Source organism: Wolbachia endosymbiont of Litomosoides brasiliensis, from assembly GCF_013366805.1.
Lineage (GTDB): Bacteria > Pseudomonadota > Alphaproteobacteria > Rickettsiales > Anaplasmataceae > Wolbachia.
On record NZ_WQMO01000003.1, the window covers coordinates 1 to 57,671 of the forward strand.

A 57,671-nucleotide genomic window follows, 5' to 3' on the forward strand; every position below is an offset into this window, starting at 1 on the left:
TTTATCCAATAATTTTGATTTCAACGTTATTTAACCACCACTATTTTGCTTAATTCGGTATGGCTTCTTCTATTGTCTATCCGTTCCTTAGTATAGTGGAAATTAGTATGACAACGTTTGTACATCAGTATTTTATACTTGAGGTAAGATTATATCTTGAAAAAATTAATTTTTAGTGCTATGAAAAACTATAACTTCTATGCTTAAAACTTTTATACTGACTATGAATGTAGAAAATAAGAAAGCACACAGTGCTAAAGTGAAATTGCCAATATTTCTTGATTATCAATCTACTACTAAAGTAGATCCTCGTGTTTTAGAGGTGATGATACCTTATTTTGGTAAGTTCAGTAATGCACATTCTCGCAGCCATTCGTTTGGTTGGGCTGCTGAAGAAGTAGTGGAAAAAGCGAGAAGGCACATTGCTGATCTGGTAAATGCCGATAGCAAGGAAATTATCTTTACCTCAGGTGCAACTGAGTCAAATAACATGGCAATCAAGGGTGTTGCTCACTTTTATAAAAATAAAGGAGATCATCTAATAACTGTTTGCACGGAGCATAAGTGCGTTCTGGATTCTTGTCGGTATCTGGAGAATGAAGGATTTAAAGTTACATATTTGCCTGTTAAGCAAAATGGAATTATAGATTTGTCTAAACTTGAAGAGGCAATAACTGATAGAACAATTCTGATTTCAGTGATGATGGTAAATAATGAAATTGGAGTAATTCAGCCTATAAAAGAAATTGGTTCAATATGCAGGAAGCATAACGTATTTTTCCACACAGATGCTGCTCAAAGTTTTGGAAAAGTTCCAGTAGATGTGAATGAAATGAACGTTGATCTCATGAGCCTTACTAGCCACAAAATTTATGGACCCATGGGAATAGGTGCGTTGTATGTTCGTAGAAAAAGTCCTCGTGTTAGGCTAACGCCATTGATTAGTGGTGGAGGACAAGAAAGGGGTATGCGTTCTGGAACAGTTCCAAGCCCTCTTGCAGTTGGTTTTGGTGAAGCAGCGCGTATTGCTAAAGAGGAGATGAAAAAAGAGGCAACTAAATTAGAAGAGTTGAGGGACATTTTATACAATAAAATAAAAGAAGCATTTCCTGATGTTGTTTTAAATGGTGATTATGAGAATAGAATTCCAGGCAATTTGAACTTAAGTTTTCCCTATATTGAAGGTGAATCTCTCATCATGGCAATCAAGGATTTGGCGGTAAGTTCTGGTTCTGCATGTACATCTGCATCTCTTGAACCTTCCTATGTTATACGATCACTAAACAGTGGTAACGGCCTTGAACATTCATCAATTAGATTTGGCCTTGGCCGATTTACAACTAAAGACGAAATTTTATATGCAGCAGATCTTATTACTAAAAATATAGAGCGGCTAAGAGAAATGAGCCCACTTTGGGAAATGGTGCAAGAAGGAATAGATTTAAACACTGTAAAATGGGACTCTCATTAAATTTTGTGGTGGGTGCTTGTTCAAAGCAGGTGGTAAGCGGGGTAAGCTGTGCTGTAGTAATAATCTTTTGCATATATATAAGTAACCTTTCTGAAAAACCTTTATGGAATAAGCATCACCTGTGGAATAATCTAAGTAAAGAGTTTTCTTGAGGTTATATAGGACTAACCCCATTCACGAAAAACCGTGATCTGGTTATCGGTGATGATTGGGTATTGTATTACCCAAGATGGGAAGACAAAAAATTGGATTTATCTGATAGTCATAAAACAATTGGTAGAGTGGACGCTACTTATAGTAGGCTGTTGTCGTAAAATTTGCTTAGCAATAGATAATGTGCTATATGCAATAAATGAAACCACGGTTATGTGGAAAAAGGAGTTAAAGTCTCTGGTGAGAGAAAACTCTATAACTTTCAATGCTAGACTAGCAGTTTTAACTTTAGACGACTGCTTGTACTTACTGGACATAGAGAATGATAGTATAATCTGGTCCCTATCATAAGATAGGTCATGATGATAGTAATCAAGCGACAAGGTCAAATTGCGCATCTTCTGTAGTTATACGCGATAAACTCATAGTTCTGTTTTTAAATGGAAAGTTAGTAGCTTTTGGTAAAGATAGGAAAAAGTTGTGGTCTTATACTAATTCTCATTGTTAATATATCAAATAAGTTACATTGCAGACTTGTTTAGTTACGGAGTGAGAAAGGGAAGTAATAAATTTGCACAAAGTGTTCTCAAGCAAAGCAATTGTATTACAGATTTTATTACGCAAAATGTTCTGTTTTATATACGATCAAGGTCTCTCAATAAGATTGAGCTCAGGTGAGTATGGTAGGTAGGTATATAATTTCGATAGTTTTAGGTACCTTTCCATTTCTTGGCTTATGCTAACTGGCATAATCCATAACAAAAAAGGCTTCTCGTGTTCTTAAATATTGCAATATTTGTTCAAGAAATATATTCATATAATCAGTGTTAACATTCGGTGCAAACAAGCTAGAACTCTCTCCATTTCTAGGGTTAACTACACTATAGAGACAAGAACTTTATCTGCCTAATTTTACTTTAGCCTGTGTTTTAACGCTCTTTTTAAATCACCCGTGCCAACTTTCAAATGTGTGGCGATTCATCGAAGAAAAATGACTCTTGTTTAGGATGCTTACTAATAATCTCATTAATTTTTTTAACTCTTTCTGTCTGCCTTTATCTTGTTCATTGTGAATTGATCTTGGCGTAATATACGAAAACTTCATTTTTTGCATGTTACTGCAGACTTACTGACATTCAAGCTAAATTTTCCTGGATTCTTATTTCTTTAATGGTAATATTAGGGTTTCTTGTATCCATACTTCAACTTGTTCAAATTGACTGTGATTCAATCTAATTTTTCTACTAAGTTGAGAGAGCGAGCAAACAATTTTTCTTCTCTTCTAAATTTTAGGTGCTTTGTCCATGTGGTCAATGCTATTTTTGAAATGCACCATATTTTTGCTACAACTGTTATACTGTGCTTTTTTGCTGCAATTATAGTATTTAGTTCTTTTGTACACATGTGTTGTTTCACACTTTCTCCAGCGTTTCTTTCGTTGATTCCACGACTTTTTCATTTGATAATTTTGATTTCAACGCTATTTAAACCTCGCTACTTTGCTTACTTCAGTATGGTTTCTTTTCCATTATTGTCTATCCGTTTCTTTTAAATGGGAATTAGTATAAGCATCCTGAACAAGAGTTATTCATCCTTGATGAATTGCGGTTTGGCACACATTCGAAAGTTGGAACGGGGGTTTAAAAAGAGCGTTAAAACACAGGCTAAAGTAAAATTAGGCAGATAAAGTTCTTGTCTCTATAGTGTAGTTAATCCTAGAAATGGAGAGAATTTTGGCTTATTTGTACCGAGTGTTGACACTGATTGTATACATGTATTTTAAAACAAATGTCACAATATTTAAGGACATGAGAAGCCTTTCTTGTCATGGCTTGTGCTAGTTGGAATAAGTTAAAAGATTTAAAGACACCTAAAGATATTGAGATTATATACCTAACATACTCACCTGAATTCAATCCTGTTGAGAGACTTTGGTTGTATATAAAACAGAGCATTTTGCGTAATAAAGTCTGTAATGCAATTACTTTGCTTGGGAGTGCTTTGTGCAAATTTATTACTTCTCTTTTTCACTATGCAATTAAACAACTCTACAGTATCACTTATTTGACCTATTGATAATGAAAATTGGTGTTATAAGTTACCTTCTACAAATATTTTAAACACTCAACTTACGGATGTGCAACTACTCCGGTAGTAAAGCTTAACATATTAATAGCAACAAGTAACTTGCTGTTGTTGCAGTTAATATAGAATTAGGAAATCTTTTATGGTAATAGCCTATGCAAGGCGAAAAATATCAGTGATGTGATTATGTGGGGAATACGCAGGGGGCGGTTATCTACAACATCATATAAGGATATGAATAGTAACAAATTTTTTTATGATAAACACAAAAAATGAGATTATGAAAATTGCGCTCACTGGTGGTCGGTAATTTGGAGTGCTAACTTGGTAGTGAATGATGAACTGAGTGATAAGCTAAAAGACGTGTATTATACTAGGCCAGTATTATAAGTAGCAAGGAAATCATGTTTCTGTTAGATCAAGAGTATGGTAGGATAAAGGTGTGTGCCATCTTCCTGTAACTAGTTTTGCAGTTGGAAACTATTACTTTTATGACTGAGAAGAAAAAGTGTGTATAAATGTATTGATCCAAGTATCAGCGGATGAAATGTTATAGGTAATAAGGGAGTGATATTTTTACCATAGCTAGTGCAACACTACACTGTGCTGCTAATAAGTAGCATAAGTTACTTTAGTTATATCTTAACTGTATTGATAACTGACAGCTGCATTTTTACGTAAGTTATCCAATAGCAAGTTGCTTTGTGTCATAATTTTTTGTTGATATATTTGCTGTTTAATCGCTTCTGTGTCTACTGCGTTATCTTTGATATCACACAACATCATTAACCTTACAATGCTATTTTCTCTGGATTCTATTATTTCATTTACACTTGTTTTGCTAAATAAAGCCTGTAAATTAGGATTTAAATCCCGCATTTTTATTTCAAATTCTTTTGCGCTTGGCAAATTAAGGTTATCTGCCAATTCATCAAAGTTTAAGCAATTAACTTTTTGTTGCTTGAGGGTATCTAATAGGCTTTCTGAGTCTTTAACCACAATCTGTTTTAATTTTAGAGTGCTTTCCAGCATTGCATGATTAAGTTGTACTTTCTCTATTGCCTTTACAATAGAATAACCTTCACTGGAACTGACTGGACCTGCTATGTCGCCAGTTTCTAATCCTTCTAAAATGCTCTTGAGGTTGCTTTTTAGTTGGTTTAAATTAACAGTTGCTTTGCGTATCTTTATTGGAGCATCTGGAATGAAGCCGTCACTACTATTGCGTAATTTTTCTGCTAAATCTTCAGCTATACCGTAAATATCTATGTCTTTCTGATTGGGAATTACAAACTCTTGGAACGTGATAAGATAATCCGGCTTTTCTCTTTGTGCTTTTGCGTCGTTTACTTCCTTGTTGCTTATTTTAATGAATAGCATGATTCTTGCTTCAATAATTTTGCTCCACAAGAGCTGACATTCTATTTGCTTCTTTAAAATGTTAAGGTCTATATTGTGCTCTTTTACGTGTTGATCAACTTCATTGTCCTTGAGTTTAAAACTTTGAGTTAGGAATAACATGACAGCATTGTTTAATTCTTCATCACCTAATTTTATATTTAATCGTTGTGCTTCGTTGATAATGATAGTTTCATCTATTAGCTGCTTCAAAATTTGAAGCTTTAGTTCATTTTTATTAACACCGTAAGCGCCAAACAATGAATGTATCAAATTAATACGTTTTTCAATGTCTAAGTTTGAAATTGGCTCACCATTTACGTCTGCAATAATTTCAATTTTGACTGCAAGCAACTTAATTGGTAATATTATCAACAATAAAATTAATATTTTATGCATAAGCAAGGTTATTTAGTTCGTAATCAATTCTGTAGAAATATCAATATTGATACTAGCCAACTAGGGTGACCTTTAAAGATTTTTTGTAGGATCAATATATTTGATTTCTTAATATAGCATTATTGTATTAATATAAATTAGCAAAGCAAATAAAAATTTTTAGCATTTTAAAATTAGGTATTTGGGTTCCTTGAATGTAACATTGTTGAGAGATAAACTAATTTATGTATGATGAACACGGACGAAACTATTTTCGCCTTATCAACCGTATTTGGCAAGTCAGGAGTTGCAGTAATCAGGATTTCAGGTAATCGTGCGCTTAAAGCTTTAAATCATTTTCATGTTAAGAAAAATATTAAACCAAGGTTTACTACTTTGGTTGATCTATATGATAGTTCTGGTCAGTTGATTGATAATGGAATAGCAATTTATTTTCCTGCTCCAAACAGCTTTACCGGTGAAGATGTTATAGAATTGCAAGTGCACGGAAGCAAAGCAGTAATAAAGGTCATTTTTGAGGAATTGTCGAAAATTTTTGTCATAGCTAAACCTGGGGAATTCTCTCTCAGGGCTTTTCTGAATGGCAAATTTGACTTAACGCAGATAGAAGGAATTGCAGATTTAATTGATGCTGAAACAAAGATGCAAGCTAAACAAGCAATTAAGCAGATGTCAGGAGAATTGGAAAGGCTATATAGTAGTTGGAGGCAGAGATTAATAGCAGTGCAGTCCAAAATTGAAGCTTATATAGACTTTCCAGAGGATGTTGCAACAGAAAGAAAGGAATTGGAAAGAGTCAGTAATGAGGTGCAAACTCTTGTGCAGTCGATGCAAGAGTATTTGAATGATAATAGACGTGGCGAAAGATTGCGTGAGGGTTTGCATATTGTAATAACTGGCAAACCAAATGTTGGTAAGTCAACGCTATTTAATTTCTTGGCCAGGCGCGATATTGCTATTGTTTCTGAATATGCAGGCACAACAAGAGACGTGCTTGAAGCTCATATTGACATTGGTGGATACCCAATCATTCTTTCTGATACTGCTGGAATTCGTGAGAGTTCAGATCCAATGGAATTAGAAGGTATAGGTCGAGCGAAAAAGAAATCTTGTGAAGCTGATTTAAGGATAGAGCTATTCCCTTTTGAACAGCGTTATAACATTGATTGCAATGTTATGAGTAGTAATACTATTTACGTGTTGAGCAAAGCTGACGATGTTATCAATGATTGCGATGTAAAAGTTAACGACATAGATTTTTTACCTGTTTCTATTTTAAAAGGAATAGGCACAGAGAAGCTAATCTATGTGATTAGAGAAAAGATAGAGGAAAATTTTGGCTATGATAGGGATGTTCCTGTAATTACCCGGCAAAGGCATAGGAATTGCATGCAGAAAGCTATAGAACATTTGCAACGTTTTAATATAAACAATCCAATTGAGTTAATATCTGAAGACTTAAGGCTTGCTGCGTCTGAACTTGGTGCAGTAACCGGGATTATTAATGTTGAAGAAATATTGGATGATATATTTAATAGCTTCTGTGTAGGCAAGTGAAACTTTTATAGGTTGTTTGAAATCAAATATTGTGATAAAAAAGAAGTGGACGGATGGCCGAGCGGTTTAAGGCACCAGTCTTGAAAACTGACGTACGTGGTAAGCGTGCCATGGGTTCGAATCCCATTCCGTCCGCGTGCCATGTATAGTAGATTTAAGTATGTTAGCCTATTTTTACCTATTTGGGCATGTGTGCCTATAGTTTTGCTGCGATGACTCAAAGATCTTCATAGAATGTCTGATCTATTTTATTTATTGGCACAAGTTTAACTTTCATATGTGAGACATTCTGCTGACCTGTATAGATTAAATACCCCTTATACCAGTGCCCACTGTGCAAGGAATGGATAGACAATGATGGAAAAGAAGCCTTGCTGAGGTAAGTAAAGTAGCGAGGTTTAAATGGCGTTGAAATCAAAGTTATTGGATGAAAAAGTTATGGAATTAGCAAAGGAAACTTAGAAGAAAGTGCAAGATAATGCATATGTTGCAAAAAACTAGCTGCTGTATAGCAGCAGTAGCAAAAACATGTTGCATTTCAAGGACAGCACTAACTGCATGGGTAAAGCACCTAAAACTTGAAAGAGAAGAAAACTGTTTGCCTCTTCTCAACTTCGTAGAAAAACTAGATTGAATCAGAGTTAATTTGAACAGGTTAAAGTATGGATACAAGAAAACCATGGTATTATACTAGTTCTCATTATTAGTGGGTCAGATAAGTGGCATTGCGAAGTGTTTAATTGTGGAGTAAAAAGGAGAGGTAATAAATTTACACAAAACGTTCTCAAGCAAAGCAATTATACTATGGACTTTATTGCGCAAAATGTTCTGTTTTATATACAACTAAAGTCTCTAAATAAGATTAAGCTCAGGTAAGTATAGTGATTGGTATATAATCTCGATGTTTTTAGATACCTTTAAATTTTTTGACTTATTCCAACTAGCACAATCCATGACAAGAAAAGATTCTCGTGTTTTTGAATATTGTGGCATTTATTTAAGAAATATATTCGTACAATCAGTGTTGACATTCGGTACAAATAAGTTAGAACTCTCTCCATTTCTAGGATTAACTGCGCTGTAGAGATAAAAATTTTGTCTACCTAATTTTTTACTTTAACTGTGTTCTAACGCCCTTTTTAAATCACTCGTATCCAACTTTCCAATGTGTTCATCAAAGATGAATAACTCTTATTCAGGGTACTTGCCAATAGTCTTATTAAGTTTTTTTAAACTCTTCCTGTCTACCTTTACCTTGTTCATTGTGAATTGATCTTGACGTGATATACGAAAACTTCATTTTTTGCATATTATGGTGTATTGCAGACTTGCTGACATTCAAGCCAAATTTTCCTAGATTCTTATTCTCATTTCTTTAATGATAGTGTTAGGGTTTTCTTGTATCCATACTTCAACTTGTTTAAATTAGCTCTGTTCAATCTAGTTTTTCTACAAAATTGAGAAGGGGCAAACAGTTTTCTTCTCTTTCAAGTTTTAGGTGCTTTATCCATGCAGTTGGTGCTGTCCTTGAAATGCAACATGTTTTTGCTATAGTTATTATATTGTGCTTTTTTGCTGCAATTGTAGCATTTAGTTTTTTGCAACATATACGTTATTCACACTTTCTTTAATATTTCTTTTGCTGATCCCACAGCTTTTTCATTCGATAATTTTGATTTCAATGCCATTTAGACTTTGCTACTTTACTTGCTTCAGTATGGCTTCTTTTCTATTGTTATCTATTCGTTTCTTATACAGTGGGAGTTAGTCTTAGTACTAGAAATGGAGAGAGTTCTAGCTTATTTGCACCGAGTATCAATACTGGTTGTATGAATGTGTTTCTTGAACAGATTTTACAATATTTAAGAGCGCAAGAAGCCTTTCTTGTCGTGAATTGTGCTGGTTAGAATAAGTCAAAAAATTTAAAGGTACCTAAAAATATCGAGATTATATACCAATCACTATACTTACCTGAGCTCAATCTTATTTAGAGACTTTGGTTGCATATAAAATAGGACATTTTGTGTAATGAAGTCTGTGATGCAATTGTTTTACTTGAGAGCACTTTGTGCAAATTTATTACCTCTCTCTCACTCTGTAATTAAACAACTTTGCAGCGTCACTTATTTGACTTGTTAGTAATGAGAATTGGTATAAGTAATGTTAAGAATAATGATCAATAGCTAAATTTACAAAGTAAAAAAGGGAGCAAACTACCCATTGTGGCTGCTTCTGCACTAGCAATAATAGGAATCGCTTTGGAGGTAGCTATTGCAGTTTAACTAGAAATGTTAGCAGTGGGAACAGCAATTGGGGTTTGTTTATCTTATTGTTACTGCAATCGTATACTATTGTGATGGGTCATCAAAGTTGCTTAAAATAGTAAAGTCCAAGAGGTTTCTGAAAACGTTCCATAACCCACTTCATAAAATCAAAGGGACCCATTAAAACATTTTTTTACTTTTCATCATATATTTCTCAACATATTATCTTTAAGTACTAATATAATAATATGGCGTTATTGATAGTTGAGTCGCCTGCGAAGGCAAAGACGGTAAGTAAATATTTAAGTAAAGAGTTTAAAGTTGTTGCGTCTTTTGGACATGTAAGAGATCTTCCAGTGAGGGATGGTTCTGTTGATCCAGATAATAATTTTGCCATAAAGTACGAGATTGTTGAAAAAGCAGAAAAATATGTAAAAGAGCTGGTAAAGGAGGCAAGTCAAACATCAGATATATACCTTGCAACAGATCCAGATAGGGAAGGGGAAGCAATAGCTTGGAATGTAATAGAGGTACTAAAGGAGAAGAAAGCAATCAATGATAAAAGCAACATTTATAGAGTGGTCTTTAATGAGATAACGAAAAGGGCGGTGCAAGAGGCGATAGAGAATCCACGTGGAATGAATATGGACTTAGTACGCGCGCAACAAGCACGTAGAGCTTTGGATTATCTGGTTGGGTTTAGCTTGTCACCACTGCTGTGGACAAAATTGTCTGGAAGCAAATCTGCGGGGCGAGTGCAATCTGTTGCATTGAAGCTTATATGTGAACGAGAAAATGAAATTAGTAAATTTATATCACAAGAGTATTGGAGCATAAAGGCAGAAATGCAAAATAGAAAAAGCGAAACTTTTTTTGCTATGCTTAGCCACTATGACAGTAAAAAGCTAGAAAAATTTGATATTAAGGACAAAGAAGAAACAAAAGACTTAGTTGAACAAATTGAATCAAGGCAATATACTGTAAACACAGTAGAACACAGACAAGTTAGGAGAAATCCACTACCTCCATTCATTACTTCGAGTCTTCAGCAAGATGCAGCGAATAAGCTGTATTTTAATGTGAAAAATGTTATGCGCATAGCGCAAAATTTGTACGAAGGTATTGATATTGGTGATGAAACTGTAGGGTTGATAACTTACATGCGTACAGATGGGTTTTATATTGCAGATGAAGCTATAAACTCAATCAGAGAGTTAATTGGGTCATTGTATGGTGATAAATATTTGCCGAAGTCTTCTCGTCAATATGTAAAAAAGGTTAAAAATGCTCAAGAAGCGCATGAAGCGATTCGTCCAACTGATATAAATAGAACGCCAGACAGCATTAAGGATTACTTAACGCCAGAACAGTTTAAATTGTATGATTTAATTTGGAAAAGAACCACTGCAAGTCAGATGGAATCGGCGATCCTTGATCAAGTGGTGGTTAAAATTAGTTCTGCTGATCAGAAAGTGATTTTGCGGGCAAGTGGATCGAGCATATTCTTCGATGGTTTCTATAAAGTTTATAAAGATAATATAGATGGTAAGGACGAGAGCATGCTACCTGCTATGAGAGAAGGTGAGGAGTGCAAGCTAATTTCTGTTGATCTAAAACAGCATTTTACTCAACCTCCATCGCGTTATAGTGAAGCAAGTATAGTTAAGAAAATGGAAGAAATTGGTATAGGACGTCCGTCAACTTATGCGGCAATTATCTCAGTGTTGCAAGATCGTGAGTACGTTACGTTGGATAATAAAAGATTTATTCCAAGCAGCCGCGGCAAGATTGTTACCATATTTTTAGAAACTTTTTTTCAGCGTTGTGTAGAGTATGATTTTACAGCACAGATGGAAGAAAAGCTCGATTTAATCTCAAATGGACGTGCGGATTGGAAAAAGGAACTGGGTTATTTTTGGGTACCATTTTTTAATCATGTAAACTCTGTCAAGCAAATGACGCATGATGAAATTTTTAACGGCATTCATGATTTGGCAGTTGATTGGTTTTGTTCAGAAGAGGGAAAAAAAGAAGTAAATAAGAAATGCCTTGATTGTCACGATGGCATATTGAGATTAAACTTTGGAAAAGCTGGGGTATTTCTTGGATGTTCTAACTATCCTACATGTACCCATACAAAAGAAATTACTGGCAATAATGACAACCACGGATATCCAAAAAGCTTGGGTATAGATGATGTAACGGGTCATGAGGTGGTGATCAAAAAAGGTCCTTTTGGGCTTTACCTGAAGTTTAATAGTGAGTCAGAAAAGAAAAAAGCTGTTTCCATGCCAAAAGATATAAATGTTAGTGATATTGATCTTAGTACTGCTACCAAGCTGCTTTCCTTGCCGAAAGTAATTGGAAAACACCCCGAAACTGGAAAAGAGGTAAAAATGGGCCTTGGACGGTTTGGGTACTATATTTTTTATGATAGTAAATACTTTTCTCTTAAGAAGAGTTCCAAAGAGGTGTTGGAAACACAGTTAGATGAAGCTGTGCAAATTATTGTAAATAACCCACGCAAAGAGCTAAAATTCCTTGGTTTTAATGAAGAAGGGAAAGAAGTTTTCATCTGTAGTGGTAGGTATGGATTCTATATAAAGTGTGGTAAAACAAACGTTGCTTTAGGTAAAAATGTGGATATCGACAGTATCTCTTTGAAGAGAGCCCTGGAGTTGATTAAAAGTAAAAAGTAAAGGCATGCAAGATTTAAATGCACTGAGACTTCATTTAGTTCTAACATGGGAACTTTCTTGTAGTTATGAAGATTTACAATTAGAACAAATCACTTGGCCGCGTGAAACTGATTTTAGCTCGTCCGTTGAAACTTGATTTGAGCAAAATATGCATTTTATTTTATCACTTGGGGCAAGTGAGTTATTAATGGCAACTCTATCATCAAAAACAAAACACTCACCTTCCCAGTTACCATTTTTATTGTGAGTTCTTTCAAGATAAGAAAGAATGCCACCTTTCAGATGGTACACATTGTTAAATCCGAGGCTTTTCATGTACGCTGTAGATTTTTCGCATCTAACCCCACCCGTGCAATACATAGCCAAGTTCAAGTCTTTACTCTTGGAGAAGGATTTTGCCCATTGAGGAAACTCACGAAAACATTGAGTATGTGGGTTGATTGCATTTTTAAACTTGCCTAACTTCACTTCATACTCATTTCGTATATCTATTACTAAAACTTCAGGTTGAGAAATAAAATCATCCCAATAGTCTGGGTCGATGTATTTTCCTCTAAGAGAAATATCAAGATTGCTTACGCCAAGATTCACAATTTCTCTTTTTAGCTTCACCTTCATTTTACTAAATGGTTGGTATTCTACTGCACTTTCTTTCCATATGAGATCTTTCAGCCTATAATCGAAGCGTAGAAAATCAAGTATTTTATTAATTGCGTTTCTTTCACCAGATATAGTTGCATTAATGCCTTCTTCTGCAAGGAGTATGGTACCCTTTAGCTTAACGTTGTCACATGCAGCTTTTATTTCATCTTGCATATCGTAATAATTAGAGAGTTCTACAAAATGGTAGAAAGTTGCTATGACAAAGCTCATGATTATTAATTTACCAACCTAGGGCATGATATACAAAATTATAAAGATATTCAATAGATCAGCTCTGGGTATCTTGGGCTTTTACATATAACATTTTAATATTAAGTGTGGATTTAATTTAGTGTTTCTGAGAGTATTTTAAAATATGTTCTTATTTCTAGTAAGTATATTATTTGTCTGTCTTATACTATTGTTGATATCGATTCTACTTACAAAGTCTGCAAATTCCGAGTGGGTGATCGGCACGCTTTTTCCTGAATATATTTAATACGTTAATTTTGATGATGGGAGTTGGAAGTACATCTTTCATATTTGGAGTAATTCTAGCTTGGCTCACCGCATTTTTTTCATTCCTTGGAAGTAAAATTTTTGAAGTTGCTTTATTTTTTTCTGATATCAATTCCAAGATATATAGTATCGTTTGTTTACGTCAACGCGTTAGAATTTTTAGGTCCAGCACAAAGTTTATTAAGAGAAATTTTTCACTGAAGTAAAGGTGATTATTGGTTTTCTGAGATAAAGCCTCTAGGCGGTGGAATATTAGTGATGGGGTTCAGTTTATATCTGTGCGTTTACATATTAGTCCGCTCAAGTTTAAAGAATGTTAGCAACTCAGTTACTGTTGCATCAATGCTTGGGTTCTCTTCTTTAAAGAGCTTATTTTCTATCGTTATTCCCTCTATATATCCGTCAATTATAGCTGGGATATCCTTAGTGCTGTGGAATTACAGATTTTAGTACACCACAGCTTCTTGCGATTGGCACCTTTACCACAGGAATATGTCGCACCTGGTTTTTACTACATGATAAATATTCGGCTGCTGCTTTAGCAGTTGCAGAATTAGTCTTCATTACAGCACTGATAGCTGTCGAAAAAATTCTACAAAAAAGGGGAATGTCCTATTCTGCCATCAATACTAATTCGGATTCCCATAATAAACGTAGTATAAGTGGTGCTATGCCATTAGTTTTTACTTATGCTATATGTATATTGCCGATATTAGTAGGTTTTGCTTTGCCGATTATTCCATTCATATATTGGAGCATAAAGAAGAGATTTTTCATATATGAAGCAAGATTCTATAGCATAATAGCAGTAGCATTGGTTTATCGTTTATCACTGCACTGACCTCAATTAGCATTGCAATAGTGATAGGATATGCGGCGCGTAAGAATGAGGTGATCAATAATATAGCGCGTCTAATTTCTTTAGGCTACGCGATTCCAAATGCGATTATTTCTATTAGTATAATAATATTTTTAAATGGGATATCTTCTTTTATTACTCAATATATTACAGAAATAGGCTTAGTAGGAACTGTTGGCGCTTTGATTTACTCATATTTATTTCGTTTTTTTGCTATATCTTTCAAGGCAATAGAGTTGGGGCTTAAAAAATACTGAATGAGATTAAATAGACCGCCTATACTATGGGTCATAAACCTGTTTCCACATGCCTGAATATTCATATTCCTCTTATAAAGAAAAGTATATTATCAGGATTTTTGCTTGTATTTATGGATAATGTTAAAGAGCTAACAGCAACACTCATTATCAGGCCATTTAATTTTGAAACTATATTAATTAGAATATATGGACTTGTAAGCGATGAACGTTATTAGAGAAGTTGTCCCATTTTCATTAATGATAGTTATAACTGGCTTAGTCTCTACAACAATCTTATTCAAGCTTGATGACAAAAGTAAAAAATAGATTTTTGATGGCAATTGGTTGGCTTAATGTGGCCTGGTGTTTGTGTATGGGCTGTCCAAAGAAAAAGGTGGTATTGTAACCTCAAAAACTTTTGTGCTTTCTTCATTTAGAAATTCGTACTTACCTTGCATTATTCCCGACGGTGCATTCAAGTATGTCCCGCTTGTGTATTTAAATACTTCTCCGGGTTTTATCACAGGCTGCTCTCCAATAACACCAGCTCCGACAATTTCATTTACCTTTCCTTTGTAGTCTATTATTTGCCAATGGCGGCTCAACAATTGAATAGTTGATAAGCTTTTATTTTTTATCTTAACATTGTACATCCATACGTAGCAATTTTCATAAGGAATAGATTGCTCATCAATATAAACTGGAAAAACTGTAACTTCAACAGAGTTAGTAGTAAGTGTATATTCTAAAGTCATGACAGAGTACTCATGATAGAAAAATAATACTTTAGTTATACACTGTTTTTGTAGTTTCTTCAAGCATATTGTAGTATTCTGATTAAGAATTATTTATCAATTGTATGAATAAATCAGATGTACTTTGCAAAAGAGTGATAGGAATAGTAGGTAGTGGACAATTAGGTAAAATGATCGCTATTGCTGCGACGAAACTTGGACAAAAAACATATATTTTTGCTAGTGCTAGAGATGATCCTGCTTGTTCTGTTGCTGATGATTTAACAGTAGCAGATTTTTCTGATAAAAAGGCACTTGAATCTTTTGCACGGAGTGTGGATTTAGTTACTGTTGAATCTGAAAATATTCCATGTGAGGTAATTGATATTGTGTCACAATATGTAGATTTTTATCCAGGTAAAAAAGCGTTATACATTTCACAAAATAGGCTTAGAGAGAAGGATTTCATTAGAAATTTAGGCATAAGAACCACTGATTATAAAAGTATACAAAATCATAATGACCTATTAGAAGGCAGTAAAGCTTTTGGCTATCCAACAAGGCTAAAAACAGCAGAAATGGGTTACGATGGGAAGGGACAATATATGATCTGGAGTGATTCTCAAGCCGAGCAATTTGCTTCCCTTGACTGGAATGCACAATACATTCTTGAAGCAAGAGTTGACTTGCTAAAAGAGGTTTCAATAGTTATTATGAGGGATAAAAAAGGTAAAGTAGCTTTTTTTCCTGTGGCAGAAAATCACCATGTTGATGGAATGCTTGATACTTCAATAGTGCCAGCTAGAGTGGATAGCAAGTTAGTTCGAGAGATACAACAAACCGCGGAAAGAATAGCAGGTGCCCTTGATGTGGTAGGAATTCTGGCTATTGAGCTTTTCATTACTAGAAATAGTGAGCTACTAGTTAATGAACTAGCTCCAAGACCTCACAATTCTTGCCACTGGAGCTTGGATGCATGTAATGTTAGCCAATTCGAGCAACTGGTTAGGATAATATGTGGGTTACCTATGCAAGAAGTGGTGTTGCATTTTCCTTGTATGACGAAAAACATAATAGGTAATGATGTATATAATTCTTGCAAGTATTTGAGTAACAAGAGAGCCAGTTTAACCATGTATGGAAAAAAAGAGGTTAGAGATAGGCGTAAAATGGGGCATGTTAATATAGATTTAAGTTAGCATAAGGTTTTGCAGCCAGTTTTGCCTCGAGCACAGGAGTAACTGGCATCCAAAAAAGTTTGCTTGTGGTACCGGTTGCAACTGTACAAGAAACGGATAGATAATAATAAAGAAGGAGCCCTAATGAAGTAGGTAAAATAGCGAGGTTTCAATGGCATTGAAATCAAAATTATTGGATGAAAAAGTCGTGGAATTAGCAAAAGAAACGCTGAAGAAAGTGCAAAATAACTAAACGCTGTAATTGCAGCAAAAAAGGACAGTACAACAGCCTTGGCAAAAATATATTACATTTCAGAACAGCACTAACTTCATGGATAAAGCACCTAAAATTTGGAAGAGAAAAAAAAATTGTTTGCTCCCTCTCAACGTTATAGAAAAACTAGATTGAATCAGAGTTAATTTGAACAAATTGAAGTATGGGTACAAGAAAACCTTAATATTACCATTACAAAAAATGAAGTTTTCATATATTACGCCAAGACCAATTCATAATGAACAAGATAAAGGTAGACGGGAAGAGTTTAAAAAAAACTTAGTGAGACTATTGGCAAGTATCCCAAACAAGAGCTACTCATCTTTGATGAATCTCAATTTGGCACATATTTGAAAGTTGGACACGGGTGATTTAAAAAGGGTATTAGAACACGGGTTAAAATAAAATTAAGTGACAAAATTTTTATCTCTGCAGTGCAGTTAATCCTAGAAATAGAGAGAGTTATGGCTTATTTTCACCAAAATGTCTAACACTGATTATATGAATATATTTCTTGAACAGATGTTACAATATTTAAGAACATAAGAAGCATTTCTTATTATGAATTGCGCTAATTAGTATAAGTTAAGAAATTTAAAGGTACCTAAAAATATCGAGATTGTATATCTACTACAATCTTACCTGAATTCAATCTTATTGAGGGATTCTAGTTGTATATAAGACAAAGCATTTTGCAATAAAGTCTATAATACAATTGCTTTGCTTCAAAACGCTTTGTGCAAATTTATTGTCTCTCTTTCTCACTTCGCGGTTAAATAACTCTGTAATGTCATTTATTTGACCTATTAATGATGGGAATTAGTATAGCCTTTAGCTATGAATATTAAGAAACTTACCAAGCAAAAAAAGGCAAAAAAAGCTAGAGTAGCTAATTACAAATTCTTTATTTTAAAAATTTGATGTTAGGTGATGTCTTAAACGCTTTATAAGCACGTTTCAGCTTGTATAGGGTAAGAACTAGAAATTTCTATAAAGACATATGGTACACATAGTACAAAAGATTAAACAACAGTACACTAGGTGCAGCCCTCCTTGTCATTTTAATCTGCATAGATGGAAAGTTATGTAAAACAGCTTCACTAATATAATTTAGGAAGGCTGGAAAATGTGTCAAGTAATCTTCTGCATTTCTGTAAGCTATTTGAATGACTGCTATAATAGTTGTGCTTAGTGAATAGGCGATATAAAAGTCCATTGTTTTATTGATTTGCTAGACACCTGTACAGTTGTTGTTGGTGCTATTAAGGTACTCCCTAATCCTCTTTAAATCCTCCCAGGCTAGACGTTTTTGTGCTGGTTGACGAAGTAAATAAGCTGGATGAAATATAGCAGCTGTGATAATTGAATGGGATAAGTATTGATTGGTATACGTATAGAATCTGCCGCGCAAAATTGATATAGTTTTTGTGTTATCAAGAAGGCTATAACACGCAATACCTCCAACTAAAATAAGGATCTGAGGTGAAACTAGTGCGATATGTTTCTCAACGAATGGTCTACACATGTCAAGCTCTAGATCAGTTGGCTTTCTATTGCCTGGTGGGCGCCAAAATACAGCATTGCTTATGTATACTTTAGTGCGATCAAGATTGATTGCACTAAGCATCTTATCGAGCAACATTCCGCTTGCACCACAAAATGGTATGCCTTGAAGATCTTCATTTGCTCCTGGAGCTTCACCAACAAGCATAATTTTCGCGCTTTGGTTACCATCGGAAAAAACAGTATTAGTTGCAGTTTTTTTTATCTCACAACCTTCGAATGACCTAACTGTACTTCTTAGTTCATCCACGCTGTTACATTTACTTGCAAGTTTCCTTGCTTCAATTATCCAGTCACTCGGAAACATAGATTGCTGCTCTTTTTTTTGGATTTTGTCTTGAATAGCAGGAGATTGCACAACTTTGCTATTTTTCTCTTTTTCTACTTTTTTTTCGTCGTCACCTTCTGTCAGTGTGCAATCAACGCCCACTTCATGGTAAAACTTTAGTAACTCTAAGTCTTTATCGCTCATAGTGCCTTTTAACCTTTTGTGCTTTTTTTATGGCTATATCATACTTCAATTTAGACAAATGCCTAATATATAATATACCATTTAGGTGATCTAGCTCATGCTGGATACACCTTGCAAGCCAACCACTAGCTTTTAGTGTCTGTTCTTCATTATTTAAGTCCTTATATTTCACAGTTAAATATTTTGGGCGTCTAATTTCATGACTTTGCTCTGGAATTGAAAGGCACCCTTCTTTAAGAATGACTTGTTCATCTGATAGTCCTGTAATTTCGGGATTAATCATGCAAAATTTGCCAGTCGATTCATATCCTGCTGGCCTACCTTTAATATCCTCTAACTGAACATCCACGACAAAAACTCTCTTTAGCACTCCAACTTGTACCGCGGCAAGACCAAGACCTTCTGCATCGTACATAGTTTCAAACATGTTGTTTACTAGTTCTTTAATTTTATCGTTTATGTCTGTTACTTTACTGGCATATGTGATTAACCTTTCATCTGGAGCGATTATAATTGATAATTTAGGCATAAAATTATAATTCTATGTTTTATTTTTTCCTTTGTCTAGTTTTGGATATATTAAAATGTTGCTGTGTTTTTGTAATGGAAATATAAATTATTAAAGAAATCTGCTTAAATGAAGTTATGTAATAAGGTCAACTAATGTATTCTGCAGTAATAGTAAAACCCAAGAGAGATGTTTTTGCTGTTTTAGATATAGGTACAACGAAAATTATCTGTCTAATTGTTAAGATAAGTGGCAACCTCAGCTATAAAATAACAGGCACAGGTTATAGGGTTGCAGAAGGCGTAAACGGTGGATCAATAACTGATATAAAGCATGCGAGTTACTCTATTTCATCTACTATAGGTTTAGCTGAGCAAGTATCAGAGGAAACTATAGACCAAATATATGTTAATGTTGCTGGATGTGGAATCTTATCTTTCAATGTGCACAATGAGATTATTGCAGCTAATCATGAGATTTCTGACCGGGATATAAAACGTGTAGTTTTTCAAACGTTTGAGAAATATATCGAAGAAAATGTTATTATTCACAATATACCGCTGAAATACCACTTGGATGATATGACTGATATAAGGGAAGTTAGTGGATTGTATGGAAAGAGGTTGTCTGCTGATGTTAATGTTGTAACTGCTTCGCGTCCAGCACTTACCAACATTGAAAATTGCATAACCAATAATAGTGGTATAAGTATGGCAGGTTGCATTGCTTCCGCGTATTCTGCAGGTCTTGCTTGTCTCAGTGAAGATGAAAAAGAGCTTGGAGCTGCTATTGTTGATATAGGGGGTGGGTGCACTGCAGTTGGGGTTTTCAAAAGAAGCAAACTTATATATGCAAACAGCATCCCAATTGGTGGTATTCATATTACTCGAGATATAGCTTATGGATTATGTGCGAGTATAGAACATGCAGAGCGTATAAAAATACTGTACGGTAGCACTATTGTAACTTCAATAGATGAGAACGAATACATTGCAGTGCAAAATAATGAGAATGATGAACAGATTCGAGTGCCCAAGTCTGAACTTGTTAACATCATAAGACCAAGAATTGAGGAAATACTTGAGTTGGTGAAAAGGCACTTTCGGAAGCAGCAAGATCCAATTAATAAAGTGGTTATCACTGGTGGCACTAGTAGGCTGGCAAGTATAAAGGAGATTGCAAGTTATATATTCAATAAACAAGTCCGTATTGGATACCCTGAGTCATGCAGTGGTCTTGGTAGTGAATACGATAAGAATCCTGTATTTTCTGCTGCCATAGGCTCTATAAAGTTAATAATTGATACTTTTTATAAAAATAATCCTGATATACTGAGTCAGAATGGTAAAATAAGTAAGTTGTACCACTGGGTGAAATCGAAAGTCACGGTCTAGGCTCTATGGACAAGATTTTATAGGGGCAGCATAAGAGTCTCAACTGGATTTGAAAGTTCCATAAACCTCAGCAGTTTTATCAAATCTGGGAAAGCATGCCTAATACTAATTCTTATTATTAGTGAGTCAGATAAGTGATATTAAAGAATTGTTTAATTACGGAGTGGAAAAGAGAGGTAATAAATTTGCGCGGAGCGCTCTCAAGTAAAGCAATTGTATTATAGACTTTACTACATAAAACGTTCTGTTTTATATACAACCAAAGTCTCTCAATAGAATTAATCTCTGGTGAAGCAGGTGTATGATTTCGATATTTTTAGGTACCTTTAAATTTTTTGACTTATGCTAACTAGCACAGTCCATGATAAGAAAGGCATCTCGTGTTCTTAAATATTGCAACATTTGTTCAAGAAATATATTCGCACAATCAATGTTAACATTCAGTACAAATACACTAGAACTTTCTCCATTTCTAGGATTAACTGCACTGTAGAGATAAAAATTTTATCTACCTAATTTTATTTTAACCTGTATTCTAATATTAACTCCCTATACAAGGAACGGGTAGACAGCAATGGAGAAGAAGCCATGCTGAAGTAAATAAAATGGTGAGGTCTAAATGGTATTGAAATCAAAATTATTGGATGAAAAAGTTATGGAATCAGCAAAAGAAATACTGAAGGGAATACAAAATAGCGCATATGTTGCAAAAAGAACTGAATGCTGTAATTGCAGCAAAAAAGCACAGTATAACAAGTCGTGGCAAAAATATGTTGCATTTTGAGAATAGCATTAACTACATGGATAAAGCACCCAAAACTTGGAAGAGAAGAAAAATTGTTTGCTCTTCCTCGATATCATAGAAAAACTAGATTAAATCAGAGTTAATTTGAACAAGTTGAAGTATGGGTACAAGAAAATCCTAATATTACCGCAAAAGAAATAAGAATAAGAATCTAGGAAAAATTTAGCTTGAATCTCAGTAAATCTACAGTAAACCGTAATGTGCAAAAAATGAAGTTTTCGTATATTACGTCAAGACCAATTCATAATGAACAATAATGAACAAGATAAAGGTAGTAGGAAAGAGTTCAAAAAAACTTAATGAGATTATTGGTAGGTATCCTGAACAAGGGTTATTTTTTTTGATGAATCTTGGTTTGGCACATATTTAAAAGTTGGATGCGGGTGGTTTGAAGAGGGTGTTAGAACACAGATTTTACCTAAAGTTAGGTAAACAAAATTTTTATCTCTACAGTGCAGTTAATCCTAGAAATGGAGAGAATTCTAGCTTGTTTATGTTGGATGTTAACACTGATTGTATGAATATATTTCTTAAACAGATGCTACAATGTTTAAGAACGCGAGATGCCTTCTTATCATGGATTGTGCTGATTAGCATAAGTCAAAAAATTTAAAGGTACCTATATCGAAATTATATACCTGCCTCACCAGAGATTAATCTTATTGGAAAATCTATAATGCAATTACTTTGCTTGAAAGCGCTTTGTGCAAGTTTTATTTACCTCTCTTTCTCACTCCACAATTAAACAATTCTGCAGTGTCACTTGTCTGACTCACTAGCAATGAGTACTGATGTCATTTCTTTAATGGTAGTATTATGGTTTTCTTATATTCATACTTTAACTTATTCGAATTAATTCCAATTCAATCTAGTTTTTCTACGGAGTTAAGGGGGCAAATGATTTTTCTCTTCTAAGTTTTAGGTGCTTTATACATGTAGTTAATGCTTTCCTTGAAATGCAATCGGCCATTATATTGTGCTTTTCTTGCTGCAATTACAGCATTTAGTTTTTTTGCAACATATGCGTTTTCGCACTTTCTTTAGTATTTCTTTTGTTGATTCTACAACTTTTTCATCCAATAATTTTGATTTTAATGCCATTTAAGCCTTGCTATTTTACTTACTTCAGCATGGCTTCTTTTCTATTACTGTTTATCCGTTCCTTGTATAGGGGAGTTGGTATAAAATATGTAATTCATAAACATCTATGAATTCACAAAATATTCAATCTGATTTTTAACTTACAATTTTGAGTATTTACCATTAATTTGAGACATATGGTTATGCGTTGCACACTGGTTTCCTAGTCTGGTGGAAGTGTATTGCAATGCTTATACAGTTATATGCTTGACACTGGGACTCACTGTGATAAATGATAAACTATAAGCAAAGCTGTTAATTTTACATAAAAATGTGTATGGTAACTACAATAATATACGGGAAATATGAACATAACTTTACATTCACAAAAAGATTTTGAATTTATGCGTAAAGCTGGAAGGTTAGCAGCTAAAACTCTTGATTTCATTGCACCATATGTAAAGGTGGGAGTAACAACTAATGAATTAAATGATCTATGTCATGATTTTATAGTCAAAGCAGGTGCAATTCCGGCACCGTTGAACTACAAAGGATACCCCAAGTCAATTTGCACTTCAAAAAATGCTGTTGTATGCCATGGCATTCCTGATAATGAGCCACTTAAAGATGGAGATATTTTAAATATTGATGTTACGGTGATTTTAAATGGTTGGTATGGTGATACAAGCCGTATGTTTTGGGCTGGCAAGCCATCAATGAAAGCAAGACGCTTGTGTGATGCTACTTATGGTGCATTGATGGAAGCAATAAAACAAGTTAAGCCTGGTAATAAATTGAATGAGATAGGGCTTGCTATAGAAAAGTATATTAGAGATTTTGGCTATTCTATTGTACGTAACTATTGCGGACATGGTATAGGGAAAGTCTTCCATGCGCCGCCGAATGTAGTACATTTCTATGATCAAGATGAAAGCCTTGTATTAAAGGAAGGGATGTTTTTTACAATAGAACCAATGATCAACGCTGGAAAACATGAAGCTCTGCTTAGTAAGCTTGATAATTGGACAGTAACAACATGTGATCTTTCACTTTCTGCGCAATTTGAGCATACGCTTGGAGTAACAAAGGATGGTGTTGAAATATTTACATTATCACCTAAAAGTTGGCATTTCCCTCCTTATAATTAGGTCCTTTTACAACTATATGAATATCATAATTTGAAAACAGGGAAACGGAATTACAAAAAACTACTTAACAAACATGTCATTGAAGCCACTTATTTACCTTTAATCTGTGCAAGTAAAATGACGAAAAACTCAATGTACTTGGTGTCTTATGTTTAATTTTTTGCGCTATATGCACCTCATGTCTTTATAAGCTTTCAAGATTTTTACCTAATATAAGCTAAAGTGCGCTTGCTAAAGCATTTGAGCGGTAAAGAACACTAATTTAAAAAATAGATAGTGAATAACTAGCTAACAGTGATTCTTTTACCTTTTTCTGCTTAGTAAATCTCCTAATACTAATTCTCATTGTTAGTGGGTTAAACAAGTGACATTGCACAGAGTTATTTAATGACGGAGTGAGAAAGAGAGGTAATAAATTTGCGCAAAATGCTCTCAGGCAAAGCAATTGTATTATAGGCTTTATTACGCAAAATGTTCTGTTTTATGTACAACCAAAGTTTCTCGATAGGATTGAACTCAAGTGAGTATGGTGGTGGGTGTGTAATCTCGATATTTTTATGTACCTTTGAATTTTTGGCTTGTGCTAGGTAGCATAATCCATGATAAGAAAGGCTTTTTGTGTTCTTTAATTGTAACATTTGTTCAAGAAGTATATTCATATAATCAGTGTTGGACATTCGGTGCAAATAAGCTAGAACTCTCTATTTCTAGGATTAACTGTACTGTAGAGACAAAAATTTTGTCTACTTAATTTTACTTTAACCTGTGTTCTAGCGCCTTTTTAAACCACCCGTGTCCAACTTTCGAATGTGCACAAATCGCGATTCATCAAAGAAAAATAATTCTTGTTTAGAATACTTACCAATAATCTCATTAAGTTTTTTTTAACTCTCTTGTCTACCTTTATCTTGTTCATTATGAATTGGTCTTGGCGTAATATACGAAAACTTCATTTTTGCATATTACGGCGTACTGTAGACTTGCTGATATTCAAGCCAAATTTTTCTAGATTTTCATTCTCATTTCTTTAATAGTAATATTAGGGTTTTCTTGTACCTATACTTCAACTTGTTCAAATTAACTCTGATTTAATCTAGTTTTTCTATGATATCGAGGAAGAGCAAACAATTTTTCTTCTCTTCCAAGTTTTGGGTGCTTTATCTATGTAGTTAATGTTGTTCTTGAAATGTAACGGACGTTATGCTGTGCTTTTTTGCTACAATCACGGCATTTAGTTTTTTTTGTAACATATGCTTTTATACTTTCTTTAGCATTTCTTTTGCTGATTCCAAGGCTTTTTCGTCTAATAATTTTGATTTCAACGCCATTTAAACCTTGCTATTTTACTTGTTTTGGCATAGCTTCTTTTCTATTACTGCCTATCCGTTCCTTGTATAGGAGAATTGGTATTAGAGTGCAGGTTAAAGTAAAATCAGGTAGACAAAATTTTTATCTCTGCAGTGCAGTTAATCCTAGAAATAGAGAGAGTTATGGCTTATTTTCACCAAAATGTCTAACACTGATTATATGAATATATTTCTTGAACAGATGTTACAATATTTAAGAACATAAGAAGCATTTCTTATTATGAATTGCGCTAATTAGTATAAGTTAAGAAATTTAAAGGTACTAAAAATACTGAGATTATATGCCTACCACCATATTCACTCAAGCTAATCCTATTGAGAGACTTTGATTGTATATAAAACAGAACGTTTTGCGTAATAAAGTCTATAATGCAATTGCTTTGCTTGAGAGCGCTTTGTGCAAATTTGTTGCCTTTCTTTCTCACTTCGTGATTAAACAACTCTGCAATGTTACTTATTTGACCTACTAACAATGAGAATTGGTATTAATTTTATTGTTGATAGTGAAATTGTGAAGCAGAAATACATCGGTATGTTATCGTCCATTATCAATGGATTTGCGTTTATCATGGGCGAAATTATAGCGTTAACGTTAACACTTTTTACAGATCATAAATGGCGCTTTCGCAATATTTGCAATGTTAGTAACCGCTAGTATTTTAGTTCTACTACAGAGGGAGCACATTCTAAATAAAGTAGCCGAATCTTGAGTCGATTGTTATATTATATTCATATATTGTAATACTTACTAAATTATGGATTGCGTTACAACAAAGGATATGACAGTAACTAAGGCAACAATAGCTGAAGATATAAACCAAGAAATTGGGTTATCAAAAGAAGACTCTGCTGCAATAATAAATGATATATTGGATGAGATAAAAACAAGCTTGGTAAGGGACGGCATAGTAAAAATATCTTCATTTGGAACATTCTCGATTAAAAAAAAGAAAGAAAGGCCAGGAAATGTACCAAATACATCAAAAAAAGTAATAATTCAGGCAAGAAATTCAGTTTCTTTTAGACCCTCAAAAGTGGTAAAAAAAATAATAAATAATCAATGAATAAGGAAAAATTGTTTTATGCAATTGGGGAAGAGCTGAAGAGTTGCATTTAAAGCAGCACGTTTTGAGGTTTGGGAGAGTCGATTTCGTCAAATTAAACTCATAAAACGTAGGAAGAAGGCTATATGATCATAAATGTATAGAGGTCATAAAGAAAATTAAAGTACATGCTATATGATAAAGGATATACAAAAGGAGTGCAAAAAGAATTTGATAATAATATAAGAAGTGGTTGTGATTTTAGTAATCTATTACAACGACTTACCGACTTGAGAGACTATTTGATCAACAAAATAAATAGTGAGAAAGGTAACACACGATTATAAGTGTGGCATGAATATATTTGGTGTATATAGCTAAAAATTAACTAAGAAGGTGCGTACTCACGTTAAAGAATGGTTAGAAAAAGTACCTGTATCAGTTGCGTAGTAGTATGGGTATCTAGGTAATATGTGCCTTGCGGTTAAGAAAAAATCAATACATTCACAGTAGATTAAGCTTATATCTGTGTTTTATGTGTGGATGTTAGAATGGAAATTTATGCAGGTAGAGAAAGAAGAATAGCAAATGTAGTGACTCAGCACTGGAGTGAGATAAAAGGACCAGATAGAGACTGGCCGGAAAGGTACGAGATAGATACTGCTGAAATAATGGAGTCATGGCAGCATTGTTATATTATTGAAGTTAATGATCGAGGTTATATCTGTGAGAATGCAGGAGAAAAGGCTGTTGAGTTCTATGGTTTTGAGAAAAACATGTGCATTGATAGCAAATATTCAATTGATGCACCATTTTTGCGATTATATAAAATCGATGCGGTTATTGATAAATTTGATACTATAGTAGATAATAAGCGCCCCATTAATGAAGAAGAAGAAAGTGATAGTGTTAAAATGAGGCAAGTATTGTTGCCACTTGGGAATAAAGAAGGTGTAACCCATATATTGGGTGTAGCTACATTTAAGCTCCTTTGATATATAAGTTGTGGTTATATTGCAACTTTAGGTTGCGTGCTATTTGATTCTTTGATAATGTTATTTATACTACTGAAAAACTTAACGGTAATGTTTGTAAACTTATTTGAGATATGAAGAAAATAAAATTAAAAACCAAGTCCTCTGTTAAAAAACGTTTTAATCTTACAGCTAAGGGCAAGGTTATTTCTACGCAATCGGGTAAGAGGCATGGTATGATAAAGCAGAGTAAGTTTAATATTCGTAATCAACGCGGTATTACGATTCTTGGTAAATCTGACTCACGCATAGTTAAGCTTTATATGCCTTATGGAATTTAACAAACGGGGGTAAAATAAAATGGCTCGGGTAAAGCGTGGAGTCACGGCCCACGCTCGTCATAAAAAAGTATTAAATTTAGCAAAGGGTTATAGAGGGCGTGCGAAAAGTTGCTATAGAGTTGCATTACAGAGGGTTGAAAAAGCATTGCAATATGCTTATAGGGACAGGAGAAATCGTAAGCGCGATTTTCGTAGTTTGTGGATAATACGTATTAATGCGGCAGCAAGGGAACACGGACTTACTTATGGTAGATTTATGCACGGTCTTGTACTTGCTAGGGTTGATTTGAGTAGAAAGATTCTTGCTGAAATGGCCGTTAACTATAAAGATGATTTCGCAAAATTAGCAGGAGCTGTGAGTAGTAAACTGGCAGAGAATTCTTAATTTCCTTAAGCAAAAGCATTTGACAGCATGAGAGTCATTTTCATGGGATCACCAGAATTTGCTGTTAATGCGCTAAATTCACTATTAAAGTCAAAAAATGAGGTAGTAGCAGTATATACTAAGGCTCCAAAACCTTCAGGACGTGGACAAAAACTAACAAAATCTCCAGTGCATATTATTGCTGAAGAAAGCGGTATAGAGGTATGCACTCCTACTTCTCTGAAACTTTTGGTAGAGCAAGAAAAATTTGAAAAATTTAAACCGGACGTTGTAGTTGTTGCTGCTTATGGACTAATGCTTCCAAAAGAAATTCTGGATGTTCCAAAGTATAGTTGTATTAATATTCACCCTTCACTGCTGCCTAGATGGCGTGGAGCAGCTCCTATACAGCACACAATTTTAGCTGGAGACCAAGAAACTGGAGTTAGCATTATACAATTGAATGAGGGACTAGATTCTGGTCCTGTTTTAAAGCAGAAAAAATTTCTAATTGAGAAAAATGATAATTATAAAACTTTACACAACAAATTGTCTAAGCTAGGTAGCGACCTGCTGATGGGAGTAATAGATGAAATTGAAAAGCACCTTCCGCTAGAACAAAGTAATGATGGCGTATGCTACGCTGACAAAATGGAAGATTATAAAATTTATGCAAGTGACATTTGTGAAGTTGCTTATAGAAAAGTTAAAGCTTTTTATCCCAAGGCGTTTGTCAAAATAGAGCATAAACGTATAAGAATACTCGATGCTGACTTTGAAGTAAATACTTCTCTAACCTCAGGACAAGGTAAAATTATTAATGATAATATGCACATAAGTTTAGAAAGTGGCACTTTAATTCCTAAAGTTGTGCAAATGGAGGGAAGAAGCCCTTGCAATACTGAAGATTTCGTTCGTGGCTTAAAATTCAGTATGGTAAGGAAATTCATAGAATAGAACCCTACATAGCTGTGATGAAGAAACACAAGCAGACAACGCAGCCTACTTAATCAACGTACACAAAATAAACATAGAGGTGAGCTATACTTGGCGTTCTTGTAGTGAAACAAGTTTTTCAATGCCACTAACAATAGAATTAGTTGTATTTTTAGCTATATCATCTAGTTTGTCGTTTATGCTTGTACTCATTTCTTTGTCTTCAGCATACTTATAATCCTTAGCATATTCATATATGGCTAGAGCAGCTACAGCTGCACATGTTATAGTTATACCGGTTTTTGCTATGATAAGCAGTGACAACCCACCTGCAAATGTAGATATTAATCCAACGACTAAGTTTACAACCCTGCTTTGTGTTGTTTGTGGCGTTGGTTGGTTTGGATCTGCCTGTTTATTCTCCAAGACATTCAGTAGTGTTTTTGAGGTAATTTTTATCGCTATTGCTACAACTGAGATCATGATTAGCCCTATGACCATTTTTGCTAAAAGAAGAATTGAAGGCAACATCATCATAAATAATAGTGAGCCAGCTCCTATGGCTAGCCACTTCTGATTTATTTTCTTAGGTCGGTCACCATTAGCAAACATTGTATCCCTCCACTTCACTTAATGATTTATTTATATTTAATACGAAATGTGAAAGTGGTCAATCAATATATAAAAGTTTTTTTCATGTTATTCTTATATGATTTATGGTTGTGGTTAGGTTTAAAATTTTAGAAAGAGTTATACATTATTTGAAATTCTTATATACTATTTTAAATTAGTTGGAGAGAATTTGGTGCAGGATACAGTTCTAGTTTTACAAGATGGCAAGTGCTTTTTAGGAAAGTCGATAGGTAAAAAAGGCAAGTGCATAGGTGAGATCTGTTTTACTACTGGTGTTACTGGTTATCAGCATACTATAACCGACCCTTCTTTTGCTGATCAAATCATAATGTTTACTTTTCCTCATATTGGCAACATTGGAATAAACGATAAAGATAATGAAGGAAAGAGAATTTTTGCAAGTGGTGTGATTATACGCGAACTTTCTCCTGCGTCTCATCCTTCTTCATATGTGAGTTTAAGAGATTGGCTGGAAAAAAGTAACTTGGTTGGGATATCAGGGGTTGACACTAGAGCCCTGACTAGGCATTTGAGAAAGCATGGACCTCAAAATGGAATAATATGCCCATTAACCTACTCTGATGCCATCACGATGCATAACAACACTGGCATCTGTGGTGGTCAAGATATTTTGGTAATAAAAGATCTATTGGATGAATTAAAGAAACATAAGCCTGTAAATGGAATAGAAATAACCGATAAGGTCAGTTTAAATAACAATTTTCAAAGCGACCTCAATGCAAAATATAAAGTTGCAGTAGTTGATTTTGGTGTAAAGGCTAGTATAGTTTCACGCTTAATAGAGCTTGGTTGTGCAATTGAATTAATTAAGCCAGATAGAGGTTTTGCTCAAAAAATATTAAGTATATGTCCGGATGGTATAGTGCTCTCAAATGGTCCAGGAGATCCACAAGAAATAGGAAAAAGTGTGGCTCCAGAGATAGATGTTATTATAAAATCCAAAATACCAATTTTTGGTATATGCATGGGTCATCAATTACTAGCGATTACTTTAGGGGCAAGAACTATCAAGATGAACGTTGGTCACCGAGGAAGTAATCATCCGGTTTATAACGTAAGTGGCGATAAAGTTGAGATTACTAGTCAAAATCATGGCTTTGTTTTGGATCCATCTTCTCTACCAGATAACGTTGAGGTTACTCATATTTCTATGTTTGATAGTAGTATAGAGGGAATAATGGCAAAGGATTACCCAGTTTTTTCTGTACAGTACCACCCAGAGGAAGCGCCAGGCACACATGATTCACATTACTTATTTAAGCGTTTTATTGGCAATATTGCGTTGTATAAAATGAAATCTATCTGATTTTAATCAGACAAGGTTTTATTGCTTGATTTTTGGGTTTTAGGTGTTTAATATTATAATGTAATAAAAGCTTAAGTTAGAATGCTGGAATAGTGCTCTCTTAACAAATTCTTGTGGAGGAGTGACCGAGTGGTTAAAGGTAACAGACTGTAAATCTGTCCGCGTTGCGTACGTAGGTTCGAATCCTACCTCCTCCATTGCGCGGGTATAGCTTAATTGGTAGAGCTCTAGCCTTCCAAGCTAGTGGAGTGGGTTCGAATCCCACTATCCGCTCTTTTTTTTTGTTGTATTTTTATAAAATCAATATATTACTTATTGATGTATTTGTATTTTGGGTGGAAAAGTTAAAATTATGGCACAAGTAGTAGAAGCATTTGGGAAGCCGCATGTCAATGTGGGAACAATAGGGCATGTGGATCATGGGAAGACAACGTTGACAGCAGCAATAACAAAGCATTATGGGAATTTTGTAGCGTACGATCAAATAGATAAGGCACCAGAAGAGAGGAAAAGAGGAATAACAATTGCAACAGCACATGTTGAATATCAAACAGAGAGTAGACATTATGCACATGTTGATTGTCCTGGCCACGCTGACTATGTGAAAAACATGATAGTTGGTGCAGCACAAATGGATGCAGCGATTTTGGTAGTGTCGGGAGTTGATGGACCTATGCCGCAAACGAGGGAGCACATATTACTTGCTAAGCAAGTTGGTGTTGGGTATATTGTGGTGTATATAAATAAAGCTGATGTGTCTGATCCTGATATGATAGGTCTGGTAGAGATGGAAGTGAGGGAATTGCTGAGTAAATACGGATTTCCAGGTGGTGAGGTTCCAGTGATAGTTGGGTCTGCATTGAAAGCATTAGAGGAGGATGGTGGTGAATATGGGAAGAAATCAATAGATAAATTGATGGAGAAGTTGGACAAGTATGTGGAAGTTCCACCAAGGCCTGTGGATTTGCCATTCCTGTTGCCGATTGAGGATGTATTTTCAATATCGGGACGTGGAACAGTAGTAACAGGGAGAATAGAAAAAGGAGAAATAAAGACCGGTGATGAAGTAGAGATAATAGGTCTAAAAACCACACAGAAGACGACATGCACTGGTGTGGAAATGTTTAAGAAATTGCTAGAAAAAGGAAGTGCGGGGTTAAATGTGGGGGTATTGCTAAGAGGTACGAAGAGAGAAGAAGTGGAGAGAGGACAAGTATTAGCAAAACCAGGAACAATAACGCCGCATAAGAAATTTAAGGCAGAAGTTTACGTATTAAAGAAAGAAGAGGGAGGAAGGCACACACCATTTTTTGCGAATTACCAGCCACAATTTTATTTAAGGACGACAGATGTAACGGGAAATATAAAGTTGTTGGAGGGAAAGGAGATGGTAATGCCTGGAGACAATGTAAGTGTAGAGGTAGAATTGCAAGTGCCGATAGCAATGGATAAAGGATTGCGCTTTGCAATAAGAGAAGGAGGTAGAACTATTGGTTCTGGTGTTGTTTCTGAAGTTTTGGAGTAAAAGAGTTTGAGTCATAGGAGTGTAGCTCAATTGGTAGAGCGCTGGTCTCCAAAACCAGAAGTTGTAGGTTCAATTCCTATCACTCCTGCATTAATATTGTAGCAGAAATGTTAAAAAGTTTGAGTGTCTTTTTTTGTGATATAAAGCAGGAAGTAAGAAGAATTGCCTGGGTGAAAAAGCAAGAAGTTTTATCATCTCTATTTGTTGTAGTGATTGTTATATTATGCTTTTCAGTTTTCTTTTGCTTTGTAGATTTTATATCTCTTCATGCGATTAGGGCTTTATTTGGGATTGTCTATGGCATATGACCATAAATGGTACGTTGTTAAAGTTGATCATGGACATGAGAGGAGTATACTTGAGTTGGCAAGCAATGCTGCCTATTTTAAGGAGGTATTTATTCCTTATCAGACAGTATATAACTCGAAGTTTAATATAAAAAAAGCATATGAAGTGTATGTATGTATGTATCTATGTGATGAGAGTAGGGATATTTTAAGCAAAACGCTTGGGTTTCACGGTGGTGGTTCTGGTGGTTTTAAAATAGTTTCGGATGAAGAGGTAGATTCGAAGCGTAAGGAATTCAATAAATATAAGTGGTATATTTTAAGGGTTGCTTCCAATTATGAAGAAAAGGTGTGTCAACACGTACTGGAAAATTCTATGAGATTAGGGATTAATGGTTATTTTAAGGAAGTTTTCATTCCGTACGAGGAAGCAAATGAAGTAGAACTAAGATCTAAAAGAACTGCTATACGAAGAAAGTGTTTCCCTGGTTATGTTTTTTTATATGTGAATTTGTGTGATGAAGTGCTAAATTTTGTCAATAATATACCAAAGTCTCTTAAAGTCTATGGGTTCTTAAAAAATGGCAACGTTCCAAAAGTGATTTCGGATGATGAGGTTCGCTCAATGTGTGATGCACTTTACAATGCTCAAGAAACAAAAAAGTTAAGCCATGGTTATGAAAAAGGTGAAAAGGTAAAAATTAATGATGGTCTTTTCCAAAACTTTACTGGTAAGGTAGATGTGATTAATGATGAAAAGAGAGTTATTAATGTAGAAGTGTCAATTCTAGGCAAGCCAACAATAATAGAGCTTGATCTAGCTCAAGTAGAGAAAATAGAGGATTAACTATGAGTGTAATAATTGCCAAGATTAACTTACTGATGGAAGCGGGAAAAGCAGTTCCTGGGCCCAAAATTGCTTCAGTGCTTGGTCCGCGGGGTATACCTGTTCCCAAGTTCTGCGAGGCTTTCAATAGGGTGACTAGCGCAGCTAGCGCCAATTATAAAGTGGGTGATTTAGTAACAGTGCGGGTTTCCATAAAGGATGACCGCTCTCACGATTTTACTGTCAGTGGCCCACCTGTAGCTTGCTTGCTTAAGCAGGAAGCTAAATTGAATAAAGGTTCTAGTAATCCTGGCAAAGAATTGGTAGCTAAATTGCCTATATCTGCTATAGTTAAGATAGCAAGATATAAGATGCTTGACATGAAAGTGGATAACGAAGATTCAGCAGTGAAAATGGTTATAGGCACTGCTAAATCTATGGGTATAGAAATTATAGAAGATTAGAAGCATGAATATACATAGCGGCAGTCCCAAAGAATGTTTAGAAAAAATTATCAAGTCTGCTTCAGCGAAGTTTAACGAATCAATTGACATTGCAGTTAATTTAGGTATAGATTCATGTAAGTCTGAAGAACAAGTGCGTGGTACAGTAGTTTTGCCTAAAGGTGTTGGGAAAGATATTAGAGTGGCTGCCTTCGCTCAAGATAAGCATTTATTAGAAGCTAAAAAAGCTGGTGCTAATGTTGTAGGAGGAGAAAATTTAGTTGAAGAGATAAAAAGAGGTAGAAAACTAGATGTTGATTGGTGTATCACTACTCCTGATTTCATAGCGAAAATTACTCCTATTGCAAAAGTATTGGGCACTAAAGGGTTAATGCCCAATCCTAAACTTGGTACTGTGACTTCTAACGTTGCAGAAGCTATTAAAACCATCAAGTCTGGTCAAATAAAATTTAGGACAGATAAAAATGGTATTGTCCACGGCAAATTAGGGAATATCAAATTTAGCATTGATGATTTGCTGGAAAATTTAAAAGCCTTTCTTAAAGTAATTAAGAGTAATAAACCTATTTCTGTAAAAGGAGTCTACTTTAAGAGTATTTTTTTAAGTTCAACTATGGGCAAGGCTTATAAGGTAAGTAAAGTGGAAGATATAATTTAGGGAGTAATGTTGTGAAGCGTAAGGATAAGGATGAATTTATACAAAATATAGTAAACGTGTTTATAAATAATGATTTTTTAATACTGGTAAATTTTAAATCTATAAATGCTAGCGATTCATTAGCTCTTAGGGATAGCTTAAAGTCTGCAGCGAGTGGGATGCTAGTAGTTAAAAACACTCTAGCACGCTTAGCTTTAGAAAGAGCTAGTAAATTTTCTTACTTATCAGATAGATTTTCTGGTCCCGTTGCTATTATATACTCTAGTGGTATAGTAGAGGCTGCAAAACTAATAGTTGATTTCACTAACGCTAACAAAGAAAAGATGTCTGTGGTTTGTGCAGCTTACCTAAACCAATTGCTTACAGCAGAGGATGTTAATAAGCTAGCTAAGTTGCCTTCTCTCAATGAGCTGCGTATTAAAGTTATGCATTTAATATCTTATAATATTTCTGCCAGGTTGGTGTTATCTATTAACTCGCCTTTCATGAGGCTTATGAGAGTATTAGATTATTATAGTTCTAAAAAATAAATTTATTGTCAAGTAAGGTAGTAGTATGAGTAATGTAACAAGCGATTTAGTTGATAAAATATTATCTTTAAACCTATTGGAGGTCTCTGAGCTTGTAAAGGCTCTAGAAGAGAAGATAGGGTTACCTGCTGGTTCTTTTGTTAGTGGAGCTGTTGATACTAGTGCGCCTACTAGTGATAATACTGCCAGTTCCGCTGCTCAAGAGAAAATTGAATGTAAAGTTGTAATTAAAGAAATTGATGCAAGCAAAAAAATGGAGATCATTAGAACGGTGAGAAAAGTTGATTCTACATTAAGCTTAAAAGAAGCAAAAGAGTTAGTTGAATCCCTGCCTAAAGATTTGACTGCCAATATTCCTAGGGATGAGGCAGAGAAAATAAAGCAACAGCTTATTGAGGCAGGGGCGGTCAAAGTGGAACTCGAATAGGATGTTTATATTAATATGTTTATTTTATATTGATATAGCCCTTTGTAGTTAGTTTGAGGTATTTTAATGGTTGATTCTTCTTATATGTGTGCTTCTAGTGCTTTTATTCCTAGAGTTTCTTACTCTAGGTCAGTTGATTTAAAAGATTCTTTATCAGATTTAGTTAAAGTTCAAAAAGAGTCATACAAGTCGTTTACTCCTGGAAGTCATGGTAATGAAAGACTTGAGTCTATCTTTCATTCAGTTTTTCCAGTAAACGATCCTTTGCACAGAGCGACTATTGAGTTTATAAGTTGTAGGATAGATAATCCTAAGTACGATGAGTCTGAATGTATAAAACGTGGTATAACTTTTTCTGCTCGAGTTATTGCTTCTATACGCCTTGTTATTATGCAGGATGGTATTTCCCTTGACGAATATAAATCAATTAAAGAGAGTGGGGATCATTCTAAGCTTGCAACCGTTATAAAATTTATAGGGGAGCAAGAAGTTCATTTCTGTGAGTTGCCGATGATGACCGATAAAGGCACCTTCATCATTAATGGTGTAGAGAAAGTCATAGTTTCACAAATGCATAGGTCTCCTGGTGTATTTTTTGATAGTGATAAGGGAAAAACTTATAACTCTGGTAAACTAATCTATTCCGCTAGAGTTATTCCTTATAGGGGTTCTTGGCTTGATATTGAATTTGATGTTAAAGACCTCTTGTATTTTCGTATTGACAGAAAAAGAAAATTACCAATCTCGGTCTTATTAAAAGCATTGGGCTTATCAAATAATGACATACTTAATAGATTTTATGAAAAGATAAAATACATAAAATATAAAAATAGTTGGAAAGTACCGTTTGTTCCTGACAAATTTAAGGGAGTTAGATTGCCTTTTGACTTAATGGATGTTGAAGGTAATGTATTGTTTAAGGCTAACGTCCGTATTACTTCAAGATTAGCTAAAAAGCTGCATGATGATGGATTGAAGGAGTACTTAGTGCCTTTTGATTCTATATGTGGTTTGTTCCTTGCAGAAGATTTAATAGATAATGTTAGCTCTATGAGAATTTTATCTGCCGGTGAATCTATAAAGATAGAAGATGTAAAAAAGCTTGAGTTATTGTCCGTACGTGAAATATCGGTATTAAACATTGATAATTTATCTGTTGGTCCTTATATATTGAATACGCTTTTCTTAGACGAAAACATGTCTTATCAAGATGCGCTATATGAAATATATAGAGTCTTGCGCCCTGGTGAGGTTCCTGTGTTAGAAGCAGTAGAGGAGCTTTTTCATAATCTTTTCTTTAACCCTGAGTATTATGACCTATCTAACATTGGTAGATCAAAACTTAACTCTTATCTTGGGTTAAATTATGACGAGGATTTAACTGTTTTAACACATGAGGATATTATTGAAATTGTAAGAAAAATAGTATTGCTGCGTGATGGCCAAGGATCTGTAGATGATATTGATCATTTAGGAAATAGAAGAGTAAGGTCAGTTGGAGAGTTTATAGAAAATCAGTTTAGAGCTGGGCTATTAAAGCTGGAACGTGCAGTAATTGACTCTATGTCTACTTCTAGTTTAGATAAAGTTTCCTCATCTGACTTCATTAATCCAAAAGTGTTAACTAATGTCTTAAGAGATTTCTTCAACTCTTCTCAATTATCTCAGTTTATGGATCAGACTAATCCGTTATCTGAAATAACACATAAAAGGAGATTGTCAGCATTAGGTCCTGGTGGTTTAACAAGAGATCGTGCAGGATTTGAAGTGCGAGATGTTCATCCAACTCATTATGGAAGAATTTGTCCTATTGAAACTCCTGAGGGGCAAAATATAGGGTTAATCAACAGTTTAGCTATATATGCACGAGTTAACAAATATGGCTTTATTGAAAGCCCTTATAGAAAAGTAGTTAATAGAGTTGCCACTGATCAAATTGAGTACTTGTCTGCCATAGATGAAGGTTTGTATTATATAGCTGATACCAGCGCAAAGCTTGACAACAATAATTGTTTTGTCGACGACATGCTATACTGTAGATATGCTGGTAGTTTTGTCATGGTCAGTAGTGATCAAGTAAGCTACATTGACGTATCCCCCAAACAAGTAATATCAGTTGCAGCATCTTTGATCCCGTTTTTAGAAAATGATGATGCTAATAGGGCATTAATGGGTTCAAACATGCAACGTCAAGCTGTGCCTTTATTGAAACCTACTGCTCCTTTGGTTGGTACTGGCATAGAGTCTTTTGTAGCTTCTGGTTCTGGTGCTGTAGTTTTAGCAAAACGCGACGGCATAGTTGATAGTTCTGATAGTAACTCTATAGTTATACGCGCTTTTGATGAAAAAAGGGTTAATTACCTTGGTGTAGACATTTATCATTTAAAGAAATTTCAACGCTCTAACCATAATACTTGCATTAATCAAAGACCACTAGTGCATGTAGGTGATTATGTTAAAGAGGGTGATGTAATAGCTGATGGTCCTGCGATTAACAGTGGTGAGCTAGCACTTGGTCAAAATTTGCTGGTCGCTTTTATGTCTTGGCAAGGTTATAACTTTGAAGACTCTATTGTTATCTCCAGTGAAATTGTTAAAAAAGATCTCTTTACTTCAATACATATAGAGGAATTTGAATGTGTTGTGCACGATACTCCTTTAGGGTCAGAAAAGATAACTCGTGCTATACCTGGAGTTAATGAAGAAAATCTGTATCACTTAGATGATAGTGGTATAGTAAAAATTGGTACAAGAGTTGGTCCAGGCTATATTCTTGTAGGTAAAGTTACACCTAAACCTTCCCTTTTATTGCCTCCTGAAACAAAGTTATTAATGACGATTTTTGGTGAAAAGTCATTTGACTGTGCAGACTCCTCTCTATACACATCTCCAGACGTTGAAGGAACAGTAATTGATGTACAGGTCTTTACACGTAGAGGGGTCGAAGAAAACGAAAGGGCACTACTTATTAAGCAGAAAGAGATGAATGATCTAGAAAAAGAACGAGATTATATAATTAATGTTGCTAGTGAATATTTCTATGATGAACTGAAAAAACTTCTTGTTCATTCTTGCTTTCAAGATCAAGAAAAACTTGACGCTATTGAACGTGAACAGTGGTGGAGTATAGGATTAAGAAATCGATCTATTTCTGAACAAGTCAAGAGATTAAAAAGAGATTTTGATGAAAAAGTATCGAGTGTAATAGTACAGTTTAAACAAAAAGTAGAAAAGTTAGATGAAGGCTATGACTTACCTCAAGGTGTGTCAATGTCGGTAAAAGTTTTCATTGCTGTAAAACATAGCCTGCAGCCAGGGGATAAAATGGCTGGTAGACATGGGAATAAAGGGGTGATTTCTCGAGTTGTACCAGTGGAAGATATGCCTTATTTGGAAGATGGTACCCCTATTGATATTATCCTAAACCCTCTTGGTGTTCCGTCAAGAATGAATGTGGGACAAATATTGGAAACTCATGTAGGTTGGGCGTGTAAAAAATTAGGAGAAAAAGTAGGTAACATTCTGGATGAAATCAACAAGATTAACAGTGATTTCTGCAAGGAAATTAGATCTCTTGACGATAATAACTTTGCAAAATTTGCAGTGGTATATTTTGATAATAAAAAAGCTGAAGAGGTTAGTGATGATGAAATAACGGGTTTCCTTGTTAATGTATCTAATAAAGGTACACTCAGTGATGAATTGAACACGTTAGTAAGAGGTTATTTAAACTCTTATAAAAGTGCATGCGACAACTTACGTAGCTTCCTCATTGAGGTTTATAGCTGTGGTAGTGACGTATCTATTTGTAACAATATTCGTAACATTAGCAATAGTAACTTGATTGAATTTGCACATAAATTGCGTTATGGCATTCCTGTTGCTGCACCTGTGTTTGAAGGTCCGAAGGATAAAAAAATAACAAAATTATTTACACTTGCTGGCTTAGATCCTTCTGGACAAACTGAGGCATATGATGGCCGCACCGGTGAGAAATTTGACCGCAAGGTTACAGTTGGTTATATGTATATGCTTAAGCTGCATCACCTGGTCGATGATAAAATTCATGCACGTTCAGTAGGGCCTTACAGTTTGGTTACTCAGCAACCTCTTGGAGGAAAATCCCATTTTGGCGGTCAGCGTTTTGGTGAAATGGAGTGTTGGGCATTGCAAGCTTATGGCGCCGCTTATACTTTACAGGAAATGCTAACTGTGAAGTCTGATGATATTAATGGCAGGGTTAAGATTTATGAATCAATAATAAAAGGTGACAGCAACTTTGAATGTGGAACTCCTGAATCTTTCAATGTGATGATAAAAGAACTACGTTCTTTATGTTTAAATGTGGCTTTAAAACAAAATAATGTTGTTATTGAAGACATATCTCACACTAATATTGCACAGCCTTTTGATAAGATTGGAATATCAATTGCTAGCCCTGAGAATATTAAGTCTATGTCTTACGGAGAGGTAAAGGACGTCTCAACTGCAAATTATCGTACATTTAAAGTTGAAAAAGGTGGATTATTTTGCCCTAAGATCTTTGGTCCAGTCAATGACGATGAATGTTTGTGTGGGAAATACAAAAAAAGAAGACACAGAGGCCGCATATGTGAAAAATGCGGAGTGGAGGTTACATCTTCTAAAGTGAGAAGAGAAAGAATGGGTCATATAGAGCTTGCGTCCCCTGTTGCCCATATATGGTTTTTGAAGTCACTCCCTTCAAGAATTGGAGCATTATTAGACATGTCTCTCAGAGATATTGAGAATATTTTGTATAGTGATAATTACATTGTGATAGATCCCCTTATTTCTCCTTTTGAAAAGGGTGAGATTATTAGTGAGAAAACTTATAATGAAGCTAAAGATGACTATGGTATCGATAGTTTCGTAGCTATGCAAGGTGTTGAAGCTATAAGAGAGTTGCTAACTTGTCTTGATTTACATCAAATCAGAAAGGATTTAAGAATGGAATTAGAGTCTGTTACCTCCGAGATAAGAAGAAAGAAAATTATAAAGAGATTGCGTATTATTGAAAACTTTATTAAATCTGGAAATAGACCTGAATGGATGATACTTACTACTATACCTATTTTACCACCTGACTTGCGTCCTTTAGTGTCGCTTGAAAGTGGTCGTCCTGCAGTTTCTGACTTAAATCATCATTATAGAACTATTATTAATAGAAATAACAGATTGAGAAAACTATTAAGCTTGAATCCTCCTGAGATTATGATTCGTAATGAAAAAAGAATGTTACAAGAAGCAGTTGATTCTCTTTTTGATAATAGCCGTCGTAATGCTCTAACAAATAAAGCTGGTGCTATTGGATATAAAAAATCTATTAGCGACATGCTGAAAGGAAAACAAGGCCGTTTCCGCCAGAATCTCTTAGGAAAAAGGGTTGACTATTCTGGACGTTCTGTAATAGTTGTTGGCCCAGCTTTAAAGTTGAATCAATGTGGGTTGCCAAAAAGAATGGCTCTTGAACTATTTAAGCCTTTTGTTTATTCAAAGCTTAAGATGTATGGTATGGCTCCAACTATCAAATTTGCTAGTAAATTGATAAGAGCAGAGAAGCCAGAAGTTTGGGATATGCTGGAAGAAGTGATAAAAGAGCATCCTGTTTTGCTAAATAGAGCGCCTACTCTACATAGGCTTGGTATCCAAGCCTTTGAACCGATCCTTATTGAAGGCAAGGCTATACAGCTTCATCCACTTGTTTGTACAGCATTTAACGCAGATTTTGATGGCGACCAAATGGCAGTACATGTGCCGATTTCATTAGAAGCCCAGCTTGAAGCGAGGGTACTGATGATGTCAACCAATAATGTCTTAAGCCCTTCCAATGGTAGGCCAATTATAGTTCCTAGTAAAGATATAATACTTGGTATATATTACTTAACTTTGCAGGAGCAAACTGATAAAGAAGATGATGATTTACCATTTTTAGGCACTTTCGGTGAAGTTGAACACTCTTTGAGTGGTGGTACTTTACATATTCATTCTAATATAAAGTATAGAATGGAGTATAAAAATAGTGAAGGTGAAACTTGCTATAAAACTATTCGCACAACTCCTGGTCGCTTAATATTATGGCAGATTTTTCCTAAGCATGAGAATCTAAGTTTTGGTCTTGTAAATCAAGTATTAACAGTTAAAGAAGTAACCAGTATAGTTGATTTAATATATCGTAACTGTGGTCAAAGCGCTACAGTGGAATTTTCTGATAGGTTGATGGTACTTGGCTTTGAATATGCTACGTTTTCTGGTATTTCTTTTAGCCGTTGTGATTTGGTTATACCTGAAACTAAAGCTGAACACGTTGAGCGTGCAAGGGGTGAAATCAGGAAGTTCTCTATGCAATATCAAGATGGGCTAATAACTAGAAGTGAGAGATATAATAAGGTTATAGATGAATGGTCTAAATGTACAGATATGATAGCTAATGACATGTTAAAATCAATATCTATATATGACAGAGATAGTAAGTACAACTCAGTGTATATGATGGTTAATTCCGGTGCAAGGGGTTCTACTTCACAGATGAAGCAACTAGCTGGGATGCGAGGGCTTATGACTAAGCCTTCTGGTGAGATCATAGAAACACCTATAATTTCCAACTTCCGTGAAGGGTTAAACGTATTTGAGTATTTTAATTCTACTCATGGTGCACGTAAGGGTCTTGCTGACACTGCGCTTAAAACTGCTAATTCTGGATATTTAACTCGTCGTTTAGTTGATGTATCTCAAAACTGTATAGTTACAAAGCGTGACTGTAAAACGAAAAATGGCCTTGTTGTGAGAGCTACAGTTGAAGGAGGTACTATAGTTGCATCTCTAGAAAGTGTTGTATTGGGCAGAACAGCTGCAAATGATATATATAATCCAGTGACAAAAGAATTATTAGTGGAAGCAGGAGAATTAATTGATGAGGATAAGGTAAAGCAGATCAATATTGCAGGTCTTGATGCTGTAAAAATTAGATCACCTTTAACTTGTGAAGTAAGTCCGGGAGTATGTTCTTTGTGCTATGGAAGAGATCTTGCAACTGGTAGAATTGTTTCGATAGGTGAAGCAGTTGGTGTAATAGCTGCTCAGTCTGTTGGAGAGCCTGGTACTCAGTTAACAATGCGTACTTTCCACATAGGTGGAGTAATGACTAGAGGTGTTGAATCCTCAAATATTGTAGCTTCTATTAATGCCAAAATAAAGTTGAATAACAGTAACATAATTGTAGACAAAAATGGAGATAAAATTGTAATAAGTCGTTCTTGTGAAGTGGTGTTAACTGATAGTCTTGGTAGTGAGAAGTTAAGGCATAGTGTACCTTATGGTGCTAAGCTTTATATAGGTGAAGGTGAGTTAGTAAAGATTGGTGATAAGATTGCAGAATGGGATCCTTATACCTTGCCTATTATCACAGAAAGGACTGGTACAGTATTGTACCAAGATTTAAAAGATGGGGTGTCAATCACTGAAGTTATGGATGAATCTACAGGAATATCAAGTAAAGTAGTAAAAGATTGGAAACTGTACTCCGGTGGAGCTAATTTACGTCCTCGTATAGTGCTACTTGATGATAACGGTGAGGTAATGACACTCGCAAGCGGTGTTGAAGCATGTTATTTTATACCAATTGGTGCAGTACTCAATGTACAAGATGGTCAGAGGGTTCATGCAGGTGACGTTATTACAAGAACACCGAGGGAGTCAGTTAAAACTCGTGATATTACTGGAGGTTTGCCGAGAGTTATAGAGTTATTCGAAGCACGGCGTCCTAGGGAGCATGCCATTGTTAGTGAAATAGATGGTCATGTGGCATTTTCTGAGAAAGATCGGAGAGGAAAACGTAGTATACTCATAAAACCTTTAGATGAACAGATTCCTCCAATTGAGTACTTGGTGTCAAGAAGTAAGCACGTAATAGTTAATGAGGGTGACTTTGTACGTAAAGGTGATCTATTGATGGATGGTGATCCTGATCTCCATGATATTTTGCGTGTACTTGGGTTAGAAGCTTTAGCACACTATATGATTTCTGAGATACAGCAAGTTTATAGATTGCAGGGTGTTCGTATAGATAACAAGCATTTAGAGGTGATATTAAAGCAAATGTTGCAGAAAGTAGAAATTACTGATCCTGGTGATACTATGTACTTGATTGGCGAAAGCATTGACAAGTTGGAAGTTGATAAGGGAAATGATGTTATGAATAACTTTGGTAAGCGGCCTGCTTGTTATCTTCCTATTCTGCAAGGAATTACTAGGGCAAGTCTTGAAACTAAATCCTTTATTTCCGCTGCCTCTTTTCAAGAAACAACAAAAGTACTAACAGAAGCAGCATTCTGTGGAAAAGAAGATCCTTTAAGTGGGTTGAAGGAAAATGTTATAGTAGGAAGATTAATTCCTGCTGGTACAGGCTTGATTATGAGTAAGGTCAGGGCGCTTTCACTTTGTGATAATATAGATAAGTATGAAAAGTATTTTGATATTGAAACTTATGACGAGAAATCGTTAGGGAATAATGGTTGCCACTTATCTTCTGGAGAGGATGGGGGTGTAGCAGAATCACATTATAATCAGCCAAATTAAATGTAGCTAACAAAAACAGACGTGCTGTTTATAACTGTGTGAACGTTGGCGTAGCCCTATACTAATTCTTATTGTTAATGGGTCAAATAAATGGCATTGCAAAGTTATTTAGTTGTGAAATGAGAAAGGGGGGTAGTAAATTTGCACAAAGCGCTCTCAAGAAAAGCAATTGTATTACAGGCTTTATTGCGTAAATAGTCTTGTTAAGTTTTTTAAAAACTCTTCCTATCTACCTTTCTTGTTTATTGAATTGGTCTTGACATAATATATGAAAACTTCATTTTTTACATATTACGGTGTACTGTAAACTTGTTGATATTCAAGCTAAATTTTCCCTGGATTCTTATTCTCATTTCTTTAACGGTAATATTAGGTTCTCTTATATTCATGCTTCAACTTGTTCAAATTGACTCTGATTCAATCTGGTTTTTCTATGACGTTAAGGGGGAGTAAATAATTTTTCTTCTCTTCTAAATTCTATGTGCTTTATCCATGCAGTTAGTGCTGTTCTTGAAATGCAACATATTTTTGTTACTGCTGTTTATGCTGTGCTTTTTTGCTGCGATTACAACATTTAGTTTTTTTGCAACATATGCGTTATGCTAATTTCGTAACTTTTTCATCCATAATTTTGATTTCGATGCCATGTCGCTTATTTAACCCATTAACAATTAGAATTGGTATAAATATCTCTACTGCAGTTATGATCACATCGGCAAGCAGGTAAAGTAATTCTCTTTCTGAAAATTTTAATTTTATTTTAGCTATCGATTAACTTAAAGTTAAATATCTTGACGTTTATTAAATATTACTATATAATAGCTGAGTGTACTTTATACGCTATGGCAATAAAATTACCTTGTAATAGGTGTATTGGACCCGAGGGCAGTACTCGGCGCCTCCACCATATTTTCAGTTTACATGGGGGCGAGTAAGGATCGACATGCATAGTAAAGATGGTAACTTTGCTCGGTTAGATACCACCGCTAAGAGTTCATAATTTAAATGCAAACGATAATTTTGCTGCTGAAAACAATGTTGCGGTAGCTGCTTAATTTAAGCACTATAACTTCATTGCTATAAGCACGGTTTAGGGAACGCCGGGTAACAGAAGTTCCCCAGAATTCACATGTTTAAAATTTATATGGATAAGGCAAGTTATAAGAAATCACTCAATTCTGCCAAGTTTCAAGTTATCAGAAAGGCGTTAGGTATTATATCAGGTGGGAGCTTCACTCCTCACTTAGAAATATTATTTTTCACGTGTTTTAATAGTGTTATCATACCGGATTACTTAAGAAAGTCATATCCCACTCAAATGCTTATTATATTGCAGCATCAGTTTTATGATTTGAAAATTTTTGAGGATAAATTTAGCGTTAATTTGAGTTTTCGCGGGAAACAAGAGCAAGTTACCGTGCCGTTTTTTGCTATTGGTGAATTTCATGATAAAATTTCAGGAGATGTTTTAATATTTGACAAAATCAGTATCGATTTTGACAAAGAATATAAAAGTGAGAAATGTACTGAGAATTCGTTAAATGATAGTATTATATCTATAGGCCAACTGCGTGATAAGTAGTTATTTGTGGGATGTTTAAAAATATACTCTGTAAATAAAAAATAAGCGAATAGAATTATCAGACTTGCTACCAAAACTTTAAATATATTTCTACGCAGTCACCTTCCACAATAAGTTCTCTAACTTAGGGTAAAATAACGTGTTGAGCTTGAAAAGGGGGATTGATTTAAAATTCCTAAATACTTATCTTTTATATAATTTTCATATAATGGACACGCATGCATCCAATCATATATTTACTGAATATGTTGCTTGATCTTTATAGCTTCATTCTAATATGTTGGATTGTTCTGGATTGGTTGATCAAGCTTAATGTAGTAAACATGTATAACGAAGTTTTAAGCAACATAATGCACACTTTGGACAGGCTCATCCATCCACCGCTAAAAGTTGTCAGGAGGTATATACGATCACTCAACGGGTTGGACTTATCTGTAATGATATTGCTAATAGCAATTCACTTTGTAAAATATACAATAACTTACTACTTTAAGTAGATGCTAAAAAAATATTTGAAAGCAGCAATATACTTGTCGCTTTTAATGTACATATATATGTCAGTTTTTAGCTATAACTATGAAGATCCATCCTTAAACACAGTCACAGATAAAGCAGTAACGAATTTAGGTGGAATAGTAGGTTCTTATTTAGCTGATATATTAGTTCAATTTTTTGGATTAATTAGTGTTACAATAGCCACCACTGTAGTTTATTTTTTGATCTTTAGACCATCAAGAAGGCTACTGAAAATTCTCTACTCAATATTAATTAACTTGGGGATATGTGCTGTATTACCACAACTTCCACTGGGCATCACTGCGGGATATATGCACAGTGGAGTAATAGGAAATGCACTAATTAATAACTGCCCCTTTTACATGTTCATGATAGCAGTGTTAATAGGTATTATAGGGCTAATTGGTTGGAGGAGAACAATTTACTTGTTATTCCTCTTATGTAAAAAAGCAGCTTCTCTTTTTGTAAGGGTTTTGTTTTTTAGGTTATATAAAGCCGCTGAGTACCCGACTGTACCATTAGTAGTGGATAAAAAATACAGAGCTAAAGTTGCTACTAGGCAGCAACCAAAAGAAATGCGGAAGAAAGTTGTTGAAGAGATTTTTGAATCTTTCAACGAGTTTAAGTTTCCAAGTGTCCACTTACTTTCTAAAGCAGAAGAATCTTTACAGAGAAAGCAGCTAAGTGAGATGGAGAGCAATAAGAATTTACTTTTGCTGAAGCAGGTCCTTAGTGATTTTGGCATACAAGGAAAAATTATTAGTGTATGTTATGGACCAGTTGTAACTTTATATAAACTTGAACCACAAGCTGGCACAAAATCTGCAAGAGTAATTGGCCTTGCAGATGATATTGCGCGTTCAATGAGTGCATTATCTGCGCGTATTTCAATAATACGTGGACAAAATGCTATGGGAATAGAATTGCCAAACAAGGAACGAGAAATCGTTATGCTGCGTGACTTACTTGAATCATCAGAATACCAAAATGCAAATTTAAACCTTCCAATTGCGCTTGGTAAAGAAATAAGTGGGAAACCAGTTGTTGCTGATCTGGCTAAAATGCCTCACTTGCTTGTTGCTGGGACTACAGGATCAGGTAAATCAGTTGCAGTTAACACTATGATTCTCTCACTCGTTTATCGGTTAAGTCCTGATGCATGTAAGATGATAATGATCGACCCAAAGATGCTTGAGCTTTCAATATATGATGCAATACCACACTTAATAACGCCGGTAGTAACAGAGCCAAAAAAGGCTGTTATTGCTCTTAGGTGGGTAGTAAAGGAGATGGAAAATCGCTATCGCATGATGTCATATTTGAATGTACGCAATGTAATAAACTATAACCAAAAAATCACAGAAGCGATGAATAGTGGGATAGAATTGGAGCGTGTTGTACAGATTGGGTTTAGCTCAACAACAGGTAAACCCTTATTTGAAAAGATGCCAATCAAGATGGAGACATTTCCGTATATTGTAGTAATTATAGATGAAATGGCAGATTTGATGCTTGTTGCTGGCAAGGAAATAGAGTGTTCTATTCAACGTTTAGCTCAAATGGCTCGTGCTGCAGGAATACACATTGTAGTAGCAACACAACGTCCATCTGTGGATGTGATAACAGGTGTGATAAAAGCGAACTTTCCAACGAGAATCAGTTTTGCCGTCACTTCTAAAATAGATAGCAGAACAATACTTGGTGAACAAGGTGCTGAACAGTTGCTTGGTATGGGTGACATGCTCTATATGGCTTCTGGTGGTAAGATTATTCGAGTTCATGGCTCATTTGTGAGTGATGAAGAGGTGCAAAATATAGTTGATCATCTGAAAACGCAAGGTGAACCAAACTACATGGAGGAAATCACAAAAGAAGATTCCTCTGCAGAATTAGAAGGTGAAACAGAGGATGGAGAGAATGATCTATACAAGCAAGCGGTAGCTGTCATTCAAAGGGATCAAAAAGTTTCAACTAGTTACATTCAACGACAGCTTAGAATAGGCTATAACAGAGCTGCAAATATTGTTGAAAGAATGGAAAAAGAAGGTATTATCAGCGCTCCAAATTACTTAGGAAAGAGAGAGATATTGGTAGAGTGACTACCAATATCTCTGCGTTATGATATATTTATGAGTATCCGATATGGTATTCAATCAGTTAGTTTAAATGGATAGATGAAGTTGCCTGCAAAAATATTTTTTACCTCATTTATTCTTGGGTTTATTCTTTCTCCTTATTTTATAAAATTTCTAAAAAAAATTAGCAAAAATAGACAACCTATCAGGTTCTGTAGTCCAGAAAGTCATTTAATTACAAAAAGAAATACACCTACCATGGGCGGGATAGTAATACTGGCTTCTTCTTTGCTACCAATTTTATTTTGGGTTCAGTCAACACCAGAGATTCTGTTGCTAGTGTCTATAACTCTATCTTTTGCTCTAATTGGGTTCATTGACGATTATTTAAAGTTAAAAGCAAATAGCTATCGAGGGTTAAGCGCAAAAACAAAAATACTCATCCAATTTATTGTTGCACTGGTTGGCATATCTGTATTTAAGCTATGCTTTGCTGAAGATTTTGCAAAAACGGTCCTATTTAAAGGAGTAATGATTGACTTTGGCTACCTATATGTTCCATTTGCTGCATTTGTAGTGGTTGGCTCTTCTAATGCTGTGAACCTCACAGATGGCCTAGATGGCCTTGTGGCAACTCAAATCATTACTTCTTTTGTTTCTTTGGGATTAGTTGCATATATGACTCAAGCAGATATAAGTGTTGTCCTATTCTGCATCGCATTTATAGGCGCGACTTTAAGTTTCTTGTGGTTTAATATGCATCCAGCAAAAATGTTTATGGGTGACATTGGCAGTTTATCAATTGGTGCAGCTCTAGGATTAACTAGTGTTTTAATTAAAAGAGAAGTGCTTTTTGCTATTATTGGAGTGATCTTTGTGATAGAGACTTTATCTGTTATTATTCAGGTATCGTACTTCAAATATACAAAATTTAAGTATGGAAAGGGAAAAAGGATTTTTCTTATGACACCAATACACCACCATTTTGAAAAGAAGGGATGGTCCGAAAACGAAATAGTTATAAAATTTTTGATAATTACTGTTATCTGTTCAGTTTTCACTGTTGCTTTCTTGTTATAGAAGCTTATGGCATGTCCGGATTTTACATTAGAAAATAAGTTATCAGGAATGATAGCAGGAGTAGACGAAGTTGGAAGGGGACCACTAGCTGGTCCAGTAATATCCGCGGCTGTAGTGTTTCCTAGTAGAAGTATAATCATTGAAGGAATTAACGACTCAAAGAAATTGACCGCTAAGAATAGGCAAATTCTATATGAAAAAATAATATCCATTGCAAAATTTGGTATAGGGATAGCAAGTGTAGCAGAAATAAATTCATATAATATTTTGCAAGCAACGAAACTTTCAATGGAACGTGCGTTGGTAAAATTAGGTATAGAGTTAGATTATGTGCTAATTGATGGTAATCAGCCACCTAAAGCAAGATGGCAAGTAAAGTCCATAGTAAACGGCGATAGTTTAAGCATATCAATTGCAGCGGCTTCAATCGTTGCAAAAGTTACAAGAGATAAACTGATGCAAGAATTGCATAATCAATATCCAAAATATAACTGGTATAAGAATAAAGGATATGGAACAAAAGAGCACATAGATGCCATAAACCTTTATGGTGTTACAGGGCATCATAGAAAGAGCTTCGCACCTATTTTGAGCTCTATTAAACGGGCACTACTTTAACACGGTTACTTATATTCATAACCATTAACAATAAATTTAAATGGTATTATACCAGCTAGAGTTGCCTTTATATTTGACAAAGTAAAGCTAATCTCAATAGTATGGTCCTTCATTTCCTTATTTTGCTCAGTTGTGGAAATCACAGTAGCATTTCCAACAAACGTGATTAGATCTTTGATTGATCGGTCAATAGACAATTTTATTACATTTATGTTGGAAATTTTTCTTTTAGATGAAGATAAATCACTAGCCTCATCGTTCATTTTCTTCTGAAAGCCTTGATAGATTTTATGTGTAGAGTTATTTTTTATGAAATTTTCCTGGTACTCTGGCTCAACAACTTTATTAGATTCATACATTTCAACATATTTACTCATTAAGTACCTTGCTACAGAAGTGTATTCATCTTCATCTTTTTTAAAACTAAGTTTGCGTATTACAGAAAACTCATCCTCTGTGTGACTTACATACTTCACGAAGTTTAAATCTTTTTTAATAGGGAACAATAAGTATATATTTAATAGTAATAGGCACAGGCACACTAGGAGGCACAATACTATCAACGCCATCCAAGACCTTTCTGCTACGCAAAACAGATACCTATGACAGTACCATTCAATTGCTTTACTGAAATAACTATTATTCTTTACTGATTCAAGCAGCTTGTCTTCCATAATGGAGAGCACTATTGAATTATTATAACAATAATAAACCCTAAAAACTTTAAAATATATTTAAATTTCTCAAAACAGGATGAATAATTATATCACCTTATCCAGCGATAAGATAGAATTTGTTGATTTTACTCATATCTACATTTATCGTTTTTACACTAAAATTTTAGGATTATAAGTATCACTTTCTGCACTTTTGTGATAATTATAGTAATGTAATTTATCTTGGTTGTTAAAACAACCAAATTCATCAGCAAGAGCTTCCACCTTTCTACCTTTATCACCTTTAACTAGCCCAAACAAGTCGAATGAATGGTTTTAATACTTGGGCTCAACAGCTCTTTCCGCGGTGAAAAATTTAGGTGCATGACTAACACGTTCCTTAAATTTTAGACTATAAGTCTTTTTTGCACTACTAAAATCCACAAGCTTATATTCATCTAAAGCGTTAAAATGTTGTGGATCATGTTTTTTATATTCAAAAAACTCATTACCTAAAATGTTACAAAACTTTAATTTATAATTGCCTTCATTTGATTTAACAACTTTAAGGCAATGAAAACCTCTAGTAATTTTTGCCTCCTCTTTCGTAATATGATTGCGTGCAACTAGCTTGCCATTGAACATGTGATAGCCAATTCTGGCAAAGTAGCTATATTGATTGCATTTGTTTAGCTTAAAATTTGCTTCGCAAATACCATTCGATAGCTCTTTCCACTTCTCTAAGGTTACATTCTGATCTGAAGCTATATTTTTAATTCAGCTTGGTTCTTTCTGTATGCTTGTGCCAATCCTCATTGTTAGTTGGTTAAATGAGTGGTATTACAGAGTTGTTTAATTGTGGAGCGAGAAAGAGAGGTAGTAAATTTGCACAAAGCGCCCTCAAGTAAAGCAATTTTATTACAGACTTTATTACGCAGAATATTCTGTTTTATATAGAACAAAAGTCTCTAACAAGATTGAGTTCGGGTGAGCATGGTGGCAGGTACATAATCTCGATACTTTAGGTACTTTTAAATTTTTTGACTTATGCCAACTAGCATAATCCATAATAAGAAAGGCTTCTCATAATATGAGGAACGAATAGACAATGATGGAAAAGAAGCCATACTGGAGTAAATAAGATAGCAAGATTTAAATGGTGTTGCAATCAAAACTGTTGAATGAAAAATCGTAAAATTAGCAAAAGAGATGCTGAAGAAAGTACGAAGTAGTGCAATGTTACAAAAAAACTAAATGCTGTGCACAGCATAACAGCTGTAGCAGAAATATGCTGCATTTCAAGAATAGCACTAACTGCATGGATAAGCACTAAAATTTGGAAGAGAGGAAAAATTGTTTACTCCCCCAACTTTGTAGAAAAACTAGATTGAATCAGAGTCAATTTGAAGTCTGGACACAAAAGAAACTAATATTACCATTAAAGAAATGAGAGTAGGAATTCAGGAAGAATTTAGCTTAAATGTTAGCAAATCTACAGTACACCGTAATATGCAAAAAATGGAGTTTTTATATATTACGCCAAGGCCGATCGCAATGAACAAGATGGAGGTAGCGAGAAGAGTTTAAAAAAATCTAATGGGACTATTGGTAAACACCCTGAACAAGAGTTATTTTTCTTTGGTGAATCATGGTGGCACACATTTGAAAGTTAGACACGGGTGATTTTTAAAGGGCGTTAGAACACAGGTTAAAGTAAAATTAGGTAGAAAAAATTTTTATCTCCTACAGTGCAGTTAATCATAGAAATAGAGGGAGTTCTAGCTTATTTGTACCTAATGTCGACACTGATTGTATGAATATATTTCTTGAACAAATATTGCAATATTTAAGAATATGAGAAGCCTTTCTTATCATAGATAATGCTAGTTGGCATAAGTCAAAAAATTTAAAAGTACCTAAAGTATCGAGATTATGTACCTGCCACCATGCTCACCCGAACTCAATCTTGTTAGAGACTTTTGTTCTATATAAAACAGAATATTCTGCGTAACTTGAGGGCGCTTTGTGCAAATTTACTACCTCTCTTTCCTCGCTCTGCAGTTAAACAACTCTACAATGTTACTTATTTGACCTTATTAATAATGAGAATTGGTATCGGTACGGCTTTTATTAAAACTTCTACTGATTGTCGTACAGTTGATTTGCTATCAGTCAAATCAAGTGCTTCAAATATTAAACTAACAAAATTTTATCACAGATTTATATTAAAAGTATTATGCTTCGTAAACTGATACTACGATATTAACTGCGTTAGTTAAAACGTGTTTTTTATCTAAGTGAAGCTGTCCAGCAGCAGAAAAAAGTTCATCTATTTTTCTCCATTGATTAAGTAAGATTTCGATATTATTGGCCTCTCTCTTTATGTTTTCTAGAATGAAGGCCTGAATTATATATGATGCTAGTTCCAGTTCAACTTCGCTATTAATTACTTTATTAATTGCATCAGGATTCTTTAGATTATGAAGGAATTTATAAAAGCACTTGTATGAGTTATAAGTATCACTACTTATTGCATTTATTATTATTCCTGGCATTCCAGGAAATAGAGTAGTGATTTCGTCAAATGTGCTATCGTCCAATTTACACTGAGATAAAACAATTTGCTTTGTTTCATTGTAAGTTAATGGCAGTAAATTCAGCTGAAAACACCTGCATTGAATAGTGGTTTGTGTATTGTACGGCCTATGGCTAATTATGAATATTTTAGAGTTTTTTGGCGGTTCTTCTAATACTTTTAGTATTGCATTTCTAGCGTTGTTCGTCATTGCTTCTAGGCTATCTATTATAGCTATCTTGTATTCTGATTGAATAGGACTTAAGTACAGAGAGTCTTTCACTTCTCTCACTTTTTCTACTCCAATGATGTCGCCTTCAACAATGTGTAAATCCAATGCTACTTCATTACGGTTTTTTGCAAGAAACCAATTGGAAAAGGATTTTGCGAGTGTTGCTTTTCCTATACCTTTTTTACCACAGATTAACCAAGATTGAACAGATAAGTTATCCATCAATCTTTTTTTAGCTTGATCATGACCTATTACTTTTTTCATTTTTTTCTTATAGATTTCAGTCTGAAAGCATATTATTTACTGCTTGCAATGAAATTGTGCCTTCTCTTAAAACCTTAACCTTATCCCCAGTTAAGTCGATAATAGTAGATTCTATACTAGACACCAATTCATCATCTTCAATCACTGCAGATAAATGTTGCTTAATAGGTTGAGGTATATCGCTTGCCTTGCACACACTTTTTTCTCCCGAAACATTTATACTGGTTGCAACTATTGGAGTTTTCAACCCATTTAATATTGAAATTGCAATAGGGTGATCAGGTATTCTTATTCCTATACTACCTTTAAAGAACCTATTTGGCAATGTGTTGTTATTTTTGAGCGGTAAAATATAGGTAATTGGCCCCGGAGAAAAGTGATTTATTAAATTAATATGTTTTTCCTCTAGACTTACTATTTTTGCCAAACTGCGAACATCACTAACAAATATAGATAGTGGCTTATCTTGAGAGCGTTTCTTTACCTGATATGTTTTCTCGATAGCTCCACCATCTAGTGCATTGCAAGCAAGAGCATACACTGTTTCTGTTGGAAAACACACTAGCAAATTATTCTGTATTGCATTTATTATTTCAGCTATCATATAGCTAAACTTAGCAATCAGATTGGCCTTTTGCATAAGTAGTTGAATAGTTGCTTATATTAAACTTTGCCAAAACTTTCTAGTTAGTGTGAATGTTACAAGTTTACCGCAAATTTGCTAGATTCCAAATTCTTCATTAATTTTATCAACTATTTCTGGTGACGGATCATCTCCCCACCCTGAGTATAAAACCTCTCCATAATCCGCAACATCCATAGAACCAGTTCTACTTTTTGCGAGAAACATTTCTTTCTTATCTTTATCAACTAATACATAGTGCCATGCTGATCTTCCGCGATCTTTACCACGGACTAAATATATAAGATCTGACCTACTTCTTCTTGTTGCATCAGCAAAAGATCTTTCATTGACAGTTCTGCTTCTACCTTTTATGCTAGCACTCTCAGAAAAAGCTTCTTTTGGTTCAATTTTTTTGCTTACTAACTGGGAAATTTTTTTTCTCTCTTCTAGTGCACGTGCTTTGGTGTTTTGAGATGAATATTTACTAGAAAAACTTCCTCCTGTGCTGTTAGAACTCCTGTTTGCAAAACGCTTAGTAAATGAATTATCGTCGTTGTTTTTTACCATAAAAATCTCCAAATTTTAGATTGTGGAATCTAAATTTTTACTACACCCTACCATATGTTAATTAAATTAATACTAATGAGAGATAAAATAATAATTATTACAGGAATCACAGCTTCAGGTAAATCAGAATTATGCAATGACCTGATAAAAAAGTATGGAAATATTAACATAGTAAACTGTGATTCAAAGCAGGTGTACAAAGAAATTCCCATAATCACTGCTCAGCCACCAAAGCAAGAAGAACTTTATAAACTATATGGTTATGTTCCAGTAAAAGAAAATTATTCTGTGGGTTTATGGCTAGAAGATTTGAAAAGAGAAATTGATTACGCATTAGAAAATGCGCGAATGCCTATTCTCACTGGAGGAAGTGGGCTTTATATTAGTAGTTTAATCAAGGGTTTATCGGCAATACCAAAAATAAGCGAGGAAGTAAGAAAAAATGTAAGTGAGCTCAGGAAAAATTTAAGTAAAGAGGAGTTCTACAAATTAGTGCTAAGCACAGACTCAAAAATTCAAGGTAAAATATCCGCAAATGACTCGCATCGCCTTTCAAGGGCACTTGAAGTTGTTACTGCAACTGGCAAGTCAATTTTCTTATGGCAAGAAAATAAGCAGCCTCCTTTATTCGATAATTTTAAGATATATATAATTTTGCCTGAACGTGAGGACGTATACCGAAAAATAAATTCTCGTTTTGTTTCAATGATTGAAAGTGGGGCGGTTGACGAGGTAAAAAAACTACTTAGCATGAAACTAGCTCCACACTTGCCAGCTATGAAAGTGCACGGAGCACCAGAAATCATAAAGTACTTAAAGGGTAAGATTACTTTAAGTGAGGCAATACAAATCGCTCAAACGAACACAAGGCATTACGCAAAACGTCAGTATACCTGGTTTAAAAATCAATTCCCAAATTCTGAAGTAATTGACTGTGCAAAAAAGTTGATAGGGTTTGAGATATTTTGATTATTATCAAGGTGAAATATCATATCACTTATATTATAATCCTTTAGTTTCTTAGAAACATGATGGGCAATTTACCATGTTTATATATGTTACACCATCTTTTCCATCTTGGGATTCGAGTGTGAATTTTACTGATACCAATTCTCATTTTTAGTAGGTCAAATAAATAACATTGCAGAGTGAGAAAGAGAGGTAATAAATTTGCATAAAGCGCTCTCAAGAAAAGCAATTGTACTACAAACTTCATTACGCAAAATGTTCTGTTTTATATACAATAAAAGTCTCTTAATAGGATTGAACTTGGGTGAGTATGGTGGTAGATATATGATCTCGATATTTTTAGGTACCTTTAAATTTTTTGACTTATGCTAATTAGCATAATCCATGACAAGAAAGACTTCTCATGTTTTTAAATATTGCAATATTTGTTCAAGAAATATATTCATACAATCAGTGTTAACACATTCGGTGCAAGTAAGCTGGAATTCTTTCTATTTCTAGGGTTAACTGCACTGTAGAGACAAAAGTTTTATCTACCTATATTTTACTTTAGCCTGTATTTTAACGTCCTTTTTAAACTACCCGTGTCCAACTTTCGAATGTGTCTGCAGTTCTTTAAAAAGGAACCCTTGTTCAGGATACTTATCAATAGTCTTATTGAGTTTTTTTAAAACGCCTCTTATCTATCTTTGTCTTGTTCGTTGTAAATTGGTCTTGGCGTGATATACGAAAGCTTCATTATTTTATATGTTATAGTCTACTGTGGACTTGCTTATATTCAAGCCAAATTTTTCTGATTCTTGTTCTCATTTCTTTAATGGTAGTATTAGAGTTTTTTGTATCCATGCTTCAGCTTATCCAAATTGACTCTGATTCAATTTGGCTTTTCTATGAAGTTGAGGGAGGAGGGATAAAATATTTTTCTTCTCTTCCAAATTTCAGTGATTTATCCATGCGGTCAATACTGTTCTTTTGAAATGTGGCATATTTTTATTATAGCTGTTATGCTGTGTTTTTTTTGCTGCAATGACAGCATTTAGTTTTTTTGCAACATATGCGTTATTTTGCACTTCCTTCAACATTTCTTTTGCTGATTTCTCGACTTTTTCATCCAATAATTCTGATCTCAACGCCATTAAACCTCGCTATTTTATTTACTTTAGTATGGCTTCTTTTCTATTATTGTTTACCGTTACTTGTACAGTGGTAATTGGTATAGGTATCCTGAACAAGAGTTATTCATCTTTGATGGATTGTGGTTTGCACACGTTCAAAAGTTGAACACAGGTGGTTTAAAAAGGGCGTTAGAACATAGGTTAAGGTAAAATTAAGGTAGACAAAATTTTTATCTCTATCTAAAAACATGAGAAGTCTTTCTTGTCATGGATTATGCTAATTAGCATAAGTCAAAAAATTTAAAGGTACCTAAAAATATCGAGATCATATATCTACCACCATACTCACCCAAGTTCAATCCTATTAAGAGACTTTTATTGTATATAAAACAGAACATTTTGCGTAATGAAGTTTGTAGTACAATTGCTTTTCTTGAGAGCGCTTTATGCAAATTTATTACCTCTCTTTCTCACTCTGCAATGTTATTTATTTGACCTACTAAAAATGAGAATTGATATTAGCCCCATTTATTAATGTACCAATTAAAGTTTCGTCTGTACTTTGCCATTAATGACAAGCCTTGTTCTTTGAAGATCAACATACATAGTTGCTCCAGAATTTGCTCCCTTTATTGCCTTTTGGAGCTCTTAACTTATTAAAATCAGGTTTTTCAGCCTGAGCTTTCAGCATAAATGCTGGATTTTCCTTATTAATATCTTGATATATGTTGCTAATGATATAATAATATATTAAATTATTAATAGCTTAATAAGCATATCTAGTATAAACTTTATGATAGAAAACAGTGTATAGCTTGACTATATGGTGACAGGGCTTTAAGAAGATTAATAAACAGTTTTACATAATATGAATGTCAATGAGCAACCAGATGTGCTGACTTTTCTAAATGGCAATCTAAAAGGCATATCTAAATTCCATTTAGGAATACTGCCTAAACTTTGTGGTGGGAACAAAGTGGTGGACCTGCTATTTTATAAACCACTCAGTTATGTAGATAGAAGCAAGTCACTACTTGACGCTCAAGTTGGAGAGCTTGC

Annotated in this window: 44 protein-coding genes, 4 tRNA genes, 1 other RNA gene and 11 pseudogenes (1 of these 60 running past the window's edge); 41 read left to right on the forward strand and 19 right to left on the reverse strand. The window is 34.6% G+C overall.

The features are described from left to right. Positions 1–223 precede the first annotated feature (223 nt). The gene (locus GO684_RS00915) at positions 224–1,471 is read left to right on the forward strand and encodes an IscS subfamily cysteine desulfurase (RefSeq protein WP_175938193.1); all 1,248 of its coding nucleotides are present in this window, start codon (positions 224–226) and stop codon (positions 1,469–1,471) included. A gap of 657 nt (positions 1,472–2,128) precedes the next feature. Here GO684_RS00915 and GO684_RS00920 read toward each other — a convergent pair. After that, positions 2,129–3,108, reverse strand: a pseudogene (locus GO684_RS00920) (IS630 family transposase). Between the two features lie 68 nt (positions 3,109–3,176). Between GO684_RS00920 and GO684_RS05470 the strand changes: the two are divergent. After that, positions 3,177–3,311 (forward strand): hypothetical protein, encoded by a 135-nt coding sequence (locus GO684_RS05470; RefSeq protein ID WP_255419631.1) that lies wholly within the window; start codon positions 3,177–3,179, stop codon positions 3,309–3,311. 140 nt (positions 3,312–3,451) lie between these two features. Continuing rightward, the gene (locus tag GO684_RS05700) at positions 3,452–3,700 is read left to right on the forward strand and encodes a hypothetical protein (RefSeq protein WP_175938194.1); all 249 of its coding nucleotides are present in this window, start codon (positions 3,452–3,454) and stop codon (positions 3,698–3,700) included. Positions 3,701–4,351: 651 nt separating this feature from the next. Here GO684_RS05700 and GO684_RS00930 read toward each other — a convergent pair. Next, complete coding sequence (locus GO684_RS00930; RefSeq protein WP_175938195.1) at positions 4,352–5,506, reverse strand: SurA N-terminal domain-containing protein; 1,155 nt, start codon at positions 5,504–5,506, stop codon at positions 4,352–4,354. A 228-nt stretch (positions 5,507–5,734) separates the two neighbouring features. Here GO684_RS00930 and mnmE point away from each other — a divergent pair, with 228 nt between their 5' ends. From mnmE to GO684_RS00945, 3 genes are all read left to right on the forward strand, one after another. Continuing rightward, entirely contained in the window at positions 5,735–7,063 is a 1,329-nt protein-coding gene (gene mnmE / locus GO684_RS00935) for a tRNA uridine-5-carboxymethylaminomethyl(34) synthesis GTPase MnmE (RefSeq protein ID WP_175938196.1), read from the forward strand. 47 nt (positions 7,064–7,110) lie between these two features. Further along, positions 7,111–7,198, forward strand: a tRNA-Ser gene (locus GO684_RS00940). Positions 7,199–7,547: 349 nt separating this feature from the next. Beyond that, positions 7,548–7,697, forward strand: coding sequence for a hypothetical protein (locus GO684_RS00945; RefSeq protein ID WP_175938197.1), 150 nt, complete (start codon positions 7,548–7,550; stop codon positions 7,695–7,697). 77 nt (positions 7,698–7,774) lie between these two features. Here GO684_RS00945 and GO684_RS00950 read toward each other — a convergent pair. Further along, a pseudogene (locus GO684_RS00950) lies at positions 7,775–8,751 on the reverse strand (IS630 family transposase). An 824-nt stretch (positions 8,752–9,575) separates the two neighbouring features. Between GO684_RS00950 and topA the strand changes: the two are divergent. Beyond that, a complete protein-coding gene (gene topA, locus GO684_RS00955; RefSeq protein ID WP_175938198.1) occupies positions 9,576–12,026 on the forward strand; it encodes a type I DNA topoisomerase in 2,451 nt (816 codons plus the stop codon). 63 nt (positions 12,027–12,089) lie between these two features. On the opposite strand, the gene trhO is transcribed toward topA, so the two are convergent. Next, positions 12,090–12,899 carry an oxygen-dependent tRNA uridine(34) hydroxylase TrhO gene (trhO, locus tag GO684_RS00960; RefSeq protein ID WP_175938199.1) on the reverse strand — a complete coding sequence of 270 codons (810 nt, stop codon included), beginning with the start codon at positions 12,897–12,899 and terminating at the stop codon, positions 12,090–12,092. Between the two features lie 145 nt (positions 12,900–13,044). Here trhO and GO684_RS05705 point away from each other — a divergent pair. Further along, positions 13,045–14,612: pseudogene (locus tag GO684_RS05705) on the forward strand (ABC transporter permease). A 23-nt stretch (positions 14,613–14,635) separates the two neighbouring features. Here the strand turns inward: GO684_RS05705 and apaG are convergent. After that, complete coding sequence (gene apaG, locus GO684_RS00970; protein ID WP_175938200.1) at positions 14,636–15,040, reverse strand: Co2+/Mg2+ efflux protein ApaG; 405 nt, start codon at positions 15,038–15,040, stop codon at positions 14,636–14,638. Between the two features lie 104 nt (positions 15,041–15,144). Here apaG and GO684_RS00975 point away from each other — a divergent pair, with 104 nt between their 5' ends. Beyond that, positions 15,145–16,218 carry a 5-(carboxyamino)imidazole ribonucleotide synthase gene (locus tag GO684_RS00975; RefSeq protein WP_175938201.1) on the forward strand — a complete coding sequence of 358 codons (1,074 nt, stop codon included), beginning with the start codon at positions 15,145–15,147 and terminating at the stop codon, positions 16,216–16,218. A 151-nt stretch (positions 16,219–16,369) separates the two neighbouring features. Next, positions 16,370–17,251 (forward strand): annotated as a pseudogene (locus GO684_RS00980) (transposase). A gap of 451 nt (positions 17,252–17,702) precedes the next feature. Here GO684_RS00980 and GO684_RS00985 read toward each other — a convergent pair. Then, the gene (locus GO684_RS00985) at positions 17,703–18,506 is read right to left on the reverse strand and encodes a uracil-DNA glycosylase (protein ID WP_175938202.1); all 804 of its coding nucleotides are present in this window, start codon (positions 18,504–18,506) and stop codon (positions 17,703–17,705) included. After that, on the reverse strand, positions 18,496–19,035 hold the full coding sequence (gene def / locus GO684_RS00990) for a peptide deformylase (RefSeq protein WP_175938203.1): 540 nt from the start codon (positions 19,033–19,035) through the stop codon (positions 18,496–18,498). The genes GO684_RS00985 and def overlap by 11 nt, the downstream gene beginning before the upstream one ends. 134 nt (positions 19,036–19,169) lie before the next feature. Between def and ftsA the strand changes: the two genes are divergently transcribed. Beyond that, entirely contained in the window at positions 19,170–20,408 is a 1,239-nt protein-coding gene (gene ftsA / locus GO684_RS00995) for a cell division protein FtsA (RefSeq protein WP_175938204.1), read from the forward strand. Positions 20,409–21,027: 619 nt separating this feature from the next. Then, positions 21,028–21,992, forward strand: a pseudogene (locus GO684_RS01000) (IS630 family transposase). Between the two features lie 76 nt (positions 21,993–22,068). On the opposite strand, the pseudogene GO684_RS05940 reads toward GO684_RS01000, so the two are convergent. Continuing rightward, positions 22,069–22,314 (reverse strand): annotated as a pseudogene (locus GO684_RS05940) (IS630-like element ISWpi10 family transposase); the annotation flags it as partial. A 344-nt stretch (positions 22,315–22,658) separates the two neighbouring features. Here GO684_RS05940 and map point away from each other — a divergent pair. After that, positions 22,659–23,441 (forward strand): type I methionyl aminopeptidase, encoded by a 783-nt coding sequence (gene map, locus GO684_RS01005; protein ID WP_175938205.1) that lies wholly within the window; start codon positions 22,659–22,661, stop codon positions 23,439–23,441. Between the two features lie 348 nt (positions 23,442–23,789). On the opposite strand, the pseudogene GO684_RS01010 reads toward map, so the two are convergent. Together GO684_RS01010 and GO684_RS01015 are read right to left on the reverse strand one after the other, a co-directional pair. Further along, positions 23,790–24,769, reverse strand: a pseudogene (locus GO684_RS01010) (IS630 family transposase). A 269-nt stretch (positions 24,770–25,038) separates the two neighbouring features. Then, entirely contained in the window at positions 25,039–25,281 is a 243-nt protein-coding gene (locus tag GO684_RS01015; RefSeq protein ID WP_175938206.1) for a hypothetical protein, read from the reverse strand. Between GO684_RS01015 and GO684_RS01020 the strand changes: the two genes are divergently transcribed. From GO684_RS01020 to fmt, 6 genes are all read left to right on the forward strand, one after another. Next, entirely contained in the window at positions 25,281–25,463 is a 183-nt protein-coding gene (locus tag GO684_RS01020; protein WP_175938207.1) for a hypothetical protein, read from the forward strand. The two genes, GO684_RS01015 and GO684_RS01020, sit on opposite strands and share 1 nt — an antisense overlap. A 100-nt stretch (positions 25,464–25,563) precedes the next feature. Further along, positions 25,564–25,872: an integration host factor subunit alpha gene (locus GO684_RS01025; protein WP_175938208.1), complete on the forward strand. Its 309-nt coding sequence runs from the start codon at positions 25,564–25,566 to the stop codon at positions 25,870–25,872. Between the two features lie 530 nt (positions 25,873–26,402). Beyond that, positions 26,403–26,846 (forward strand): PAS domain-containing protein, encoded by a 444-nt coding sequence (locus tag GO684_RS01030; RefSeq protein WP_175938209.1) that lies wholly within the window; start codon positions 26,403–26,405, stop codon positions 26,844–26,846. A gap of 113 nt (positions 26,847–26,959) precedes the next feature. Continuing rightward, a complete protein-coding gene (gene rpmI, locus GO684_RS01035; protein WP_175938210.1) occupies positions 26,960–27,166 on the forward strand; it encodes a 50S ribosomal protein L35 in 207 nt (68 codons plus the stop codon). 19 nt (positions 27,167–27,185) lie between these two features. After that, the gene (gene rplT / locus GO684_RS01040) at positions 27,186–27,551 is read left to right on the forward strand and encodes a 50S ribosomal protein L20 (RefSeq protein WP_175938211.1); all 366 of its coding nucleotides are present in this window, start codon (positions 27,186–27,188) and stop codon (positions 27,549–27,551) included. Positions 27,552–27,578: 27 nt separating this feature from the next. Then, positions 27,579–28,487, forward strand: a complete 909-nt coding sequence (gene fmt / locus GO684_RS01045) for a methionyl-tRNA formyltransferase (protein ID WP_175938212.1) — start codon at positions 27,579–27,581, stop codon at positions 28,485–28,487. Positions 28,488–28,571: 84 nt separating this feature from the next. Here fmt and GO684_RS01050 read toward each other — a convergent pair whose 3' ends face one another. Next, on the reverse strand, positions 28,572–29,078 hold the full coding sequence (locus GO684_RS01050) for a hypothetical protein (RefSeq protein ID WP_175938213.1): 507 nt from the start codon (positions 29,076–29,078) through the stop codon (positions 28,572–28,574). 193 nt (positions 29,079–29,271) lie between these two features. On the opposite strand from GO684_RS01050, the gene carA reads away from it, so the two are divergent. The 12 genes from carA (at position 29,272) to GO684_RS01110 (ending at position 43,738) form a co-directional block, all read left to right on the forward strand. Beyond that, complete coding sequence (carA, locus tag GO684_RS01055; RefSeq protein WP_175938214.1) at positions 29,272–30,426, forward strand: glutamine-hydrolyzing carbamoyl-phosphate synthase small subunit; 1,155 nt, start codon at positions 29,272–29,274, stop codon at positions 30,424–30,426. A 115-nt stretch (positions 30,427–30,541) separates the two neighbouring features. Then, positions 30,542–30,623, forward strand: a tRNA-Tyr gene (locus GO684_RS01060). Between the two features lie 4 nt (positions 30,624–30,627). After that, positions 30,628–30,699: transfer RNA gene (locus GO684_RS01065), tRNA-Gly, on the forward strand. A 79-nt stretch (positions 30,700–30,778) separates the two neighbouring features. After that, a complete protein-coding gene (gene tuf / locus GO684_RS01070) occupies positions 30,779–31,951 on the forward strand; it encodes an elongation factor Tu (protein ID WP_175938215.1) in 1,173 nt (390 codons plus the stop codon). Positions 31,952–31,966: 15 nt separating this feature from the next. After that, positions 31,967–32,039: transfer RNA gene (locus GO684_RS01075), tRNA-Trp, on the forward strand. A 19-nt stretch (positions 32,040–32,058) separates the two neighbouring features. Continuing rightward, positions 32,059–32,259, forward strand: a complete 201-nt coding sequence (gene secE, locus GO684_RS01080; RefSeq protein WP_175938216.1) for a preprotein translocase subunit SecE — start codon at positions 32,059–32,061, stop codon at positions 32,257–32,259. Next, a complete protein-coding gene (gene nusG / locus GO684_RS01085) occupies positions 32,249–33,085 on the forward strand; it encodes a transcription termination/antitermination protein NusG (protein ID WP_175938240.1) in 837 nt (278 codons plus the stop codon). Before secE ends, nusG begins: the two co-directional genes overlap by 11 nt. Positions 33,086–33,087: 2 nt before the next feature. After that, the gene (locus tag GO684_RS01090) at positions 33,088–33,528 is read left to right on the forward strand and encodes an uL11 family ribosomal protein (protein ID WP_175938217.1); all 441 of its coding nucleotides are present in this window, start codon (positions 33,088–33,090) and stop codon (positions 33,526–33,528) included. Between the two features lie 4 nt (positions 33,529–33,532). Then, positions 33,533–34,186: a 50S ribosomal protein L1 gene (gene rplA / locus GO684_RS01095; RefSeq protein ID WP_175938218.1), complete on the forward strand. Its 654-nt coding sequence runs from the start codon at positions 33,533–33,535 to the stop codon at positions 34,184–34,186. An 11-nt stretch (positions 34,187–34,197) separates the two neighbouring features. Beyond that, on the forward strand, positions 34,198–34,716 hold the full coding sequence (rplJ, locus tag GO684_RS01100) for a 50S ribosomal protein L10 (protein ID WP_175938219.1): 519 nt from the start codon (positions 34,198–34,200) through the stop codon (positions 34,714–34,716). 25 nt (positions 34,717–34,741) lie between these two features. After that, positions 34,742–35,143: a 50S ribosomal protein L7/L12 gene (gene rplL, locus GO684_RS01105; protein ID WP_175938220.1), complete on the forward strand. Its 402-nt coding sequence runs from the start codon at positions 34,742–34,744 to the stop codon at positions 35,141–35,143. Positions 35,144–35,209: 66 nt separating this feature from the next. Continuing rightward, on the forward strand, positions 35,210–43,738 hold the full coding sequence (locus GO684_RS01110; RefSeq protein ID WP_175938221.1) for a DNA-directed RNA polymerase subunit beta/beta': 8,529 nt from the start codon (positions 35,210–35,212) through the stop codon (positions 43,736–43,738). A 287-nt stretch (positions 43,739–44,025) separates the two neighbouring features. Here the strand turns inward: GO684_RS01110 and GO684_RS05040 are convergent. Further along, positions 44,026–44,340, reverse strand: a pseudogene (locus GO684_RS05040) (IS630-like element ISWpi10 family transposase); the annotation flags it as partial. Positions 44,341–44,525: 185 nt separating this feature from the next. On the opposite strand from GO684_RS05040, the gene ssrA reads away from it, so the two are divergent. From ssrA to GO684_RS01140, 6 genes are all read left to right on the forward strand, one after another. Then, positions 44,526–44,861: a transfer-messenger RNA gene (ssrA, locus tag GO684_RS01115) on the forward strand. Positions 44,862–44,882: 21 nt separating this feature from the next. Then, positions 44,883–45,320 (forward strand): ClpXP protease specificity-enhancing factor SspB, encoded by a 438-nt coding sequence (locus GO684_RS01120; protein WP_175938241.1) that lies wholly within the window; start codon positions 44,883–44,885, stop codon positions 45,318–45,320. A 218-nt stretch (positions 45,321–45,538) separates the two neighbouring features. Then, positions 45,539–45,817, forward strand: coding sequence for a YggT family protein (locus tag GO684_RS01125; protein ID WP_175938222.1), 279 nt, complete (start codon positions 45,539–45,541; stop codon positions 45,815–45,817). Further along, the gene (locus GO684_RS01130) at positions 45,818–47,935 is read left to right on the forward strand and encodes a DNA translocase FtsK (RefSeq protein WP_175938223.1); all 2,118 of its coding nucleotides are present in this window, start codon (positions 45,818–45,820) and stop codon (positions 47,933–47,935) included. It begins immediately after the preceding gene. 75 nt (positions 47,936–48,010) lie between these two features. Beyond that, positions 48,011–48,991, forward strand: coding sequence for a phospho-N-acetylmuramoyl-pentapeptide-transferase (gene mraY / locus GO684_RS01135; protein ID WP_175938224.1), 981 nt, complete (start codon positions 48,011–48,013; stop codon positions 48,989–48,991). 6 nt (positions 48,992–48,997) lie between these two features. Further along, on the forward strand, positions 48,998–49,609 hold the full coding sequence (locus tag GO684_RS01140) for a ribonuclease HII (RefSeq protein WP_175938225.1): 612 nt from the start codon (positions 48,998–49,000) through the stop codon (positions 49,607–49,609). A gap of 5 nt (positions 49,610–49,614) precedes the next feature. On the opposite strand, the gene GO684_RS01145 is transcribed toward GO684_RS01140, so the two are convergent. From GO684_RS01145 to GO684_RS05050, 3 genes are all read right to left on the reverse strand, one after another. Then, entirely contained in the window at positions 49,615–50,283 is a 669-nt protein-coding gene (locus GO684_RS01145) for a VirB8/TrbF family protein (protein WP_175938226.1), read from the reverse strand. 153 nt (positions 50,284–50,436) lie between these two features. Next, on the reverse strand, positions 50,437–50,586 hold the full coding sequence (locus GO684_RS05045; protein ID WP_246228177.1) for a hypothetical protein: 150 nt from the start codon (positions 50,584–50,586) through the stop codon (positions 50,437–50,439). Positions 50,587–50,601: 15 nt separating this feature from the next. Then, the gene (locus GO684_RS05050) at positions 50,602–50,910 is read right to left on the reverse strand and encodes a hypothetical protein (protein WP_246228178.1); all 309 of its coding nucleotides are present in this window, start codon (positions 50,908–50,910) and stop codon (positions 50,602–50,604) included. A gap of 511 nt (positions 50,911–51,421) precedes the next feature. On the opposite strand from GO684_RS05050, the pseudogene GO684_RS05945 reads away from it, so the two are divergent. After that, positions 51,422–52,355 (forward strand): annotated as a pseudogene (locus tag GO684_RS05945) (IS630 family transposase); the annotation flags it as partial. Positions 52,356–52,499: 144 nt separating this feature from the next. Here the strand turns inward: GO684_RS05945 and GO684_RS01160 are convergent. The 3 genes from GO684_RS01160 to GO684_RS01170 form a co-directional block, all read right to left on the reverse strand. Beyond that, positions 52,500–53,336, reverse strand: coding sequence for a DNA polymerase III subunit delta' (locus tag GO684_RS01160; RefSeq protein WP_175938228.1), 837 nt, complete (start codon positions 53,334–53,336; stop codon positions 52,500–52,502). 16 nt (positions 53,337–53,352) lie between these two features. Further along, positions 53,353–53,940, reverse strand: a complete 588-nt coding sequence (locus GO684_RS01165) for an L-threonylcarbamoyladenylate synthase (RefSeq protein WP_175938242.1) — start codon at positions 53,938–53,940, stop codon at positions 53,353–53,355. A gap of 117 nt (positions 53,941–54,057) precedes the next feature. Continuing rightward, on the reverse strand, positions 54,058–54,528 hold the full coding sequence (locus GO684_RS01170; RefSeq protein WP_175938229.1) for a hypothetical protein: 471 nt from the start codon (positions 54,526–54,528) through the stop codon (positions 54,058–54,060). A 75-nt stretch (positions 54,529–54,603) separates the two neighbouring features. Between GO684_RS01170 and miaA the strand changes: the two genes are divergently transcribed. After that, on the forward strand, positions 54,604–55,497 hold the full coding sequence (gene miaA / locus GO684_RS01175; protein WP_175938243.1) for a tRNA (adenosine(37)-N6)-dimethylallyltransferase MiaA: 894 nt from the start codon (positions 54,604–54,606) through the stop codon (positions 55,495–55,497). Positions 55,498–55,655: 158 nt separating this feature from the next. Here the strand turns inward: miaA and GO684_RS01180 are convergent. Next, positions 55,656–56,633: pseudogene (locus GO684_RS01180) on the reverse strand (IS630 family transposase). Positions 56,634–56,717: 84 nt separating this feature from the next. Here GO684_RS01180 and GO684_RS05055 point away from each other — a divergent pair. Together GO684_RS05055 and GO684_RS01190 are read left to right on the forward strand one after the other, a co-directional pair. Beyond that, positions 56,718–57,107, forward strand: a pseudogene (locus tag GO684_RS05055) (transposase); the annotation flags it as partial. Between the two features lie 373 nt (positions 57,108–57,480). Then, on the forward strand, positions 57,481–57,671 hold the 5' portion of the coding sequence (locus GO684_RS01190; protein WP_175938230.1) for an ATP-dependent DNA helicase RecG. 1,858 nt of this gene lie beyond the right edge of the window; 191 of the gene's 2,049 nt are visible here — the first part of the coding sequence; it begins with the start codon at positions 57,481–57,483; the stop codon falls past the right edge of the window.

Excerpts from the sequence above, each read along its gene's own strand:
- rplA (WP_175938218.1), top strand. The coding sequence starts at position 33,533 with ATGAATATACATAGCGGCAGTCCCAAAGAATGTTTAGAAAAAATTATC.
- GO684_RS05700 (WP_175938194.1), top strand. The coding sequence starts at position 3,452 with ATGGCTTGTGCTAGTTGGAATAAGTTAAAAGATTTAAAGACACCTAAA.
- GO684_RS01120 (WP_175938241.1), top strand. The coding sequence starts at position 44,883 with ATGGATAAGGCAAGTTATAAGAAATCACTCAATTCTGCCAAGTTTCAA.
- fmt (WP_175938212.1), top strand. The coding sequence starts at position 27,579 with ATGAGAGTCATTTTCATGGGATCACCAGAATTTGCTGTTAATGCGCTA.
- nusG (WP_175938240.1), top strand. The coding sequence starts at position 32,249 with ATGGCATATGACCATAAATGGTACGTTGTTAAAGTTGATCATGGACAT.
- tuf (WP_175938215.1), top strand. The coding sequence starts at position 30,779 with ATGGCACAAGTAGTAGAAGCATTTGGGAAGCCGCATGTCAATGTGGGA.
- apaG (WP_175938200.1), bottom strand. The coding sequence starts at position 15,040 with ATGACTTTAGAATATACACTTACTACTAACTCTGTTGAAGTTACAGTT.
- GO684_RS01125 (WP_175938222.1), top strand. The coding sequence starts at position 45,539 with ATGCATCCAATCATATATTTACTGAATATGTTGCTTGATCTTTATAGC.
- GO684_RS01050 (WP_175938213.1), bottom strand. The coding sequence starts at position 29,078 with ATGTTTGCTAATGGTGACCGACCTAAGAAAATAAATCAGAAGTGGCTA.
- GO684_RS00930 (WP_175938195.1), bottom strand. The coding sequence starts at position 5,506 with ATGCATAAAATATTAATTTTATTGTTGATAATATTACCAATTAAGTTG.
- GO684_RS05050 (WP_246228178.1), bottom strand. The coding sequence starts at position 50,910 with ATGTTCAATGGCAAGCTAGTTGCACGCAATCATATTACGAAAGAGGAG.
- GO684_RS01025 (WP_175938208.1), top strand. The coding sequence starts at position 25,564 with ATGGATTGCGTTACAACAAAGGATATGACAGTAACTAAGGCAACAATA.
- def (WP_175938203.1), bottom strand. The coding sequence starts at position 19,035 with ATGCCTAAATTATCAATTATAATCGCTCCAGATGAAAGGTTAATCACA.
- map (WP_175938205.1), top strand. The coding sequence starts at position 22,659 with ATGAACATAACTTTACATTCACAAAAAGATTTTGAATTTATGCGTAAA.
- GO684_RS05470 (WP_255419631.1), top strand. The coding sequence starts at position 3,177 with ATGGGAATTAGTATAAGCATCCTGAACAAGAGTTATTCATCCTTGATG.
- GO684_RS01020 (WP_175938207.1), top strand. The coding sequence starts at position 25,281 with ATGAGAATTGGTATTAATTTTATTGTTGATAGTGAAATTGTGAAGCAG.
- GO684_RS01130 (WP_175938223.1), top strand. The coding sequence starts at position 45,818 with ATGCTAAAAAAATATTTGAAAGCAGCAATATACTTGTCGCTTTTAATG.
- rplL (WP_175938220.1), top strand. The coding sequence starts at position 34,742 with ATGAGTAATGTAACAAGCGATTTAGTTGATAAAATATTATCTTTAAAC.
- GO684_RS00915 (WP_175938193.1), top strand. The coding sequence starts at position 224 with ATGAATGTAGAAAATAAGAAAGCACACAGTGCTAAAGTGAAATTGCCA.
- GO684_RS01145 (WP_175938226.1), bottom strand. The coding sequence starts at position 50,283 with ATGGAAGACAAGCTGCTTGAATCAGTAAAGAATAATAGTTATTTCAGT.
- mraY (WP_175938224.1), top strand. The coding sequence starts at position 48,011 with ATGAAGTTGCCTGCAAAAATATTTTTTACCTCATTTATTCTTGGGTTT.
- mnmE (WP_175938196.1), top strand. The coding sequence starts at position 5,735 with ATGATGAACACGGACGAAACTATTTTCGCCTTATCAACCGTATTTGGC.
- GO684_RS01160 (WP_175938228.1), bottom strand. The coding sequence starts at position 53,336 with ATGAAAAAAGTAATAGGTCATGATCAAGCTAAAAAAAGATTGATGGAT.
- secE (WP_175938216.1), top strand. The coding sequence starts at position 32,059 with ATGTTAAAAAGTTTGAGTGTCTTTTTTTGTGATATAAAGCAGGAAGTA.
- rpmI (WP_175938210.1), top strand. The coding sequence starts at position 26,960 with ATGAAGAAAATAAAATTAAAAACCAAGTCCTCTGTTAAAAAACGTTTT.
- GO684_RS01030 (WP_175938209.1), top strand. The coding sequence starts at position 26,403 with ATGGAAATTTATGCAGGTAGAGAAAGAAGAATAGCAAATGTAGTGACT.
- GO684_RS01165 (WP_175938242.1), bottom strand. The coding sequence starts at position 53,940 with ATGATAGCTGAAATAATAAATGCAATACAGAATAATTTGCTAGTGTGT.
- trhO (WP_175938199.1), bottom strand. The coding sequence starts at position 12,899 with ATGAGCTTTGTCATAGCAACTTTCTACCATTTTGTAGAACTCTCTAAT.
- ftsA (WP_175938204.1), top strand. The coding sequence starts at position 19,170 with ATGTATTCTGCAGTAATAGTAAAACCCAAGAGAGATGTTTTTGCTGTT.
- GO684_RS00975 (WP_175938201.1), top strand. The coding sequence starts at position 15,145 with ATGAATAAATCAGATGTACTTTGCAAAAGAGTGATAGGAATAGTAGGT.
- rplT (WP_175938211.1), top strand. The coding sequence starts at position 27,186 with ATGGCTCGGGTAAAGCGTGGAGTCACGGCCCACGCTCGTCATAAAAAA.
- GO684_RS01170 (WP_175938229.1), bottom strand. The coding sequence starts at position 54,528 with ATGGTAAAAAACAACGACGATAATTCATTTACTAAGCGTTTTGCAAAC.
- GO684_RS01110 (WP_175938221.1), top strand. The coding sequence starts at position 35,210 with ATGGTTGATTCTTCTTATATGTGTGCTTCTAGTGCTTTTATTCCTAGA.
- GO684_RS01090 (WP_175938217.1), top strand. The coding sequence starts at position 33,088 with ATGAGTGTAATAATTGCCAAGATTAACTTACTGATGGAAGCGGGAAAA.
- miaA (WP_175938243.1), top strand. The coding sequence starts at position 54,604 with ATGAGAGATAAAATAATAATTATTACAGGAATCACAGCTTCAGGTAAA.
- GO684_RS00985 (WP_175938202.1), bottom strand. The coding sequence starts at position 18,506 with ATGAGCGATAAAGACTTAGAGTTACTAAAGTTTTACCATGAAGTGGGC.
- GO684_RS00945 (WP_175938197.1), top strand. The coding sequence starts at position 7,548 with ATGTTGCAAAAAACTAGCTGCTGTATAGCAGCAGTAGCAAAAACATGT.
- topA (WP_175938198.1), top strand. The coding sequence starts at position 9,576 with ATGGCGTTATTGATAGTTGAGTCGCCTGCGAAGGCAAAGACGGTAAGT.
- GO684_RS01140 (WP_175938225.1), top strand. The coding sequence starts at position 48,998 with ATGGCATGTCCGGATTTTACATTAGAAAATAAGTTATCAGGAATGATA.